This window comes from Burkholderia sp. Ed8 (assembly GCF_040761425.1).
GTDB classification, from domain to species: Bacteria; Pseudomonadota; Gammaproteobacteria; order Burkholderiales; family Burkholderiaceae; genus Burkholderia; species Burkholderia seminalis.
Map to the genome: position 1 here is coordinate 1,032,338 of NZ_CP142889.1, position 57,671 is coordinate 1,090,008.

The 57,671-nt window shown below is 67.2% G+C and carries 47 protein-coding genes and 4 pseudogenes (2 of these 51 running past the window's edge); 43 read left to right on the forward strand and 8 right to left on the reverse strand.

Annotation, left to right across the window (positions count from 1 at the left end):
- From VXM69_RS38855 to VXM69_RS38870, 4 genes are all read left to right on the forward strand, one after another.
- Nucleotides 1-489, forward strand: partial view of a TauD/TfdA family dioxygenase gene (locus tag VXM69_RS38855; RefSeq protein WP_049036679.1) — the 3' portion only. 438 nt of this gene lie to the left of the window's left edge; only the last 489 of its 927 coding nucleotides appear in the window; its start codon lies beyond the left edge, outside the window; the stop codon is at nt 487-489.
- 48 nt (nt 490-537) lie between these two features.
- A complete protein-coding gene (locus VXM69_RS38860; protein ID WP_367190569.1) occupies nt 538-1,569 on the forward strand; it encodes an ABC transporter substrate-binding protein in 1,032 nt (343 codons plus the stop codon).
- A 67-nt stretch (nt 1,570-1,636) separates the two neighbouring features.
- Nucleotides 1,637-2,626, forward strand: coding sequence for an ABC transporter ATP-binding protein (locus tag VXM69_RS38865; RefSeq protein ID WP_059557938.1), 990 nt, complete (start codon nt 1,637-1,639; stop codon nt 2,624-2,626).
- Entirely contained in the window at nt 2,623-3,510 is an 888-nt protein-coding gene (locus tag VXM69_RS38870; protein WP_049036684.1) for an ABC transporter permease, read from the forward strand. The genes VXM69_RS38865 and VXM69_RS38870 overlap by 4 nt, the downstream gene beginning before the upstream one ends.
- 274 nt (nt 3,511-3,784) lie before the next feature.
- On the opposite strand, the gene VXM69_RS38875 is transcribed toward VXM69_RS38870, so the two are convergent.
- The 4 genes and pseudogenes from VXM69_RS38875 to VXM69_RS38890 all read right to left on the reverse strand — a co-directional run bounded on the left by VXM69_RS38875 (nt 3,785) and on the right by VXM69_RS38890 (nt 6,208).
- A complete protein-coding gene (locus VXM69_RS38875; RefSeq protein WP_367190570.1) occupies nt 3,785-4,309 on the reverse strand; it encodes a c-type cytochrome in 525 nt (174 codons plus the stop codon).
- Complete coding sequence (soxC, locus tag VXM69_RS38880; RefSeq protein WP_367190571.1) at nt 4,302-5,558, reverse strand: sulfite dehydrogenase; 1,257 nt, start codon at nt 5,556-5,558, stop codon at nt 4,302-4,304. The genes VXM69_RS38875 and soxC overlap by 8 nt, the downstream gene beginning before the upstream one ends.
- Before the next feature lie 375 nt (nt 5,559-5,933).
- A pseudogene (locus VXM69_RS38885) lies at nt 5,934-6,050 on the reverse strand (LysR family transcriptional regulator); the annotation flags it as partial.
- A gap of 29 nt (nt 6,051-6,079) precedes the next feature.
- On the reverse strand, nt 6,080-6,208 hold the full coding sequence (locus VXM69_RS38890) for a hypothetical protein (protein WP_257786220.1): 129 nt from the start codon (nt 6,206-6,208) through the stop codon (nt 6,080-6,082).
- 370 nt (nt 6,209-6,578) lie between these two features.
- Between VXM69_RS38890 and VXM69_RS38895 the strand changes: the two genes are divergently transcribed.
- The 3 genes from VXM69_RS38895 to VXM69_RS38905 all read left to right on the forward strand — a co-directional run bounded on the left by VXM69_RS38895 (nt 6,579) and on the right by VXM69_RS38905 (nt 9,184).
- Complete coding sequence (locus VXM69_RS38895) at nt 6,579-7,277, forward strand: hypothetical protein (protein ID WP_049035171.1); 699 nt, start codon at nt 6,579-6,581, stop codon at nt 7,275-7,277.
- A 177-nt stretch (nt 7,278-7,454) separates the two neighbouring features.
- The gene (locus VXM69_RS38900) at nt 7,455-8,564 is read left to right on the forward strand and encodes a DNA alkylation repair protein (RefSeq protein ID WP_367190572.1); all 1,110 of its coding nucleotides are present in this window, start codon (nt 7,455-7,457) and stop codon (nt 8,562-8,564) included.
- A gap of 89 nt (nt 8,565-8,653) precedes the next feature.
- Complete coding sequence (locus VXM69_RS38905; RefSeq protein ID WP_226230065.1) at nt 8,654-9,184, forward strand: GNAT family N-acetyltransferase; 531 nt, start codon at nt 8,654-8,656, stop codon at nt 9,182-9,184.
- Between the two features lie 39 nt (nt 9,185-9,223).
- Here VXM69_RS38905 and VXM69_RS38910 read toward each other — a convergent pair whose 3' ends face one another.
- Nucleotides 9,224-10,102 carry a LysR substrate-binding domain-containing protein gene (locus VXM69_RS38910; RefSeq protein WP_124609302.1) on the reverse strand — a complete coding sequence of 293 codons (879 nt, stop codon included), beginning with the start codon at nt 10,100-10,102 and terminating at the stop codon, nt 9,224-9,226.
- 125 nt (nt 10,103-10,227) lie between these two features.
- On the opposite strand from VXM69_RS38910, the gene argH reads away from it, so the two are divergent.
- The 8 genes and pseudogenes from argH to VXM69_RS38950 all read left to right on the forward strand — a co-directional run.
- Nucleotides 10,228-11,661, forward strand: coding sequence for an argininosuccinate lyase (gene argH, locus VXM69_RS38915; RefSeq protein WP_034190950.1), 1,434 nt, complete (start codon nt 10,228-10,230; stop codon nt 11,659-11,661).
- On the forward strand, nt 11,655-12,551 hold the full coding sequence (locus VXM69_RS38920) for an amino acid ABC transporter permease (RefSeq protein WP_082744696.1): 897 nt from the start codon (nt 11,655-11,657) through the stop codon (nt 12,549-12,551). Before argH ends, VXM69_RS38920 begins: the two co-directional genes overlap by 7 nt.
- Nucleotides 12,548-13,351 (forward strand): amino acid ABC transporter ATP-binding protein, encoded by an 804-nt coding sequence (locus VXM69_RS38925; protein ID WP_367190573.1) that lies wholly within the window; start codon nt 12,548-12,550, stop codon nt 13,349-13,351. Before VXM69_RS38920 ends, VXM69_RS38925 begins: the two co-directional genes overlap by 4 nt.
- A 92-nt stretch (nt 13,352-13,443) precedes the next feature.
- Complete coding sequence (locus VXM69_RS38930) at nt 13,444-14,277, forward strand: ABC transporter substrate-binding protein (RefSeq protein WP_124609303.1); 834 nt, start codon at nt 13,444-13,446, stop codon at nt 14,275-14,277.
- A gap of 7 nt (nt 14,278-14,284) precedes the next feature.
- Entirely contained in the window at nt 14,285-15,154 is an 870-nt protein-coding gene (locus VXM69_RS38935) for a polysaccharide deacetylase (protein WP_175027290.1), read from the forward strand.
- On the forward strand, nt 15,151-16,059 hold the full coding sequence (locus VXM69_RS38940) for a polysaccharide deacetylase (RefSeq protein ID WP_124609304.1): 909 nt from the start codon (nt 15,151-15,153) through the stop codon (nt 16,057-16,059). Before VXM69_RS38935 ends, VXM69_RS38940 begins: the two co-directional genes overlap by 4 nt.
- The gene (locus tag VXM69_RS38945; RefSeq protein WP_367190574.1) at nt 16,056-17,432 is read left to right on the forward strand and encodes an MmgE/PrpD family protein; all 1,377 of its coding nucleotides are present in this window, start codon (nt 16,056-16,058) and stop codon (nt 17,430-17,432) included. Before VXM69_RS38940 ends, VXM69_RS38945 begins: the two co-directional genes overlap by 4 nt.
- 79 nt (nt 17,433-17,511) lie before the next feature.
- A pseudogene (locus VXM69_RS38950) lies at nt 17,512-17,607 on the forward strand (IS481 family transposase); the annotation flags it as partial.
- 2 nt (nt 17,608-17,609) lie between these two features.
- Here VXM69_RS38950 and VXM69_RS38955 read toward each other — a convergent pair.
- Nucleotides 17,610-18,506: a LysR family transcriptional regulator gene (locus VXM69_RS38955; protein WP_124609306.1), complete on the reverse strand. Its 897-nt coding sequence runs from the start codon at nt 18,504-18,506 to the stop codon at nt 17,610-17,612.
- Nucleotides 18,507-18,612: 106 nt separating this feature from the next.
- Nucleotides 18,613-19,427: pseudogene (locus VXM69_RS38960) on the reverse strand (IS5 family transposase); the annotation flags it as partial.
- A gap of 102 nt (nt 19,428-19,529) precedes the next feature.
- Here VXM69_RS38960 and VXM69_RS38965 point away from each other — a divergent pair.
- From VXM69_RS38965 to VXM69_RS39070, 22 genes are all read left to right on the forward strand, one after another.
- A complete protein-coding gene (locus VXM69_RS38965; RefSeq protein WP_124609307.1) occupies nt 19,530-20,435 on the forward strand; it encodes a S9 family peptidase in 906 nt (301 codons plus the stop codon).
- A 145-nt stretch (nt 20,436-20,580) separates the two neighbouring features.
- Nucleotides 20,581-21,492 (forward strand): NmrA/HSCARG family protein, encoded by a 912-nt coding sequence (locus VXM69_RS38970; protein WP_175027287.1) that lies wholly within the window; start codon nt 20,581-20,583, stop codon nt 21,490-21,492.
- A 166-nt stretch (nt 21,493-21,658) separates the two neighbouring features.
- Nucleotides 21,659-22,549, forward strand: a complete 891-nt coding sequence (locus VXM69_RS38975) for a pirin family protein (protein WP_367190808.1) — start codon at nt 21,659-21,661, stop codon at nt 22,547-22,549.
- A 543-nt stretch (nt 22,550-23,092) separates the two neighbouring features.
- On the forward strand, nt 23,093-25,174 hold the full coding sequence (locus tag VXM69_RS38980) for a putative bifunctional diguanylate cyclase/phosphodiesterase (protein WP_367190575.1): 2,082 nt from the start codon (nt 23,093-23,095) through the stop codon (nt 25,172-25,174).
- Between the two features lie 584 nt (nt 25,175-25,758).
- Nucleotides 25,759-27,357 carry a Re/Si-specific NAD(P)(+) transhydrogenase subunit alpha gene (locus tag VXM69_RS38985; protein WP_049035768.1) on the forward strand — a complete coding sequence of 533 codons (1,599 nt, stop codon included), beginning with the start codon at nt 25,759-25,761 and terminating at the stop codon, nt 27,355-27,357.
- Between the two features lie 13 nt (nt 27,358-27,370).
- Nucleotides 27,371-28,783 carry a Re/Si-specific NAD(P)(+) transhydrogenase subunit beta gene (gene pntB / locus VXM69_RS38990; protein ID WP_034190959.1) on the forward strand — a complete coding sequence of 471 codons (1,413 nt, stop codon included), beginning with the start codon at nt 27,371-27,373 and terminating at the stop codon, nt 28,781-28,783.
- A gap of 1,289 nt (nt 28,784-30,072) precedes the next feature.
- The gene (locus VXM69_RS38995; protein WP_367190576.1) at nt 30,073-31,596 is read left to right on the forward strand and encodes a mannose-1-phosphate guanylyltransferase/mannose-6-phosphate isomerase; all 1,524 of its coding nucleotides are present in this window, start codon (nt 30,073-30,075) and stop codon (nt 31,594-31,596) included.
- Nucleotides 31,597-31,637: 41 nt separating this feature from the next.
- Nucleotides 31,638-33,008 carry an undecaprenyl-phosphate glucose phosphotransferase gene (locus VXM69_RS39000; protein ID WP_034190961.1) on the forward strand — a complete coding sequence of 457 codons (1,371 nt, stop codon included), beginning with the start codon at nt 31,638-31,640 and terminating at the stop codon, nt 33,006-33,008.
- 8 nt (nt 33,009-33,016) lie between these two features.
- Nucleotides 33,017-33,469 carry a protein tyrosine phosphatase gene (locus VXM69_RS39005; RefSeq protein ID WP_059557916.1) on the forward strand — a complete coding sequence of 151 codons (453 nt, stop codon included), beginning with the start codon at nt 33,017-33,019 and terminating at the stop codon, nt 33,467-33,469.
- Nucleotides 33,469-33,867, forward strand: a complete 399-nt coding sequence (locus VXM69_RS39010; protein ID WP_034190963.1) for a hypothetical protein — start codon at nt 33,469-33,471, stop codon at nt 33,865-33,867. Before VXM69_RS39005 ends, VXM69_RS39010 begins: the two co-directional genes overlap by 1 nt.
- A gap of 119 nt (nt 33,868-33,986) precedes the next feature.
- Complete coding sequence (locus tag VXM69_RS39015; RefSeq protein ID WP_367190577.1) at nt 33,987-35,147, forward strand: polysaccharide biosynthesis/export family protein; 1,161 nt, start codon at nt 33,987-33,989, stop codon at nt 35,145-35,147.
- Between the two features lie 32 nt (nt 35,148-35,179).
- Nucleotides 35,180-37,411 (forward strand): polysaccharide biosynthesis tyrosine autokinase, encoded by a 2,232-nt coding sequence (locus VXM69_RS39020; RefSeq protein WP_069706598.1) that lies wholly within the window; start codon nt 35,180-35,182, stop codon nt 37,409-37,411.
- The gene (locus VXM69_RS39025; protein ID WP_367190578.1) at nt 37,395-38,924 is read left to right on the forward strand and encodes an oligosaccharide flippase family protein; all 1,530 of its coding nucleotides are present in this window, start codon (nt 37,395-37,397) and stop codon (nt 38,922-38,924) included. The genes VXM69_RS39020 and VXM69_RS39025 overlap by 17 nt, the downstream gene beginning before the upstream one ends.
- A complete protein-coding gene (locus VXM69_RS39030) occupies nt 38,921-40,147 on the forward strand; it encodes a hypothetical protein (protein WP_367190579.1) in 1,227 nt (408 codons plus the stop codon). The genes VXM69_RS39025 and VXM69_RS39030 overlap by 4 nt, the downstream gene beginning before the upstream one ends.
- Nucleotides 40,144-40,980, forward strand: coding sequence for a glycosyltransferase family 2 protein (locus VXM69_RS39035; protein ID WP_034190966.1), 837 nt, complete (start codon nt 40,144-40,146; stop codon nt 40,978-40,980). Before VXM69_RS39030 ends, VXM69_RS39035 begins: the two co-directional genes overlap by 4 nt.
- Before the next feature lie 3 nt (nt 40,981-40,983).
- The gene (locus tag VXM69_RS39040; protein ID WP_367190580.1) at nt 40,984-42,054 is read left to right on the forward strand and encodes a glycosyltransferase family 4 protein; all 1,071 of its coding nucleotides are present in this window, start codon (nt 40,984-40,986) and stop codon (nt 42,052-42,054) included.
- Between the two features lie 67 nt (nt 42,055-42,121).
- Nucleotides 42,122-42,952 carry a glycosyltransferase family 2 protein gene (locus tag VXM69_RS39045; protein ID WP_034190967.1) on the forward strand — a complete coding sequence of 277 codons (831 nt, stop codon included), beginning with the start codon at nt 42,122-42,124 and terminating at the stop codon, nt 42,950-42,952.
- Nucleotides 42,949-45,279: a DUF4838 domain-containing protein gene (locus VXM69_RS39050; RefSeq protein ID WP_367190581.1), complete on the forward strand. Its 2,331-nt coding sequence runs from the start codon at nt 42,949-42,951 to the stop codon at nt 45,277-45,279. The genes VXM69_RS39045 and VXM69_RS39050 overlap by 4 nt, the downstream gene beginning before the upstream one ends.
- Nucleotides 45,276-46,493: a glycosyltransferase gene (locus tag VXM69_RS39055; protein WP_367190582.1), complete on the forward strand. Its 1,218-nt coding sequence runs from the start codon at nt 45,276-45,278 to the stop codon at nt 46,491-46,493. The genes VXM69_RS39050 and VXM69_RS39055 overlap by 4 nt, the downstream gene beginning before the upstream one ends.
- A gap of 45 nt (nt 46,494-46,538) precedes the next feature.
- Nucleotides 46,539-47,834 (forward strand): polysaccharide pyruvyl transferase family protein, encoded by a 1,296-nt coding sequence (locus VXM69_RS39060; protein ID WP_367190583.1) that lies wholly within the window; start codon nt 46,539-46,541, stop codon nt 47,832-47,834.
- An 87-nt stretch (nt 47,835-47,921) separates the two neighbouring features.
- Nucleotides 47,922-48,248 carry an H-NS histone family protein gene (locus VXM69_RS39065; RefSeq protein WP_034190970.1) on the forward strand — a complete coding sequence of 109 codons (327 nt, stop codon included), beginning with the start codon at nt 47,922-47,924 and terminating at the stop codon, nt 48,246-48,248.
- A 100-nt stretch (nt 48,249-48,348) separates the two neighbouring features.
- Nucleotides 48,349-49,194 (forward strand): IclR family transcriptional regulator, encoded by an 846-nt coding sequence (locus tag VXM69_RS39070; RefSeq protein WP_226194254.1) that lies wholly within the window; start codon nt 48,349-48,351, stop codon nt 49,192-49,194.
- Nucleotides 49,195-49,341: 147 nt separating this feature from the next.
- Here the strand turns inward: VXM69_RS39070 and VXM69_RS39075 are convergent, their stop codons facing one another.
- Nucleotides 49,342-49,944 carry a LysE family transporter gene (locus VXM69_RS39075; protein WP_034190972.1) on the reverse strand — a complete coding sequence of 201 codons (603 nt, stop codon included), beginning with the start codon at nt 49,942-49,944 and terminating at the stop codon, nt 49,342-49,344.
- A gap of 783 nt (nt 49,945-50,727) precedes the next feature.
- Between VXM69_RS39075 and VXM69_RS39080 the strand changes: the two genes are divergently transcribed.
- The 6 genes and pseudogenes from VXM69_RS39080 to VXM69_RS39105 all read left to right on the forward strand — a co-directional run.
- Nucleotides 50,728-52,344, forward strand: coding sequence for a tryptophan halogenase family protein (locus tag VXM69_RS39080; protein WP_367190584.1), 1,617 nt, complete (start codon nt 50,728-50,730; stop codon nt 52,342-52,344).
- A 50-nt stretch (nt 52,345-52,394) separates the two neighbouring features.
- Nucleotides 52,395-53,434, forward strand: a pseudogene (locus VXM69_RS39085) (monodechloroaminopyrrolnitrin synthase PrnB family protein).
- 44 nt (nt 53,435-53,478) lie between these two features.
- Nucleotides 53,479-55,179, forward strand: coding sequence for a tryptophan 7-halogenase (locus VXM69_RS39090; protein WP_034190975.1), 1,701 nt, complete (start codon nt 53,479-53,481; stop codon nt 55,177-55,179).
- 24 nt (nt 55,180-55,203) lie between these two features.
- Nucleotides 55,204-56,319 (forward strand): Rieske 2Fe-2S domain-containing protein, encoded by a 1,116-nt coding sequence (locus VXM69_RS39095; protein ID WP_367190809.1) that lies wholly within the window; start codon nt 55,204-55,206, stop codon nt 56,317-56,319.
- A 159-nt stretch (nt 56,320-56,478) separates the two neighbouring features.
- Nucleotides 56,479-57,156 (forward strand): heavy metal response regulator transcription factor, encoded by a 678-nt coding sequence (locus VXM69_RS39100; protein ID WP_034190976.1) that lies wholly within the window; start codon nt 56,479-56,481, stop codon nt 57,154-57,156.
- Nucleotides 57,153-57,671 carry the beginning of a heavy metal sensor histidine kinase gene (locus tag VXM69_RS39105; RefSeq protein WP_367190585.1) on the forward strand. 942 nt of this gene lie beyond the right edge of the window, so 519 of the gene's 1,461 nt are visible here — the first part of the coding sequence; its start codon is at nt 57,153-57,155; its stop codon lies off the right edge, out of view. Before VXM69_RS39100 ends, VXM69_RS39105 begins: the two co-directional genes overlap by 4 nt.

A 57,671-nucleotide genomic window follows, 5' to 3' on the forward strand; every position in this document is an offset into this window, starting at 1 on the left:
CAGGAACTGCCGGCGGAAGGCGGCGACACGCTGTTCGCGAACATGCACCTCGCGTGGGACACGCTGCCGGCCCACTTGCGTCGCGCGGTCGAAGGGCGTCGCGCCGAGCATACGTATCTCGCGCGTTATGCGGAACTGCAGGCGCGCAGCCCGTGGCGGCCGAACCTGTCGCCCGAGCAGATCGCGCAGGTCGCGGCGGTCGTTCATCCGGTCGTGCGCACGCATCCGGAAACGGGCCGCAAGGCGCTGTTCGTCAGCGAGCATTTCACGACGCGCATCGTCGGGCTGCCCGACGACGAAAGCCGCGCGCTGCTCGACGAACTGTTCGCGCACAGCGTACGCACCGAGCACCTGTATCGGCACGCATGGCGCGACCACGATCTGGTGTTCTGGGACAACCGTTCGCTGATGCATCTTGCCGCCGGCACGCCCGACCACCTGCGCCGCAAGCTGTACCGCACGACGATCGAAGGCGACGCGCCTTTCTGAGCCGCGCGCCGCGTCATTCATTCCTGCCTCATCCCGACCGGAGTTCCGATGTCGTTTTTGTTCTTGCCGGCGCGTCGCGCGCTGGCGGCCACGCTCACCGCCGCGCTCGCCTTCGCGGGCGCGGTGATCCCGCAAGCCGCGCAGGCGGAGGGCCGCATCCGCATCGCCGAGCAGTTCGGCGTCGTCTACCTGATGCTGAACGTCGCGCGCGACCAGCAACTGATCGAGAAGGAAGGGCGCAAGGCCGGTCTCGACATCAAGGTCGACTGGGTGCGATTGTCGGGCGGCGCGGCCGTCAACGACGCGCTGCTGTCCGGCGCGGTGGACATCGCGGGCGCGGGCGTCGGCCCGCTCCTGACCGTGTGGGACCGCACGCGCGGCCGGCAGAACGTGAAGGGCGTCGCGTCGCTCGGCAATTTTCCGTACTACCTCGTGAGCAGCAACCCGAACGTGAAGACGATCGCCGACCTCAGCGCGAAGGACCGCATCGCGGTGCCGGCAGTCGGCGTGTCGGTGCAGTCGCGTGTGCTGCAGTACGCGGCCGCGAAGCAGTGGGGCGACAAGCAGTTCGACAAGCTCGACCCGCTCACGCAGGCGATTCCGCATCCCGACGCGACGGCCGCGATTCTCGCGAACAGCAACGTGATCACCGGCCACTTCGGCAATCCGCCGTTCCAGGAGCAGGAACTTGCCGGCAACCCGAACGCGCACATCGTGCTGAATTCGTACGACGTGCTCGGCGGCCCGAGTTCCGCGACGGTGCTGTACGCGACCGAGAAATTCCGCGACGACAACCCGAAGACCTATCGTGCGTTCGTCGCCGCGCTGGCCGACGCCGCACGGCAGATCGCGGCCGATCCGGAGCGCGCGGCCGACACCTATATTCGCGTGAACGGTTCGAAGATCGATCGCGCACTGCTGCTGAAGATCCTGCGCAATCCGCAGGTGCAGTTCAAGACCGCGCCGCAGAACACGCTGCCGCTCGCGCAGTTCATGCATCGCACCGGCGCGATCCGCAACGAGCCGAAGTCGTGGCGCGACTACTTCTTCGACGATCCCGCGACCGCCGGCGGTAGTTGAGCGGAGTCGACGCTGCGACGCCGCGATCGACGCTTATGCGTCGGCGCGGTTTCGATATGCGCAATCGATGGTTGGTCCGCGCGACGCCCGGCCGTATGTTGATGTTTTTCCCGCAAGAGATTCGATCGTGAACGCCACTTCTCCCCGAACCTGGTTGCCGCCGTATGCGGCACGCGGCGGCGCGTCGCCGGTCGCATCCGCCGCCCCCGATACAGGCGCCGCCGGGCAGCCGGCAGGGGATGCCGCGCAGGCGGGTGCGCACAGCGAACGCCTGCTGGCCATCGACCAGGTCAGCCTCGAATACCGCAGCGGCGCGCGGATCGTGCGCGCGACGCATCAGGTGAGCTTCGACGTGTACGGCAGCGACCGCTTCGTGCTGCTCGGCCCGTCGGGATGCGGGAAGTCGACGCTGCTGAAGGCAATCGCCGGCTTCATCGAGCCGGTCTCGGGTTCGATCGCGCTCGACGGCCGGCCCGTGCGCGGGCCGGGGCCCGACCGCGTCGTCGTGTTCCAGGAATTCGACCAGTTGCCGCCGTGGAAGACGGTCGTCGAGAACGTCGCGTTTCCGTTGCGTGTCGCCGCCAAGCTGTCGCGCGCCGAAGCACGCGAGCGCGCGCTGCACTATCTCGACAAGGTCGGCCTGGGCGCGTTTGCCGACGCCTATCCGCATACGTTGTCGGGCGGCATGAAACAGCGCGTCGCGATCGCGCGGGCGCTGGCGATGCAGCCGCGCGTGCTGCTGATGGACGAACCGTTCGCCGCGCTCGATGCGCTCACGCGCCGCAAGATGCAGGAGGAACTGCTGCGGCTGTGGGACGAATTCCGCTTCACGCTGTTGTTCGTCACGCATTCGATCGAGGAGGCGCTCGTGGTCGGCAACCGGATTCTGCTGCTGTCGCCGCACCCCGGCCGCGTGCGCGCGGAACTCAACAGTCACGAGCATTCGCTCGACAACGTCGACACCGGCGACTTCCGCGACAACGTCGCACGGATCCATCGCCTGCTATTCGACACCGACGCCCCCCATGTACCGACGACGGAGGACGCCGCATCATGAGTACGATCGATCCGGTCCTGCCGCCGCTGCCGCCCGTGCGCGACGAATACACACGCACGCTCGTCACGCCGCCCGAAGCCGAGCGCGCGGCGCCGGCACCGCTGCTGCGCCGCATCGCCGGGGCCGCGTGGTTTCGCCGCGGCGTCATCGCGCTCGTGCTGATCGCCGCATGGGAGATCGTCGCGCGCATCGTCGCGAACGATCTGCTCGTCCCGACCTTCGGTGCGACGCTGGCCGCATTCGTGCAAGGCATCGAGTCGGGCGAACTGCTGGTCAAGACCGGCATCTCGATGTCGGTGCTGCTGCGCGGCTATGCGCTGGGCGTGCTGCTGGCGTTCGCGCTCACGTCGCTTGCCGTGTCCACGCGCATCGGCCGCGATCTGCTGACGATGCTCACGTCGATGTTCAATCCGCTGCCGTCCATTGCGTTGTTGCCGATCGCGCTGCTGTGGTTCGGGCTCGGCACCGGCAGCCTGCTGTTCGTGCTCGTGCACGCGGTGCTGTGGCCGCTCGCGCTGAGCATGTATACCGGCTTCGCCGGCGTACCGGTCACGCTGAAAATGGCCGGGCGCAACTACGGGCTCACGGGCCTGCGCCAGATCGCGCTGATTCTCGTGCCTGCCGCGCTGCCGTCGATCCTGTCGGGGTTGCGCGTCGGCTGGGCATTCGCGTGGCGCACGCTGATCGCGGCCGAGCTCGTGTTCGGCGCGAGCGCGGGCCAGGGCGGGCTCGGCTGGTACATCTTCCAGAACCGCAACGAGCTGTATACGGATCGCGTGTTCGCGGGCCTCGCGGCCGTCATCGTGATCGGGCTGCTGGTCGAGAACCTCGTGTTCGATACGCTCGAACGCGCGACCGTGCGGCGCTGGGGCATTCAGCACTGAGTATTGACGCGTCCGGACGCGATCAATCCCGGCGCATGCGGAACGTAAGCTGAAGTCGGCTTTTCGCGCGCGGCGGATGGGTCCCTGTACTTGCGGACGGCGTGTCACGTACGCCGCATAACGGATGCCGCGTCGTGCGCCGCCGCGATGCTCTCCGATCTACGCGAACAAGGATCTGCCGAATGACTGCCCGTGATGCGCTCGATCCGCGCGACGCATGGCGCGACGCGCGCGGGTGCACTGCCCGATGCGGCGGCAAGCGGAGCGAGACGGGTCATAGCTGGCCCGGCCTGGGGTCGGGCACGAAGCCGTCGCGGTTCGGCATCTTCACGCGCGGCAGCGTGCGCGCGTCGAGCCGGGCGTCGCCGGGCACGATGCCGTTCAGGTGGAGGACGTACGCGGTGACCGCGTAGACGTCGTCCGCGCTCAGCGATTGCGGCGCGTTGTACGGCATTGCCCGGCGAATATAGTCGAACAGCGTCGTCGCGTAGGGCCAGTAGCTGCCGACCGTCTTTTTGGGCTTCGCGCTCGCGAGCGAGCCGATGCCGCCCACGAGCGGATCGCCGACACCGCCTTCGCCGCCGGCGCCGTGACACATCGCGCATTTGTCGGCGAACACGTGGCCGCCGCGTGCGACCGTGCCCGCGCCGGGTGGCAGGCCGGTGCCGTCCGGCGCGACGTCGATGTCCCACGCGGCGAGCGCCGCGCGATCGACCGGCTGTCCGAGGCCGAAGCCGGCGCCGAACGCGCCCGACGTCATCGCGCAGCTCGCCAGCAGGCAAATGAGCACCTTACGCATTGCGCACCTCGCCGTCCGTGCCCACGCGCCAATTCTGGATGCCGTTGTAGTGGTACTGCGAGTTCAGGCCGCGTGCGGCGACGAGCGCGTCTCGGGTCGGCTGCACGTAGCCGGTTTCGTCGGTTGCCCGGCTTTGCAGGTCGGCCGGCTCGCCGCGCCATACCCAGTCGGCCTCGAAGCGTGTCAACGCACGATCGCGTACGTCGCCGGCGAGCCGTGCGGGTTGCCACGTGCGACCGCCGTCGGTCGACACGTCGACGGCGCGAATCCGGCCGCGGCCCGACCACGCGTAGCCGCTGATCGGGTAATAGCCGTGCGCGGCGAGCCGATGGCCGGCCGACGGCCGCGTGATCACCGATTTCGCGTCCATCTCGAACACGAACTGGCGCGCGCAGCCGTCGGGCAGCAGATTCGTGTATTTCGACGTTTCCTCGCGCGTCATCTCGGGCGCACGCACCAGCTTCAACCGTCGCAGCCACTTGATGTTCGTGTTGCCTTCGAAACCCGGCACGATCAGCCGCACCGGGTAGCCGTTCTCGGGGCGCAGCCGTTCGCCGTTCTGCGCATAGACGACCAGCGCGCGCTCGAGGATCCGGTCGAGCGGCAGGCTGCGCGTCATCGCCGCGCTGTCCGCGCCTTCGGCGAGCAGCCAGCGTGCGTCGGGATCGATTCCCGTCTCGTCGAGCAGCGTCGACAGCCGGACGCCGGTCCATTCGCAGCACGACAGCAAGCCGTGCGTGAACTGGACCGGCAGCCCGCTCGGGCCGTTCCATTCGCTGCCCGTGTTACCCGAGCATTCCAGGAAGTGGATCCGCGATTCGGACGGAAAACGCAGCAGGTCGTCGAGCGTGAAGACGCGCGGCTCGCGCACGAGGCCGTGCACGACGACCCGATGGCGTTGCGCATCGATGTCCGGCACGCCCGCGTGATGACGCTCGTAGACGAGCCCGTTCGGCGTGATGTCGCCGAACAGGTCGGCGAGCGGCGTCATCGACGAGCCGGAACCGGGCAGCGCAGGCGTGCGTGCGCTGCGGCGAATCACGTCGTGCTCGTGCTGCCCCGGCACGCCGTAGGGTGGCGACAGCAGTGGCGCGCCGGGCGCACGCGTCCATGGCGGCACCTCGAGCGGCTGGCTCGCCAGCGCGCCGCCGGCAGGCAGCATCGCAGCCGCCCAGCCGCCGGCGAGCTGGCGCAGCGCGGCGCGCCGGCCGGGGCGCGAAGCGCGGGGAGGAAAGCGGGAATCGGTCATGGTCGGGCACGGGTTGCACGCGGGAGCCGCGCGCGGGGAAACGCACATTTTCGGCAACCGGGCGCGGCGCGGCAAACAACGATTCCCGCTTTGCTTATCGCGACTATTTCGAGGGCGTACAACGCGTGACCGCGGCGGCTGGACGCTGCAACACCATCGCAGGGAGTTGACACGGTTTTCGCGATGCCACGCACGATGACAACCTTATTTTTGTCTACGTCTACGAAGCGCCGAATTGCCGGCCAGCAGACGAGTATGTCGATCCGGGACCGGTTCGGCGGTCGCACATCATCGCCTTCGTGTGGGACGACCTGACGAGCCTCATATGTGACGACCATCGCGGGGGCTTTCACGTGGGGCGGCGTGCGTCAACCGCAAGCGCCGGATGCCCTGGCCGACCGCGGAGCGGGTGACGCCCATCCGGTCTGCCGCCGCGCGGAAATTCCGTTCTTTCGCGGCCGCAGGGAGCAGCGGCAGAAGATTCGGGTCCATATCATTGTCCAGTTACGCTGACCAACCTGTCACAGCAGGCACACGCGACGCAGCGCGACCGTCCTCAGATACAGCGATTTGCCGAGCCACGGCACGAACACATACTCGTCGTATGCGTCGCAGCCGATCAGGATCCAGTGCGACAGAACGTTGGACATGATGGTCTCCTCGAACCCGCTCGCCGCGAGGGGAAGCGGGGCGGGACGTCACGAGCGCGATCCGTCGTGCCCGCACACGGTATACCCTGCGCACACGGCGTCTATTCCCGCCGCCGCGCGAGGTGCTTCGCGCGCGGGATGTCGCACGTTGCCGGAATAAACCGGCCCGCGCCGCGGTATGCGGATCAAGTGCCGGACGCATCGACAGGGAGGAGCCATGAGCGACGGGGAGCAGCTACGCGGGGACGTTCCGGACCGGTCATCGTGCGATCGCGGTTCCGCCTCGACGACGAACGACGCGCCACGGTCGCTGGCGTTCCGGGACCACGTGCGCGGTGCCGCGCGAAGGCTGCAGCTCGGGTCCGGCATCATGTTATGGATCTATATTTCCATTCACATGATCAATCACGCGCTCGGCATCTGGTCGATCGACGTCGCCGAGCGCGGCCTGCATCTGGCGATCGGCGTCTGGCAAAGCGTGCCCGGAACGATCCTGCTGTACGGCGCGGCCGGCCTGCATTTCGCGCTGGCGATCCGCACCATCTACGGCCGCCGGCACTGGGCGCTGCCGCCGGCCGAGTGGCTGCGTCTGTGGGCCGGACTCAGCCTGCCGCTGCTGTTGATCCGTCACGTCGTCGGCACGCGCGTCGCGACGTCGTTCTACGGCTTCGAACCGAACTATGCGCGGGTCGTCGTGGCGTTGCTGACGAGCGGCACGCAGGGCTTGCAGATCGCGCTGCTCGCGCCCGGGTGGGTGCACGGCAGCCTCGGGCTATGGTTTCATTTGCGCCGGCGCGCGTTTTTCCATCGCGCGCGGTTCGTGCTGCTGGGCGTGCTCGTCCTGCTGCCCGTGCTGTCGGCGGCCGGATTCGTGCAGATGACGCGCGCGGTCGTGCCGGGCAGTCTCGCCGCGCCGGCCCCCGACGTCGCGTTGGTGGCCCATCGCGCCGCGCTCGACAGCTGGCGGCATCTGCTCGTCGCCGGTTACCTGTCGCTGATCGTCGTTGCGTTCGCCGGCGGGCAGTGGCGAAACCGGTTCGCCGGAGGCGCTTCGCGCGAGCAGCCGTGAAGGGCGGCGTGTGCCCGTGACGCCCTCGCCGGCGAGGCGATCCACGTGTGCCGGCTGAGTCTCACGCGAGAGGGTTCCGGCCGCACATAGTCTACTGACAGGAATTGGCACGAGCTTCGGCGATACTGTGCGCTTTCGTATCCGTTGATCCGCGGCGCACACCGGCGCCCTTCCGTCATGACCACTACTCAGGCTTCCGCCCCGCTGAAAGATTCGTTGGGCGAGCAACAATTCCGAACACTGTCCGACCTGCTGCATGCGATCGAACCCGGTTTCGACCGGGTGGCATTTCTGACGACGGCGCTCGACGGCCTCGACGACCTGACGCTGATGGCGCGCGTCAGGCGCGCCAGCGTGGCGATCGATGCGGCGGCGCATGCATTGCCCGGCGGCTACGACGCCGTGCTGGCGTTGCTGCAGGAGGCGGCGCCACGATTGGGCCGCGGATTCGTGTCGCTCATCGCGCCCGATTACGTCGGGCAGTACGGTCGGCACGCGTTCGACCGTTCGATGGACGCGCTGAAAGGCTTCACGTCGTTCGGTACGTCGGAATTCGCGGTGCGCGAATTCCTGCGCGTCGATACCGCGCGTGCGCTCGCCACCATGGAAGCCTGGTCGCACGACGCGGACGATGCCGTGCGACGGCTGGCCAGCGAGGGAAGCCGCCCGCGCCTGCCGTGGTCGTTCCGCCTGCGCGACATCGAGGCCGACCCGGCGCTCGCGGCGCCGATTCTTGACACGCTGCGCGCGGACCCGAGCGCCTACGTGCGCCGCTCGGTCGCGAATCACCTGAACGACGTGGCGAAGTCGCATCCGGCCTGGGTGCTCGACCGTGCGGAACGCTGGGGCGGTGACCATCCGCATACGCGCTGGATCGTCCGGCATGCGCTGCGCACGCTCGTGAAGCAGGGCGATGCGCGCGCACTCGCGATACTCGGTGCCGAACGCGCGCCGCGGCTTGCCGTCGGCCCGTTCGGCGTGACGCCCGCGCAGGTGGTGCTCGGCGAATCGATCACGCTCGACTGCGAGCTGCATTCCACGGCCGACACCGCGCAGCGGCTCGTCGTCGATTACCGGATCGCGTACGTGAAGCAAAATGGCGAGGCGTCGCCGAAGGTGTTCAAGCTGAAGGGGCTGACGCTCGAGCCCGGCGCGCGCGTCGCGCTGCGGCACAGCCGGGCGATCCGCGATTTCACGACGCGGCGGCACTATGCGGGCCGGCACGAGGTCGAGCTGATCGTCAACGGCCAGGTCGTCGCGCGGTCGTTCTTCGAGCTTGCGATGTGAGGATGGCCGTTCGACATCGCCGACCGGATCGTCGACAATCCTCCGCGTGTACCGCATCCGCGCCTGCCTGGCCGCCGAGAGAATCTCCCATGACCGGAATATCCATCAGGACTGCCCATATCGACGATGCGCAGGCGATCGCCGATTTTCACGTGAAGGTCTGGCGGCATACCTATCGGGACCTCGCGCCGGCGCAGGCCCATGCGATTCTCGACGAGCGTTACCGCGGCAAGACATGGCGGGAAAAGCTGATGTCGAACGACGCCCGTCAACGGGTGCTCGTGGCACACGCCGGCGGCAGGATCGTCGGCATCGGGATGGCCGGCGCGCCGTCGGAGCCCGTATTCGGCGGCCGCGGCGAAATCAAGTTCCTGTACGTCGATCCCGAATTCAAGCGCCGCGGCATCGGCCGCCAGCTGCTCGCACGACTCGCGACGCATTTGAGCCGCTTGCATTATCCGGGCGCCGCGTTGAGCGTGGTCAAGGGCAACGATGCCGCGCTCGCCTTCTACGCGGCGCTGGATGGCCGGCTCGCGGGCGAGTACGTCGATGCGGGGCCGGTCTGGCGGTCGCACAACGTCGTCATCGTATGGGACGACCTGGCGCGCCTCGCGTCCTGATCGCACCACGGCCGCCGCGGTACCCGCCGGCGGCACGCGTCACACCAGACGGGCGCGCAGCCACGACGTGAACGCGGTCACGAGCGGCGCTTCGGTCAGCTCGTGACGCGTGACGAGATAGTACGCGTGGCGTGACGGCACCGTCTCGCTGAACGGCCGCACGAGCGTGCCGTCGATCAGGTCGTCGCGCACCGACAGGCTGTCGCCGAGCGCGACGCCTTGCCCGTGTACCGCGGCCTCGACGCCGATGTGCGCGTTGCCGATCTCGAGGATGCGGATGCCCGGCAGCCTGTCGGCGTTCGCTTCGGCCAGCCAGCGCATCCACGAGCCCGCATGTTCGCAGAACAGCGTGCGCCCGGCGAGATCCTGCACCTTGCGGATCGCATCGCGCCCGTTCATCAGCGCGGGGCTCACGACCGGGAACAGCGCCGGATGCGCGAGCAGCTCGACATGCCGGTTGCGCCAGTTGCCCTCCCCGTAGCGGATGCAGACGTCGACGTCCGGCGAATGGATCTCGCGCTCGTCGTTCGACGGAATCACTTTCAGATGAATGCCCGGGTAGCGCTCGAGAAAATCGCCGATGTGCCGGGCGAGCCAGCGCGACGTCAGCGACAGCGGCGTCGATACGGCGAGATCGCCGACGGCGGCCGGCGATTCGAGCCTGACGGTGGCGTTCGCGATCATGTCGAACGCGGCGCTGACCGGTTTCAGCAGCCCCTCGCCTTCGGGCGTGAGCTTCACGCGCGCCTTCGATCGGACGAACAGCGCGATGCCGAGCGTGCTTTCGAGAATGCGGATCTGGTGGCTGACCGCGCTCGCGGTCACGTGCAGCTCGTCGGCGGCGGCCGCCACGCTGCCGCGCCGGGCAGCGGCCTCGAAGGCGCGAAGCGGATTCAGCGGGGGCAGGCGGTTGCGCATCGGGGGAGCGTCGGCGGCGACGATACTGAGAAAAATTTCATTTAAGCGGATTCAATTTCTCGCTACAACAAAAAAAATTGAATGCCTACAGTGGGAGCCATCCAACCGAGTCAAGGTCGACCGCAATGAGCCTTACCGAACCGATCGAACGCCTGTGGGGCGGCCGTTTCCAGTCCGAACCGTCCGACGCGTTGCAGAACCTGTCGCGTTCCGATCCGAGTTTCTTCCGCCTCGTGCCCTACGACCTGGCCGGCTCGCGCGCGCATGCGCGCGAGTTGAACCGCGCCGGCATCGTGAACGACGACGAACTCGCGCAACTGCTGGCCGCGCTGGACGGCATCGCACGCGATTACGCTGCGGGCGCGATCGCGCCGTCGCTCGCCGACGAGGATGTCCATACGTTTCTCGAACGGGTGCTCACGCAGCGGCTGCCGGCGCTCGGCGGCAAGCTGCGCGCCGGGCGTTCGCGCAACGACCAGGCGGCGAACGACCTGCGCCTGTATCTGCGCGACCACGCACGCCGGCTCGTGCGCGGCGTGCTCGACCTGCAGGATGCGCTGGTTGGCCAGGCGAGCCGGCACGTCGACACCGTGACCGCCGGCTTCACCCATCTGCAGCCCGCGCAGCCGATCGTGTTCGGGCATCAGTTGCTCGCGCATGCGCAGGCGCTGTATCGCGATGCCGACCGCCTGGTCGACTGGGACCGTCGCACTGCGCGTTCGCCGCTCGGCGCCGCTGCGCTCGCCGGCTCGGCGATCTGCGTGCGGCCCGAGCTGTCGGCGCGGGAGCTCGGTTACGACGCACCCTGCGAGAACTCGATCGACGCGGTGGCCGCGCGCGATCACGTCGCCGAATTCGTGTTCGTCACGAGCATGCTGGCCGTGAACCTGTCCCGCCTGTCGGAAGAAGTGATCCTGTGGACGTCGCGGCAATTCCGCTGGGTGGAACTCGACGACAGCTACGCGACCGGCAGCTCGATCATGCCGCAGAAGAAGAACCCCGACATCGCGGAGCTGACGCGCGGCAAGGCGGGGCGCCTGATCGGCAACCTGTCCGGCCTGCTCGCGACGCTGAAATCGCTGCCGCTCGCGTACAACCGCGATCTCGCGGAAGACAAGATCGCCGCGTTCGATTCGATCGATACGCTCGGACTCGTGCTGCCGGCGATGGCGGGGATGATTCGCACGATGCGCGTGAACGTCGACGAGATGCGCCGTCAGGCGCCGCTCGGCTTCACGCTCGCCACCGAGGTCGCGGACTGGCTCGCGCTGACGGGCGTGCCGTTCAGCGAGGCACACGAGATCACCGGCGCGCTCGTGCGCGTGTGCGAGCACGACGGCATCGAACTGGCCGACGCGAGCGCGGAGCAGCTGCAGGCCGTGGATCCGCGCCTCGCGCCGGCGGTGCGCGCGCATCTGACGCTCGACGCGGCCGTGGCGGCGCGCGGCGGCGCGGGCGGCACGTCGCCCGCACGCGTGCGCGAACAGATCGGCCGCCTGAGCGGCGCGATCGAACGCCAGGCCGCGTGGGCGGCCGACTACCGGGGGCCGTCATGCTGAGTGCATCCGATTCGCGGCGCCTCGATGGCGCATCGCCGGTGCCGGCCGGCGCCGCGGCAGACGAGACCGCCGGCCTCGTGCGCGTGCGCCGGCGCTACTGGGGCCGTTATGCCGCCTCGATCGCGATCATCGTCGCGCTCGCCTACGTGGCCGTCGCGTTCGCGCGCGGGCAGATCGAGTGGCGCGTCGTCGGCCAGTTCCTGACCGCGCGCTCGATCTTGACCGGGCTCGGCAACACGATCGTGATGACCGTCCTCGCGATGACGCTCGGCATCGTGCTCGGCGTCGTCACCGCGGTGATGCGGCTGTCGTCGAACCCGGTGCTCGGCGCGATCGCGCAGGGTTACATCTGGCTGTTTCGCGGCACGCCGATCATCCTGCAGCTGCTGCTGTGGTTCAACCTCGCGCTGGTGTTTCCGACCCTCGGCATCCCGGGCATCGCCGAATTCCGGACCGTCGACGTGATGACGCCGTTCCTTGCCGCGCTGCTCGGGCTCGGCATCAACCAGGGCGCGTATACGTCGGAAGTCGTGCGCGCGGGGCTGCTGTCGGTCGATACCGGCCAGTACGAGGCCGCGAAATCGATCGGCATGCCGCACTTGCAGGCGCTGCGCCGCATCATCCTGCCGCAGGCGATGCGCGTGATCGTGCCGCCGATCGGCAACGAGCTGATCGGCATGGTCAAGCTGACCTCGCTCGCGAGCGTCGTCCAGTACGCGGAGATGCTGCACAACGCGCAGAACATCTACTACGCGAACGCCCGCGTGATCGAGCTGCTGATCGTCGCGGGCATCTGGTATCTCGCGGTCGTCACCGTGCTGTCGCTCGCGCAGGCCCGCGTCGAACGGCGCTTCGCGCGCGGCGCGGGCCGTGCGGCAGGCCGCGCATGAGCGACGCGACCGTCAACCATCGGGAGAACGTCATGACGAACGCAGTCGTTCGCGCCGTGGACGTACGCAAGGCGTACGGCGATTTCCAGGCGCTGCACGGTATCACGCTGGACGTCGCGCAGGGCGAAGTGCTGTGCATCATCGGGCCGTCGGGCTCGGGCAAGAGCACGTTCCTGCGCTGCATCAACCAGCTCGAGACGATCAGCGCGGGCGCGCTGTGGGTCAACGGCGAACTGGCCGGCTACCGCCGCACCGGCAACCGGCTCCACGCGCTGTCGGAGCGTCAGGTCGCACGCCAGCGGCTGGCGACGAGCATGGTGTTCCAGCGCTTCAACCTGTTCCCGCACAGGACCGCGCTCGAGAACGTGATCGAGGGCCCCGTGCAGGTGCTCAAGCGCCGCCGCGCGCAAGCCGAGGAGGAGGCGCGCGCGCTGCTGGCGCGCGTCGGGCTCGCGCACAAATGCGACGCGTTTCCGGTCGAGCTGTCGGGCGGCCAGCAGCAACGCGTCGCGATCGCGCGGGCGCTGGCGATGCATCCGCAACTGATCCTGTTCGACGAGCCGACGTCGGCGCTCGATCCCGAACTCGTCGGCGAAGTGCTCGCCGTGATGCGCGATCTCGCGAAGAGCGGCATGACGATGATCGTCGTCACGCACGAGCTCGGCTTCGCGCGCGAGGTGGCCGATCGCGTCGTGTTCATGGACGGCGGCCGGATCGTCGAGAGCGGGCCGCCGGAACAGGTGCTGTCCGCGCCGTCGCATGCGCGCACGCGCGACTTCATCTCGGCCGTGATCGCATGAGCGGGCCGGGCCGCCCGGCCCGCCGCACCCGAGCGAGCCGGCACGCAGACCGGCGCAGCACTTCACTACTCACCATGACAAGGCGACATCCCATGAAAGCATCCGTCCTGACCCGCACGCTGGCCGCTGTCGCGTTCGGCGCACTCGCGCTGCATGCGTCCCACGCAACCGCGCAGGCCGCCGGCGCGAAGCGCACGCTGAACGTCGCGATCGTGCCGAACTATCCGCCGTTCGAATACAAGGATCCGGCCACCGACAAGCTGGCGGGCTTCGACGTCGATCTCGGCGAAGCGCTCGCCGCGAAGATGGGCGCGAAGCTGAACTGGGTCGAGACGAGCTTCGACCAGATGATGAGCGCGGTCGCGACACAACGCGTCGACATGATCCTCTCCGGCATGACCGACCTGCCGACGCGCCGCGACGCGGTGACGTTCGTCGACTACATCGAGACGGGGCCGCAGTTCTACACGCTGAAGACACGCGCCGGCGAGTTCGCGCAGATGAGCGCGCTGTGCGGCAAACGCGTGGGGTCGAGCCGGCGCACGTCGTTCCCGGACAACACGACCGCATGGAGCGCGGAGAACTGCGTGAAGGCCGGCAAGCCGGCGATCGTCGTGGTCGGCACCGACGGCTCGTCGGACGCACGCATGCAGCTGCGCCAGAACCGTATCGACGCGGCCGTGCAGGGCGGCGAGACGCTGCCGTACCAGAACAGCCTCGAGCAGAACGCGTACGCGCCGGTCGGCAAGCCGTTCCTGTCGCAGTACACGGGCATTGGCGTCGCGAAGGGCAATACCGCGCTGAGCGGTGCGCTGAGCACGGCGCTCAACCAGATGATCGCGGACGGGTCGTACCACAAGCTGCTCGCGAAGTGGGGGCTGCAGGAACACGCGGTGGCGAAGGCGATGATCAACGGCACGCACTGAGCGCGCGATGACGGATCTGGCTCCCCGCTGGCCGGACGCGAAGCGTGCATGCGTCGCGCTCGCGTTCGATCTCGACGGTCCGACCGGCGACGCGATGCTCAACGGGTCGATCTGGCGCAACCCCGCGTATTTCACGCTCGGCAGTTACGGGCCGTGGCGCGCGCTCGGCCGGCTGCTCGACGTGCTGGCGTCGTTCGAGGTGCCCGCAACCTTCTTCGTGCCCGCCTGGGTCGCGCGGACGTGGCCGGATCGATGCGCGGCGATCGTCGAGCGCGGCCACGAGATCGGTTATCACGGCTACCGGCACGAAGCCTTCTGGACACTCGAACCGGATCGGCAGCGCGAGATCATGGCGCAGTCGGCCGAGATCCTCGTTCGGATGCTCGGCGTGCGGCCAGTCGGATTCCGCACGCCGTCCGGCGACTGGAGCGCGGCGACGGTGGACGTGCTGCGCGAGGCCGGTGTGCGCTATTCCAGCTCGATGCGCGGCGACGACCGGCCGTATCTTCTGCACGGCGCGGACGGCGAGCCGCCGCTCGTCGAGATACCGGGGCGCTGGGAAACCGACGACTACGCGTCGCTCGCGTACCACCGCAACCCCGACTATCCGGCCGGGCTCGATCGGATCGCCGGCTATGACGCGACGCTCGACAACTGGATGCGCGAGTTCGACGGCGTCTACCGGGAAGGGCTGTGCCTGACGACGCTGCTGCACCCGAAAGTGTGCGGCAAGCCAGGGCGCATCGCGCTGCTCGAGGCGTGGCTCGGCCATATGCGCGCGCGCGACGGCGTATGGTTCGCGCGTTGTCGCGAAGTGGCCGATTGGTGGCTCGCGCAGCATGCGCGAGAGGCGCAAACGCAACGGAGCGGCCGATGACGACCCTTCCCGCGTGGCCGGGCGGCGCGCGCTGCGCGGTCGCGATCACGGTCGATTTCAACGACATTCACGGTATCCAGGCACGCGAGCCGCGTATCGCCGGTCGCGAGAAATCGCTGTCGGTGTGGCGTTACGGCGCGACGCGCGGCGTCGAGCGGTTGCTCGACACCTTCGATGCGTTCGGCGTACCCGCGAGCTGGTTCGTCCCGGGCATCGTCGCCGAGACCCACGCGGCAGCGGTGCGCGAGATCGGCGCGGCGGGCCACGAACTCGGCGTGAGCGGGTATCGCTGCGAAGACTTCGATGCGCTGCCGCTCGCCGCGCAGATCGATGCCTGCCGTGCCGGGCGCGCGGCGCTCGCGGATGCGACCGGCCGCGACGCGGAAGGGTTTCGCTCGTTCACCGGAAACTGGGCTGGCGGCTTCGCGGACTGGCTCGTGGCGGAAGGCTTCACGTGGTCGTCGTCATGGCGCGGCGACGATCTGCCGTACGTGCATCCGCGCGGCGACGGCGGCGCACATGGCGCGCGGCTGGTCGAGCTGCCGCTGCATTACGAGCTCGAAGACGAGCCGTACTTCGAGTTCAACCTGTCGCCGCCGGTGCCGGCCGGCCAGCCGCGCATCGCGGCGTATCGCGATGTGCTCGACAACTGGCGGCGCGATGTCGACGGGTTTCGGCGGTTCGGGCTGTGCTGCGTGGTGCGTCTGCATCCGGAGATCATCGGCACGGCGGGGCGTATCGACCTGCTGCGCGCATTGCTCGCGCACCTGCGCGATGCGGGCGACGCGTGGTTCGCGACCGGGCGCGACATCGCACGCTGGTGGCGTGCGCAGGCGCCTGTCAATCCGCCGGGCCATCCGGTCGACGTATTCGCGCACTGCGTGGCAGACGCGTCCGCGCGATGACGGCGGCGCCGGAAACGCGCGCTACCCGGCTGGCGGCATTCGTCGCGCAAACGGCCGCCGATGCATTGCCGGATGACGTCGTCGCGAAGGCGCGGCGTCATGTGCTCGACACGTTCGGCGCGGCGCTGGCAGGCACGTGTGCCGCCGAGACGCGCAGCGCCCGCGCGCTGACGGGCACGGTCGCGCAGGGCGGCGCGACGCTGTGGGGCACGCGGCACGCCGCGGGCGCGCGCGATGCGGCGTTCGTGAACGGCATTGCCGCGCACGCGCTCGAACTCGACGATTCCGGCGGCTGCGATCATTCGGGCGCGGTGGTGTTGCCGGCCGTGCTGGCCGCGCTGTCGTGCGCGGGCCGCCCGGTGACGGGGCGCGAATGCGTGATGGCGATCGTGCTCGGCTACGACGTCGGCCGGCGCGTGCTCGAAGCGGCGGGCGGCTACGCGGCGCACAACGGGGCGGGCTGGCACTCGACGCTCAGTTGCGGCGTGTTCGGCGCCGCGGCCGCGAGCGCGCGCGTGCTCGGGCTCGACGCCGCGCGCACGCGCGACGCGCTCGGCCATGCGGCGAGTTTCGCGGGCGGCCTGTGGGGTTTCATCCACGACGGTTCGCAGACGAAGCGGCTGCACGCCGGGCGGGCGGCGGAGGGCGGCGTGCTCGCGGCGCTGCTTGCGCGCGAAGGCGTGAGCGGCCCCGCGCGGGTGTTCGACGACGTATGGGGCGGTTTCTTCAGCACGTTCGCCACGCAGTCGCATGCGCCCGATGCACTGACCGACGGCCTCGGCACTCACTGGAAGCTGATGCGCTGTTCGATCAAGCCGCACGCATCGTGCCGCAGCGCGCATGCGGCCGTCGACGCGGCGCTGCAGCTCGCGAACGGCCGCAGGTTCGATGCGGGCGACATCGAGCGGGTGGTCGTGCGCGCGAGCGCGTTCGTCATGCGCATGTGCGGCGGTTGCGATCTGACGACGCTGTCGTCCGCGCAGATGAGCCTGCCGTATGCGGTGGCGGCGGCGCTTGCATTCGGGGACACGGGAATCGGCGTGTATCGCGCGGCGCAGCGCGGCGATCCGCGCGTGACCGCGCTGCTGGCGCGCATCGCGCTCGAGGTCGACCCGGCGCTCGGCGATCTCGACGAGCCGACGGTGATCCTGCATGGCACGGACGGGCGGCAGGTATCGTGCCATGTGCCGATCGCGCTCGGCGATCCGCGCAATCCGCTGCCGGACGCGGCCTTGCTCGCGAAATATCGCACGCTGGCGGGCATGGCGTTCGACCGGCCGCAGGTCGATGCGCTGGGCGACGCCTGCCTGGCGCTGGATCGGCTGGAGGACGCGCGCGTGATGAACGAATGGCTGGCTGTGAAGCTTCGATAGGTTGGTTCGATGGTTCGTCCGGACGGGATCCGGGCGACTGAAGGTCGCCAAACCCCCGATCTTCCAGGAACCCGGCCGGATGAACATCCACAAGAATGTCCGACGCGCTTTCGCGCGTCGATTTGAGCTGGTTCGGGAGATCACCGGATCCGGTTCGAGCGTGCCGCACGCGGCACGTCAATCGTTGCCCAACCGGATCCGCTGGGCGAGCAGATCGACGAAGGCGACGACCTTGGGTGAAAGATGGCGTCTTGTCGGGTAGAGCGCATAGACCGGAATGTCTTCCCAGGACCAGTCGACGAGCAGGTGCCGCAAGCGCTTCCCGTCGAGATCGTCGGTGCACAAGGCCTTGGGTAACCATGCGATTCCCACGCCGGCGAGAGCGGCCACTCGAACCATCTCGATGTCGTTGGCCATCAGTCGTGGCGTAATGCGGACTTCGGTACGTTTGCTTCCTGATTCCAAAGGCCAGACGCGCGACGTCGCTTTACCGCCAAGGGCGATGCAGGCGTGGTTCGTCAGTTCGGCAGGTGTCTTCGGGACGCCATGGCGTTCGCAGTATTCGGGCGTCGCCACGAGCATGAACTGTGCTGTTCCGAGCTTGCGTGCGACGAGCGACGAATCGACGAGTGCGCCCGCCCGAATCGCGACGTCGAAGCGCTCGTCGACGAGATCGACAAGGCGATCTGAGTTCACCAACTCGATCGCGACGTCGGGATGGCGAGCGAGGTATTCGGCAATGATCGGTCTGAGTGGGCTGAAAGACATCGGCGCCGCGACCCGCAGCACGCCACGGGGCGTCCCACGCATTCCCGCCACTGCGCTCTCCGCCTCTTCGATGTCGCTCATGGCGGGGCCGACGCGTTCGAACAGGACGCGGCCGGCCTCGGTGAGGCTGAGCTTGCGTGTCGTGCGCTGAATGAGCCGCTCGCCGATCCGGTCTTCCAGGTCGGAGATTTTTCGGCTTACCGTGGACTTCGGCAGGTTCAGGCGTCGCGCTGCCTCACTCAGGCTTCCCGCCTGAATGACCCGGATGAATATCAGGAATTGGTTGAGATCTATTGTTCCACTCATGGAACGATGATACTAAAAATGCCCGTCTTGTTCAACGAAAGGCTCGGACGTATCTTCTGCGGACTGGGAAAACTTCCCGAATCGGATAGCTAAGAGGCCAGTTCAAAAACCCCTGCTCAGCTCGTCGGAAGATGTTCCAACAGATGAGCGAGCAGCCAAGTTTCAGGAATGCTTCGTGAATGTAGGCACGTCGCTCAAAGCGAGTGCGTAGGCGACGGAAATTGTGGAGCCAGGAATGCGTACGTTCGACCACCCAACGATACTTGCCCAGACCACTGCCATGCTCGGTCCGGCGCTTGGCGATCACCGGCTTGATACCGCGTTCGCGCAACGCGCGACGATGTCGGGTGCAATCGTAGCCGCGATCGGCGTAGACGACGCCGGGCTTCTGAAGCGGTCGGCCACGAACGCCGCGGATGGGTGGGATCGCATCAACGAGCGGCAGCAACTGCGTGACGTCGTTGGTGTTCGCGCCAGTCAGGATCGCAACGAGAGGAACGCCGTTGGCGTCTACGAGGATGTGGTGCTTGGAACCGGGTCGCGCGCGATCCGTGGGGTTCGGGCCAGTTTTTCGCCCGCCCCAACGGCGCGCACGGACGACGAATCGACCGCAGCGTATGACAGATCGATTTGGCCGGTCGCACGCAACTTGTCGAGCAGCAACTCGTGCAGTTGGTCCCATACACCAGCCTTTTGCCAGCCGCTCAATCGCCGCCAGCAAGTGGCGCCCGAGCCAAAGCCCAGACGAGTCGGCAAGTGGTTCCAACGAATTCCCGTTTTGAACACGAACAGGATACCGTTGAGCGCCGCACGATCGGACACGCGCGGACGACCAGGATCGCTCTTCGCGCGAAGCTTCGCAGGTGGCAGCAATGGTTCGATCAGTATCCACAGTTCGTCGTCAATGATTGGCGCTTCCATCCTTGGACTTCCCTTGTTCTGATGCCCAAGGTTAACAGCTTGCCGAGGAAGTAAACAACCCCTCTCCGGAGTTTTTGAACTGGCCTCTAAGGAGAAACCGTCATGCCCGATACTTCGCAGATGCTCACGACGCTGGCCCAGGGCCTCAGCACCCCGGTCCGCGCACCGATCCTCCACACGCCGGACGAGTATGGAATGGCGTACGAGGACATCACGTTCCCGTCCCTGGACGGCACTCCGCTGGAGGCGTGGTGGATTCCCCGAGCGGGATCGAACAAGCTGGTGATCGCCAACCACCCGATGCCGATGAACCGCTACGGCTTCCCCTCGCACCTGCCGCGGTGGCAGTTCGTTCCGGGCAATGACATCGAGGTCAACTACATGCGGGAATATCAGCACCTGCATGAGGCTGGCTACAACGTGCTGACCTACGACGCGCGCAACCACGGCCAGAGCGGCGCGGCCAACGGCAACATCTTCACGTGGGGCCTGTTCGAATCCCGCGACGTCGCCGGTTCGCTGAAGTACGTCAAGTCCCGCCCCGATACTCGTGGCATGAAGCTGGGCCTGCTCAGCCGCTGCATGGGTGCGAACGCCACCTTCGTCGCGAAGACGCGATATCCGGAGCTCTTTGCCGACGTACAGGCGCTTGTTGCCGTGCAGCCGATCTCGATGCGAGCCATGGTCGAGCGCAACCTCGAGTACATGGGGCTTGCGGACCAGTTCGAGGCGATCGACCGCGAGGTGCAGCTGATTACCAGCTTCAGGATCGACCAGGTGTCGCCGCTGGAATACGCGAAGCACTGGCAGGCGCCGGCCTTCCTGCTGCAGGTGCGTGACGACGCGCTGACCAAGCCCGGCGACGTACAGTCGATCTTCGACAACATTCCCGTTGCCGACAAGCAGCTGTTCTGGCTCGAAGGCAGCACCCGGCGCTGGGATGGCTACAACTACTTCTCCGAACACCCGGAGCAGTTGATCGCATGGTTCGACAAGCATGTGAAGTGAGTCCGTTTCACTTCGATCACGCCACGTGAGCGCACCACACCGCTACGACTGGGTGCGAGACGAGCGCTGAGGATCCCGCTCCCCGAGCGATGTCCTCGGCTCCTTGGTATCAGCGGCAATCCGCAGAAAACGCAGGAGAATGACCATGTCGGAAAAAACCATTGTCGTGTTTGGCGCGACGGGGCGACAGGGGCAAGGCGTGGTGAATGCGCTGCTCGATCAAGGCGGTTATACCGTCCGGGCGATCAGTCGAGATGTCGGCTCGGATCAGGCCAAACGGCTCGCCGCTCGAGGCGTCGAAGTGGTTGCCGCAGATCTGAACAGGGTAGACACATTGGCGCCCGCGCTCAGCGGAGCCCATGGGGTGTTCCTGGTCACGAATTTCTGGGATCCCGCAACAGGGACGAGCGAATACGATCAGGTAAGGCATGTGGTCGGCGCCGCAAAATCTGCCGGCGTGACTCACATGGTCTGGTCGACGCTACCCGACGCTCACGAAATTTCAGGCGGCCGGTATGAGGTTTCGCACTTCACCCACAAAGCTCGGGCCAACGCCGTGATCGCCGACGCGGGCTTTCCCGATTACAGCTTCGTCGAAGCGCCGTTCTTCTTTCAGAATTTCCTTGGCCAGATGGCGCCGCAACCCACCGGGAACGGGAATCAAAAGGCCTGGGCGGTTCCGATGGATATCAACAGCAAGAGCGTCCATGCCGGCGACATCCACGAACTGGGGAAGTTGGTCAAGGAAGTCTTCGACCATCCGGAGATAGCCGGTCAGGGGCAGATTCTGTCGTTGTGCGCCGACGCTTACAGCTGGCAGGCGTTCGCGGATATCCTGAATGCGCAGGGCCACAACGTGGTGGTGAACCAGGTGCCGGGCAAGGCCTACGAAATGTTCTATCCCGGCGCGGACGAAGTCTGCGCGATGATGGGTTACTTCGAAGACTACAGTTACTTCGGCCCTGACGCGGACGCCAAGAGGGCGCGCGCAGATGCGCTGGTCAACGGGCAGATCACCGGCTTTGCGGAGTGGGCCAAGGTCAACATGCCGGCTTGATCAGCGTGGCAAGAAGTTAGGATGCCGATTCGATATCGTCATGGACGCGGATGATAGGCGGGACCCCAACCGGGTATTGCGCGACGCGCGGGTTGGTCAGCCACTATTCGCTCACTTTCGCACGAGCGGCAAGTCGAAAGAAGACGTGAAAACAAGGATGAATGCCATGACAACAAGCACGACGGGAAGCGAAAACGCCCAGTTTCCGCTCAAGCATGAGCAGCGTTCACGTGGTATCGTCCGCCGCGCGCGCGGGTTGGGCAACGGGTCGATTACGCGGCTGGTGAGTCCCTCTGACCTGGGTCGGTTGATCAAGCCGTTCGTGTTCCTTGATCTCTTCGAGTCCAATGGCAGTCACGCCCGACCGCTTGAATTCGGCTGGCATCCGCACTCCGGCATCGCCACGGTAACGGTCGTCCTTGACGGCGCGGTCCAATATGCGGAAACGACGGGCAACGCCGGGGTGCTGCCCGCGGGTGGTGTGGAATGGATGCAGGCGGGCGGCGGTGTGTGGCACACGGGCACCTTTGACACGGCACCCCTGCGGGGCTTTCAGCTCTGGGTCGCGCTCCCGCCAGATCTGGAGAATGCACCGACCAGGAGCCAATATGTGATGCCGGAGCAGGTTCCGGGCGCGGGCCCCGTGCGCGTGATCCTGGGCACGTACGATGGCATGACGAGCCCTGTCGATGCACCGCCGATGACCTACCTCGTGGTCACGCTGAAGGATGGCGAGCATTGGGCGTTTGTTCCTCCTCCGGGGCAGGACGTCGCGTGGGTTTCCGTGATGGATGGCGCACTGCGTGCGTCATCCCGCATCACGCGTGGAGAGGTCGCGATCTTCGAGCGCGCCGAGACGGTGATCGAACTGGTCGCCGAGGGCGACACGCGCTTCGTGCTGGGTTCCGCCACTCTGCATCCCTACGAACTCGTGCTCGGCCACTACTCCGTGCACACCAGTGTCGACGCGCTTCAGCGCGGAGAGGCCGAGATTCGCCGCATCGGACGTCAACTTCGTGCCGAGGGCAAGCAGAGCGGTGCGCTCCAGTCGATCTGACGCCGGGATTGGAACGCCCGCACCGGGCTGGCCTGAAGGCCGGCCGGAATCGACAGACTCGCTCATACCCGGAATCGAGCCGGCGCAGCAGCGTGTCGAGGCGATCGAGCGACTGTACATTGATCGCGATACAGCCGAACTCGTCAACCGCGCGGTTGCTGCGCACCATGCGAGACGATCGGGTCGACGCCGAGCGGTGTGACCGCTCGCCCGTGTCGATGTCTGCCGTCGATGGCGTCGATCGACAAACACGGCGACCGCGCCTGACGCACGGCCGCCCGATGGCATGCCCGCGGATGCCCGTACAATCCGGGCCGCGTCCTTCACCGACCCCGCAGCGGTAAATCCTTCCCTGAACCGAAGGTCGCGTTTATGATCCGCCATGCAAGCGGTGGTCGCTGGAATCGCCTGATTGGTCGCACGACCAGTCCGTTCCTTCGGGCACCGCTTTCCTTTTGTGCCCGACCTTCACGCGAATTCACGCAGACCCCGTGTAACGTGTGATCTCGTCACCGCCGAACCGAAAGCGATCTGTAAATAACAATGCTGCCGACAAGCTACAACGCGTTGCTCGTTCTTCTTTCGCTCCTGATCGCCATATTGGCGTCCTACACCGTGCTGGACATGGCCGGGCGCATCAAGACCGCCCAGGGGCGCGCCGCACATTGGTGGCTGGTCGGCGCGGCTTGCGTGATGGGCACGGGCATCTGGTCGATGCATTTCGTCGGCATGCTTGCTTTCGCGTTGCCGATTCCGGTCGGATACGATCCGGCCATCACGTTGCTGTCGCTGCTGATCGCCATCGCCTGCTCCACGTGCGCACTGTGGCTCGTCTGTCGGGATACGCTGAAGTGGCACCGGCTGTGCGGCGGGGCCGTGTTGATGGGGGCCGGCGTCGCGGGAATGCATTACACGGGCATGGCCTCCATGCACATGTCGCCGGGCATCCGGTACGACCTGCTGCTCGTTTGCCTGTCGGTCGCGATCGCCGTGGTCGCGTCCGGCGCCGTGCTGTGGATCGTGTTCATCCGGCGTGCGAACTCGTCCCGCGTGCGCCTGCTCAACCTGGGGTCCGCCGTGCTGATGGGGGCCGCCATCGCCGGCATGCACTATACCGGGATGGCCGCCGCCCGGTTCCCGCTGGGCAGCATCTGCGGCGCAGCCGGCTCGCGCATGGACGCCGGCTGGCTCGCACTGGTCATCATCGTCGCCACGTTGGCCATCCTCGCCATCGCGCTGGTCGTTTCCATCCTCGATCTGCGTCTGGAGTCCCGCACGGCAGTGCTGGCGACGTCGCTGGCCGAAGCCAACCAGGAATTGACGTATCTGGCGTTGCACGACAACCTCACCAAGCTCCCCAATCGCGTGCTGCTCGAAGACCGGATCGATCAGGCGATCCAGAGCACCGACCGCGAGAAAGGATGTTTCGCGCTGATGTTCATGGATCTCGACGGATTCAAGGCGGTCAACGACGCGTATGGCCATCATGTCGGCGATCTGCTGCTGGTCGACGTGGCGCAGCGCATCGGCGCGAACCTGCGCACGCAGGACACGATCGCCCGTCTGGGGGGCGACGAGTTCGTGCTGGTCGTGTCCGTCGACGAACCCGCGGACGCGGCCGGCGTGGCGGACAAGGTACTGGCGGTGATTCGACAACCGTTCCGCGTGGCCGAGCACGAATTGCGCGTGTCGGCCAGCATCGGAATCGCGCTCTATCCCGGCAACGGCAGCCATTTCCGGGACCTGATGACCAATGCCGATGCAGCGATGTATCACGCGAAGGCGCTCGGCCGAAACGCGTACTGCTTCTTCGAGGCATCGATGAACGCGAATGTCCGCGAGCACCTGAAGATCGTGCAGGAACTCCGCCTGGCGCTGGAGCGGCGTGAACTGGTCCTGCATTACCAGCCGAAGTTCGAAGTGCCGCATGGACCGATCATCGGCGTCGAGGCGCTGTTGCGGTGGATGCACCCGACGCGCGGCCTCATTTCACCCGATCAGTTCATCTCGATCGCGGAAAAGACCGGGTTGATCGTCCCGATCGGCGAGTGGGTACTGGACGAGGCCTGCCGGCAGATGCGCGCGTGGTGCGATGCCGGTCGAACCGACTGGACGATGGCCGTCAACCTGTCGCCGTTGCAATTCGGTCACGCGAGCCTGGTCCAGGTCGTGCAGGCCGCATTGCAGCGGCACGCGCTGGAACCGCGCTGCCTGACGCTGGAAATCACCGAATCGACTGCGATGCGCGATGCCGACGCCAGCTTGAGAATCCTCGAGCAGCTGCACGACATGGGCGTGCGTATTTCCATCGACGACTTCGGAACGGGTTATTCGAGCCTGCTCTATCTGAAACGCCTGCCGGCCAGCGAGCTCAAGATCGACCGCGGGTTCATTCGCGATCTCGAACACGACACCGAGGATGCCGCGATCATTTCCGCGATCGTCGCGCTCGGCCGGGCACTCGACCTGAAGATCGTCGCGGAGGGCGTTGAAACGACGGCGCAGCAGCAGTTCCTGACCACGCTCGGCTGCAATTCGCTGCAAGGTTTCCTGCTCGGGCGTCCGATGCCGGCGGAGCATTTCATCGACATGACCGCGCAAGGCAATGCGATCGGGAGCGCTTGATCCCGTCGTCATGATTCGGTTGTGAAATCCGATGAGCGACAAGCCGACGGCCGGCGCGCGACCGCCGAGCAGCCGTGCGTGAAGTCGCCGAAGCAAGCAATATCGGGCGGCGGCGATCAGGGGCGCAACGCGTGGTCGGGTGCGATGAGTGCATGGATCGGTGCGAGTTAAAGGGCCATATCGTGAAGCCCGGCCGACATGTATTCCGTCGGCGGAACCGATTCCTTCGAAGCCTCGCCGGGAAAGGGGCGTGTGCGGAGATCACACGCGACTTGAACGAGTAAACCGAAACGGTCAGACTGTCGCTGAATCCTCGGCACGGGATTCATGAAACGAATGCTGCTCGATTCAGAAGATAAATTTCGAGAAAACCGCGTCGGCCGGTATGCTTGATGCCGCTGTCCCACGGCCCGACGCCGGATATCGAGTACGGAACCTGGCGATGGAGACAACGTGTTCGTGGCTGCATCAGGGCTGCGCTGTTGATCCAGGTTGACCTGTTTCACCAAGGCCGGGAGCCTGAATTTGGCCACTCGACACTCGGGGCTGAATTTTTCGCGCGGCCGCAACCGACAGTTCATAATATGACATTACAGATTGGGATTCCTCTGGAGATAGCCACCGGCGAACGGCGCGTAGCGACCGTCCCCGAGGTGGTTGAGAAACTGATCAAGCTGGGGTTTTCGGTGGCCGTGCAAAGCGGCGCCGGGGCCGGTGCGAACTTTGACGACGACGCGTATCGTGCGGCCGGCGCGAGCATTGCCGCCACGGCGGCCGAGCTCTGGTCCGGCAGCGACATCGTGTTCAAGGTGCGCCCGCCGACGAGCGACGAAGTGGCGCTGATGCGCGAGGGCGGCACGCTGATCGGCTTCGTGTGGCCCGCGCAGAATCCCGAACTGATGGCGCAGCTGGCCGCCAGGCGCGCCACCGTGCTGGCGATCGATTCGCTGCCGCGCACGTTGTCGCGCGCGCAGAAGATGGACGCGCTCACGTCGATGGCCGGCATCAGCGGCTACCGGGCGGTGATCGAGGCCGCGCACGCGTTCGGCCGCTTCCTGAACGGCCAGGTCACGGCGGCCGGCAAGGTCCCGCCGGCCAAGGTGTTCATCGCCGGTGCCGGCGTGGCCGGTCTCGCCGCGATCGGCACGGCCGCGAGCCTCGGCGCGATCGTGCGTGCGAACGACACGCGCGCCGAAGTGGCCGACCAGGTCAAGTCGCTGGGCGGCGAGTTCGTCAAGGTCGACTACGAAGAGGAAGGCTCGGGCGGCGGCGGCTACGCGAAGGTGATGAGCGAAGGCTTCCAGCAGGCGCAGCGCGCGATGTACGCGCAGCAGGCGAAGGACGCCGACATCATCATCACGACCGCGCTGATTCCCGGCAAGCCGGCGCCGAAGCTCATCACCGCCGAGATGGTGCAGTCGATGAAGCCCGGCAGCGTGATCGTCGACATGGCGGCCGAACAGGGCGGCAACTGCGAACTCACGGTGCCCGGCGAGGCCGTCGTGCGCCATGGCGTGACGATCGTCGGCTACACGGATCTCGCGTCGCGCCTGTCGCGGCAGTCGTCGACGCTGTATGCGACCAACCTGCTGCGTGTGGTCGAGGAGCTGTGCAAGGCCAAGGACGGCACGATCAACGTCGATTTCGACGACGACGCGATCCGCGGCCTCACCGTCATCAAGGACGGCAACATCACGTGGCCGCCGCCGCCGATCAAGCAGGCGGTCGTCGCGCCGAAGCCCCCGGCGGCGCCCGCGGCGGCCGCGCCCGCGAAGTCCAAGGGCCATGGCCACAGCGGCGAGCCGATGTCGGCCAAGGCGCTCGCCATCGTGTTCGCGGTCGGCGCGCTGGCTTTCCTGGTCGTCGGCCAGTACGCGCCGGCGAGCTTCCTGTCGCACTTCACGGTGTTCGTGCTCGCGTGCTTCGTCGGCTACATGGTGATCTGGAACGTCACGCCGTCGCTGCACACGCCGCTGATGAGCGTGACCAACGCGATCTCGTCGATCATCGCGATCGGCGCGCTCGTGCAGGTCGCGCCGCCCCTCGGTGAACTGGCCAACGCGGGCGATCGCCCGTCCGGGCTGATCCTCGGCCTGGCGGTGGGCGCGCTGACGCTCACGGCCGTCAACATGTTCGGCGGCTTCGCGGTCACGCGACGCATGCTGGCGATGTTCCGCAAATAAGGGGACGACAACAATGACTTCAAACCTGACTACCGTCTCCTATATCGGCGCCGCGATCCTGTTCATCCTCAGCCTCGGCGGGCTGGCCAACCCTGAAACCGCGCGTCGCGGCAACCTGCTCGGCATGATCGGCATGCTGATCGCCGTGCTGGCCACCGTGGCCGGCCCGCGCGTGTCGGCCGCGGGCATTCCGTACGTGGTCGCCGCGCTGGTCGTCGGCGGCGCCGTCGGCCTGTACGCCGCGAAGAAGGTGCAGATGACGCAGATGCCGGAACTGGTCGCGCTGATGCACAGCCTGGTCGGTCTCGCCGCCTGCCTGGTCGGCTTCGCGAGCTACATCGACACGTCGCTGCAGTTCACCGGCGCCGAGAAGGCCATCCACGAAGTGGAGATCTACGTCGGCATCCTGATCGGCGCGGTCACCTTCGCGGGCTCGATCATCGCGTTCGGCAAGCTGTCGGGCAAGATCGGCGGCAAGCCGCTGCTGCTGCCGGCGCGGCACTGGATGAACCTGGCCGCGCTGCTGATCGTGATCTACTTCGGCCGCGCGTTCCTGCATGCGGAAAGCATCCAGGACGGCATGCTGCCGCTCGTCGTGATGACGGTGATCTCGCTGCTGTTCGGCGTGCACATGGTGATGGCGATCGGCGGCGCGGACATGCCGGTCGTGGTGTCGATGCTCAACAGCTACTCGGGGTGGGCGGCGGCGGCCACCGGCTTCATGCTCGGCAACGACCTGCTGATCGTGATCGGCGCGCTGGTCGGCTCGTCCGGTGCGATCCTGTCGTACATCATGTGCCGCGCGATGAACCGCAACTTCATCAGCGTGATCGCGGGCGGCTTCGGCAGCGGCGCAGGCGCGCCGGCGGCAGCCGGCGGCGGCGCGCAGCCGGCCGGCGAGGCGGTGGCGGTGAGCGCCGCGGAAACGGCCGAGCTGCTGCGCGAGGCGAAGCGCGTGATCATCGTACCCGGCTATGGGATGGCGGTGGCGCAGGCCCAGCACACGGTGTTCGAGCTGACGAAGCTGCTGCGTGAAAAGGGCGTCGACGTGCGTTTCGCGATTCACCCGGTCGCGGGCCGCATGCCGGGCCACATGAACGTGCTGCTGGCCGAAGCGAAGGTGCCGTACGACATCGTGCTCGAAATGGACGAGATCAACGGCGACTTCCCGGAGGCCGACGTGTCGATGGTGATCGGCGCGAACGACATCGTGAACCCGGCGGCGCAGGACGACCCGACGAGCCCGATCGCCGGCATGCCGGTGCTGGAGGTGTGGAAGGCGAAGACGTCGATCGTGATGAAGCGCAGCATGGCTTCGGGTTATGCGGGCGTCGACAATCCGCTGTTCTACAAGGACAACAACCGGATGTTGTTCGGCGACGCGAAGTCGATGCTGAGCGAGGTCTTCGGCATGCTGAAGGCCTGATGCGAGCGCGAACTTGAGTCAGTGACGGAGCGCGCGACGGCCGGCAACGCCCGGCCGTCGCCGCCAACACGTGCACCGCGGGGCGAGGCCATGCGCAAGTGCTCCGCGGTCGCCAGCGGTCCGGCCACGGCGCGCGATACGTCGTGCGCGAATCGATCGACGTGATCGACCGGACGATCCGGATCATGCACGACCGGGCATGGCGTCGCTCTTCCCCGGGCACGACATCCGAAACATCCCGGGATCCCTGCCTGTCCAGGCTTGTACACGCGCCGCACTGCGCGCGCGACCGATACGCTCCCCGTTCGATTCCACGCCGCTTGCGTCACGCGTCGCGGCCGTCGATCCATTTTTGTCGCGCTGTCGTATGCAAACGATGGCGAGGCATCCGCCATTTCCAGCGCACCTTGCCGGTATTTAAATCGGTTGACAGGTTTTTTTGGATTGGATTGCGGATTACCGGCCGCCGATATTCACCGCATTCCGATACGCGCTGCAATGTGCGGTGAATCTGTCGTTCAGGCCGCGTTCTCCGGCCGCACCCGTTCCGCAATCGCAACGATCCGGGTGTTCCGTGCCATGTTCCCGTCCGGCGTGCGTTACGGCGCATCGTTACGTAACGGGCGAGAGCGTTTCATCCCCGCAAACGTTAAACCCGATTATTTCTATTTATTCATACCTTTTCAATTCCGGACATAGGTCATTGGTTTGTCGAGGTTTTTCTGCGTTGCAGCAAAAGAAAGGGATGCAATGGCACGGATCGTGCGTTAAATGGCACGTGCCGAAGTAGTTAATACCATAACGTTAGACCGATCATGAATCACATCCTTATTCCGATATCCGGACGCGACGCGGGGGCGAAGCGGTCGATTCCGGGCCTTCACGTGATCAATCGCGTTCATGCGCCAATCCGTTCGGGATGGCTCGGACGCGGCATTTTCATTGCCATGCCGAACCGGGCCGACACGCCATCGCGGCGACAGTGCATCGGTGCGGAGGCGTGCGCCTAGGCAATTCGCAGTCCGTTCATCGTCCGGGTTCCTTGCGGGAATCGAATCGCTCGTCCGGTAACCGCGCGTTCCATTACATATAGGAATGCGAATTTATTGATTAATTCATCGATGGACGGGTGACGTCCGGGATGAATGTTGTCGACGTATCGGGATACCGAGGGCGGAGCATGTCCGGCGTCAGCACGGACATGCTCGCAGGCAAGGCAATGGGTGCAAGGGACAGGTAGTGCCATGCGGTGTCGTGATGGGAAAGGTGGATGTTGAGGAGTACATGAGATGAGTGAAATCGAGTTGGTCGACAAGGCGTGCCATGCCGATCCGGGCGTTCAGGATCGGCATCGTGTCGCCGCGGGCGCGGTGGTGCCGGTGGTCCTGGCCGGCGGGTCGGGAACCCGGCTGTGGCCGATGTCCCGCGAGCAGCACCCGAAACAACTCACGCATCTCGTCGGCGACGAAACGCTGCTCGAATCGACGCTGCGCAGGGTGAGCGGACTCGGGTCGGCATTCGGGCTGGCTGCTGCACAGGTCGTATGCGGCGACGCGCATCGGCACACCACGGTGCGGCAGCTTGCGGCCGGCGGCCTGCGGGCGCGCGTGGTCGTCGAGCCGGCGCGCCGCGATACGGCGCCCGCGATGACGCTCGCGGCAGCCCTTGCGCTGGCCGAGCACGGCGACGCCGTGCTGGTCGTCATGCCGGCCGATCACGCGATCCACGACACGTCCGGTTTCGAGCGTGCGATGGCAACCGCATTGCGTTACGCGCAGCTCGGGTGCATCGCGACGCTCGGCGTCCGGCCGACGCATGCCGATTCGGGCTTCGGTTATCTGCGTACCGGTGGCCAGGTCTCGCTGGACGGCGCCGCCGGCGGCTACACGCTCGATGCGTTCGTCGAAAAGCCCGCGCCCGAAATCGCGGCGCAGTACGTCGCGTCGGGCTCGCACTGGTGGAACAGCGGCATTTACGTGGTCCGGGCGAGTGTCTGGCTGCGCGCGATCGAGGCGCTTGCACCGGACATTCACGCAGCGTGCGTCGCCGCGATCCGCGATGGCCGCGCGGACGACGGCTGCTTTCACCCGGCGCCGGAACCGTTCGCCGCGAGCCCGTCGGATTCGATCGACTACGCGGTCATGGAGCGGCTGGCCGCGATGACCGAACCGCCGGTGGCCGTCGCGGTGCCGCTGGATGCAGGCTGGTCCGACCTCGGGTCGTGGGACGCCGTCTGGGCCGCGCTCGACAAGGACGAGGACGGCAACGCCGGGCGCGGACGCGTGATGTTCGAGGACGCGACTGCGTGCTATGCGCATTCGGAAGGCCGGCTCGTCGCGTGTGTCGGCGTCAGCAACGTGGCGGTGGTGGAAACGCCCGACGCCGTGCTGGTCGTGGACCGGCAGCACGTTCAGGGCGTCAGGTCGCTCGTGGCCCGGATCAAGGCCGAACATGGCGCGGAAGCCGAGACGCACCGGCTCGTGCGGCGCCCGTGGGGCTGGTACGACTCGGTCGACCGCGGCGAACGCTTCCAGGTCAAGCGGATCGTGGTGGATCCCGGCGCGCGTCTGTCGTTGCAGATGCACCATCACCGCGCCGAGCACTGGACCGTCGTGAAAGGCACCGCGACCGTCACGCGCGGCGACGAGCAATTCCTGCTCGGCGAAAACGAATCGACCTACATCCCGATCGGCGTGCGGCACCGGCTCGAGAACCCCGGGCGCTTGCCGCTGGAAATCATCGAAGTGCAGACCGGCAGCTATCTCGGCGAAGACGACATCGTGCGCTTCGACGATGCATACGGGCGCGTGTGACGGCAAATGCGGCGCCGTCGCGCGCCGCCTGGAGAAGAATCATGTTCGGAGTTCAGTCGATTGTTGCGCGCCTGTTCGATGCACTCGTCGTGGTGCTGGCGGCGGCCGCCGCGTCGCATGTGCGGTTCGATGACGATACGCTCGGCCGGTCGGACGCGATGGTCGTCCCGTTCGTCGCGATGCTGACGCTTGCCGTCTTTCCCGCATTCCAGGTGTACCAGTCGTGGCGCGGGCGGTCGTGGATCGCGATGATCAGCCGCATCAGTGCCGCATGGGTCGCGGTGCAGGCGGGCAATCTCGTGCTGCTGTTCGCGATGCATCGCGTCGATCACGTGTCGCGGCTGTGGTTCGTCTACTGGACGGCGATCGCGGGATGCGGATTCGTCGTGATCCGCCTGGCTGCCTACACGATGCTCGCGCACGTGCGGCATGCCGGCCTGAATCTTCGCAAGGTGGCGATCGTCGGCAACGGCGCGCATGCGGTGCGGGTGATCGAAACGCTCGCGCTGTCCCCTGCGAGCGGGTTCCGCCCGGTGGTGCTCCACGATCCCGCGGGCGGGGCCGGCGGCATCATCCCGGCGATCGCGGATTTCGCCGAGTTCGCCGCGGCCGTGCGCGCCGAAGCCGCGACGGAAATCTGGCTCGCGTTGCCGATCTCCGAGGAACAGACGATCCGGCGGGTCCTGAAGACGTTCGGCGACGACCTGATCAATATCCGCTTCATGCCGGACATGTGCAGCATCGCGCTGCTCGGCGGAACGATGATGGATCTCGTCGGCATGCCCGCGATCAACCTGGTGGCGTCGCCGATGTCGCATCGCGCGTTGATGCAGAAGGCGCTGTTCGACCGTGTGTTCGCGGCCGCGGCGCTCGTCGCGCTGGCGCCGCTGCTCGGGTTGATCGCGCTGGCGGTCAAGTTGTCGTCGCCGGGCCCGGTGTTGTTTACGCAGTATCGGAAGGGCGCCGATGGCCGGGTGTTCAGGATCTACAAGTTCCGCACGATGCGCGTGCACGCCGAACAGGCCGGCATCGTGCGCCAGGCCACGCGCGGCGACGCGCGCATCACGCGCATCGGCGCGTTCCTGCGCCGCACGAGCCTCGACGAGCTGCCGCAGTTCTTCAACGTGCTGCGCGGCGACATGTCGGTCGTCGGGCCGAGGCCGCACGCGATCGAGCACGACGATCTGTACCGGCCGCTCGTCGAGGGCTACATCCATCGTTACCGGATCAAGCCCGGCATCACCGGATGGGCGCAGGTCAACGGCTATCGCGGCGAAACGGATCACCTCGACAAGATGGTCGGCCGCGTGCAGCACGACCTCTATTACCTGCGCAACTGGTCCTTCGGGCTCGACATGAGGATTGTCGCCGCCACGGTGTTGAAGGGCTTCGTTCATCCGAACGCCTACTGAGCCCGGCCATGATCGAACGCATTCTGGTCGTCTGCGACGGCAATGCATGCCGCAGCCCGATGGCGAGCGCGATGCTGGCGCGCGCACTGCCGTCGGTGCACGTGCATTGCGCCGGGCTGATCGCGCTGGCCGGGCGGCCGGCCGCACAGGCCGCGATCGACGTCATGCGCGAACGCGGCTTCGACATCACGTCCCATATCGCGCAGCCGGTGCATCTCGGCCACGTGCGCGCATCGCAGCTGATTCTCGCGATGACGCTCGTGCAATGCCGCGAGATCGAGCGCCGCTATCCGTTCGCGCGGGGTCGCGTATTCCAGCTCGACCATGCGACGAAGCGCGATATCGCGGATCCCGTCGGCAAGTCGGCGGACGTGTTCGATGCGGTGGCGCATCACATCGAGCGCGCGGTCGCGTACTGGATCGCGCGGATTCCGGCGGCCATCGCACGGGGAGGCCGCTGATGCGCGCTCGCCACTTCGCACTGCTCGCCGGCCTGGCGTGCATGTCGGCCGCGCATGGTAGCGCGCCGGCGGCGCGCCCCGCGACGAGCGCTGCGCCGAATCCGCCGCGGTGGATCACCGGTCTTGTGGACCCCGCGTCACACACGTCGAATCCCTGGCGCGGTTCGATCGCGAAGCCGGCGGTCGCATCCGGCGTCGCCGTGCCGTCGGCCGGCAATTATGCGCCGCTGCCGGTCGAGCGGCAGATGCGTGCGTTGTCGAGCGATGCGCTGGGCATGCCGACCGTGCATCGCGCGCGCAGTGCGCGACGCGTCCCGATTCGGACACCCGCCGGGGCCGGCGGCACGGCGGGCGACTGGCCGGGCATCGTGCCGCCCTGGTCCCGCTCGCCATGGTGATCGATCGGCAGGCACGGGACGGGGGCGAGACGAGTCGCGCCCTCGACCGACGTCATGAAAACAACCGCGAGCAACGCGCCACGGACGGCATGAACGACAGCGCGACAGACGAGGCAGCAATGGGTAATGCATTCGACGTGATATCGACAGGCAGCAGACGGGGGCGCGCGTTGGCGCCGCTCGTGCTGTCCGTGTTCCTGACGGCATGTGCGGTCGCACCCGGCATGCGAATGACCGGTTCGCAGGCGCTGCCGGTGGCCAGCACACGTAACGGCGAGCCGGCACGGTCGCTCGATGTGCCGATCCGGGAAATCGACGTCAACCTGCTGAAATCGATGCGCGACGACAGCGATGCGGCCGAGAACGTCGACACGCTGCTGCGCGAGCGCGCGAAGGGCGGCTATCGGATCGGCGCCGGCGACGTGCTGCAGATCACGGTGTGGGATCACCCCGAGCTGTCCGCCGCGGCGCCGACGAGCCAGTCGTCGTCGACGCAACGGCCGAGCGATCCCGTCAACGGCTTCGTCGTCGATGACACCGGGAGCGTGCAGTTTCCGTATGTCGGCACGATCGCGGTCGCGGGCCGGACGACGACCGAGGTCCGCGATGCGTTTCGCGTCGCGCTGACGAAGACCTTCCGCGATCCGCAGGTCACCGTGCGCGTGACGTCGTACCGCAGCCAGCAGGTGTACGTCGAGGGGGAGGTGCGCAATCCGGGCGGCCAGCCGATCAACGACGTGCCGATGACGCTGATCGAGGCGCTCGATCGCGCGGGCGGCCTGCAACCCACGGCCGACCGTAGCCGGATCGAGCTGATGCGCGGCGACGAGCATTACGTGCTGAATCTGTCGCAGCTCGTTGCACGACGAATCGACCCGGCCCGCATCCTGTTGCGCAACCGGGACGTGCTGCGCGTGCAGTCGCGCGAGGACAGCGGGGCATTCGTGATGGGCGAGGTCGCGAAGCCGACGCTCGCGTTGCCGCTGCGCGACGGTTCGTTGACGCTCGGCGACGCATTGCAGCAGGCCGGCAGCTTCAACAGCGGCACCGCCGACACCGCGCAGGTCTATGTGATTCGCGGTCGCGGCTCGAGCACGCCCGATGTGTTTCATCTCGACGCGAAGTCGCCGGTCGCGATGGTGCTCGCGAACGACTTCAGGCTCGCGCCGAAGGACGTCGTCTACGTCGACGGCAACGGCCTCGTCCGACTCAGCCGCGTGCTGTCGTTGCTGCTGCCCGCCATCAATGCCGGCATGACCGGCGCGCTGGTCGCGAAATGAACCGCCGGAACCCGATAGACACTGGATTTGCCATGACCGACCTTTCCGAAGCACGGCTGTACGACGCGGCGTTGTACGACGAGGCCCCCCTTTCGTCATACGTCGACATCGTGCTGGCACGGTGGCGGCTGGTACTCGGCATCGCGGCCGGCGTGTTCCTGCTGGGGCTGCTGTACGTCGTGTTCGCGACGCCGATCTACCGGGTCGACGCGACGATCCAGGTCAACGAATCGACGACGGCCGGCAATTCGCCGCTGCACGACATCGCGGCATTGCTCGACAACGGCAGCACGACCGCCGCCGAACTCGAACTCGTGCGCGCGCGCATGGTGATCGACCAGGTCGTGTCGAAGCAGCATCTCAACATCATCGCCGAACCGCGCTATTTCCCGTTGATCGGCCGCTGGGTCGCACGCCGCTACCGGGACGACGGCGTGGCGCCGCCGCTGTGGGGGTTGTCGCGGTTTGCATGGGGCGGCGAGCGGTTCAACGTCGCCGCGTTCGGGACGGTCGGCAAGAAGAGCCACGACGGCGTCGACGTGCTGGACGGGGTCGGGTTCACCGTGACCGCCGAAGGCGGCGGTCGCTACGTGCTTCGGGACGAGGACGACGACGTCGTGCTGAAGGGCGCGGTGGGCGTGCCGGCGCACGGGGCGTTCAAGGGACAGCCGCTGACGCTGCTGGTCGCGGATCTCGATGCCCGCCCGGGCACGGTGCTGCGGCTCAAGCGCATCCCGCAGCTCGAGGCGGTGTCGCAACTCCAGGACGATCTGACCGTCGAGGAGAAGGCCAAGCAGTCCGGCATCCTGTCCGTCACGCTCGAGGGTGACGACAAGGCGCGCATCCGGGAAATCCTGAAGGCCGTGGTCGACGGTTATGTCGCGCAGAACCGCGATTACCGGAGCGAGGAGGCCGCCGCGACGCTGAAATCGCTCGAGGCCAGCATGCCGACGGTCGAGAAGACGCTGAAGGATGCCGAGGAACGGTACGCGGCATTTCGTTCGCGCACGCGCACGGTCGACCTCGACGAACAGGGCAAGCTGCTGCTCGGTCAGGAAGTGGACATCGAGACGCGCACGCTCGAACTCAAGCAGAAGCGCGTCGACCTGATCGCGCGATTCGCCGATGGCCATCCGGCCGTGCAGGCCCTCGACGCCAACCTCGCGGAACTGGCGGGCAAGGCACAGGAACTGAAGGCGCTCGAAGCAAGGTTGCCGGGTACGGAGCGGGAAGGTCTCGCGGTGCTGCGCGACGTGCGCGTCAACACCGAGCTGTACACCAACCTGTTGAATACCGCGCAACAGCTCAAGATCGCCCGGCAAAGCGAGATCGGCAACGTGCGGGCCGTCGACGAGCCGGTGCTGCCGGTGAAGCCGGTCAAGCCCAAGCGCCTGCTGCTGGTCGCGCTGTCGCTGTGTGTCGGGCTCGCCCTCGGCGTGGCTGCCCCGTTCGCGCAACGCGCGGTTTGGGGGCGCGTCGAGCACTCCGAGCACCTCGAGCAGGCGCTGGGCGTGCCGGTCTATGCGGTGGTCCCGCACAGCCGCGAGCAGCGACGCCTGGTGCGAAGCCAGCAACGCGCGGCCCAGGGCGCGCATGTGCTCGCGTCGGAAATTCCCGAGGACGTGACCGTCGACGCGATCCGCAGCCTGCGCACGACGCTGCAGTTCACGCTGTCCGAGTCGGGGCACCACGTGATCATGGTCACGAGCCCGCAGCCCAATGCGGGCAAATCGTTCCTTTGCGCGAACCTGGCGTCGCTGTTCGCTTCGGGCGGCAAGCGCGTGCTGCTGATCGACGCGGATATCCGCCGCGGCCAGGCGCACCGTCACTTCGGCTTGCAACCGGCGCCGGGCCTGCCCGACGCGATCGCGAGCGGCACGCTCGAGCGCGGCGTGCAGCGTTCGGCAATCGCCGGCGTCGATGTGCTGGCGCGCGGTGCGGTTGCGCGCACCTCGGAGCTGTTCACCGACGGCCGCTTCAAGGGGCTGCTCGACACGGCGTCGCGGCTCTACGACATCGTCATCGTCGATACGGCGCCGATCCTCGCGCTGCACGACGCGGCGTCCATCGGCCGCCACGGCGCGACGACGCTGCTGTGCGTCCGGCATGGCCGCAGCTCGATGCCGGAGATCCGCGAGGCCGAACGTCGCCTGCGCAACGCGGGCATCGCGATCAGCGGCGTCGTGCTGAACGACGTGCCGCGGCGTCAGGCCGTCTACGGTGCGTATGGCGAAGGGAACTACGCGTATGAAACCGAGCACTGAGCCCGCGCTGCGCGACCTTGCGCCGCGCGCCGCGAACGGCCATGCGTGGTCCGGCGGCGAGCGGCTCGGCGCGCGCACCGTGCGCGGCCTGGCATGGGCGCTGGTGCAGGCCTGGGGCGGCAAGCTCGTCACGCTCGTCACGTACCTGCTGGTCGCGCGCTGGCTCGGCCCGGCCGACGTCGGGCTCGCGGCGGCCGTCACGCTGTCGCTGTCGCTGGTCCTGATGATCGCCGAGGGCGGGCTGGGCGACGCGGTGGTGCAGCGCGCGACGCTCGACGACGACGATCTCGAATGGCCGTTCGTGTTGTCGATCACGATGGCCGTCGTGCTCGCGGCCGTGCTGTTCGCCATGGCCGGGCATGTCGAGACCTGGCTGGGCGTACCGGGCCTCGCGCCTTACCTGCGGGTGGCCTGCGTGTTCGTCCCGATCGGCTCGGCCAGTTCGTTCCAGGAGGGACTGTACAAGCGGCGGCTGGATTTCCGCACGCTGGCGATGCGTCAACTCGTGGCGGTGAGCGTCGCGGGCGCCGTGGCGGTCGCGCTGGCGGTGGCGGGTGCCGGTGCGTGGAGCCTGATCGCGCAGGCGGCGACCTTCATGACGATGTCCGCGTTCTGGCTCTGGCGCAAACCGGTCTGGCGTCCGCGCAGCCGGCGCAACGCGTCGACTTTCTGGCCCATCGCGCGCTTCGGCGGCCACGTCGTCGCGGCGCGGCTGATCGACTGGTGGGCGACGCGCACCGTCGACCTGATCGTCGTCGCGCTGTACGGCGCGGCCGGGCTGGGCATCTACGCGATCGGCGCGCGGCTCTACCAGACGGCGCTGGAACTGCTGTGCCGCGCCGCGACCGACGTCGCGCTCGCGGTGCTGTCGCGCGTCGCGCACGACGCCGGGAAAATGGCGGCCACCTACCTCGACGTCACGGGGCTGGCCGCGATGGCCGCGGCGCCGCTGTTCGTGCTGATGGCCGTCATGAGCCGCGACATCACCATCGTGCTGTTCGGTGCGCGCTGGGCCGACAGTGCCGCGGTCATGACGCCGCTGATGGCGCTCGGCGCAGTCCAGACGGTCCAGTTCGTCAACGGCGCATTCCTGTCGGCGCGCGGCCGCCCCGGGGTCACGATGTGGCTGACGGTCGTCAAGCTCGTGCTGGTGCTGGGCGCGATGCTGTGCCTGCCGTCGCACGATGTCGCCGGGCTGGCGTGGCTGTACGTCGGTGCGGTGCTGTTCATCACGCCGCTCAGCTTCGGCGCCGTCGTCGTCGAACTGTCGGTCGACCCGGGCCGCCTGCTGGGACGGCTCGTGCCGCCCTATCTGATCGCGCTCGGCTGCGCGCTGCTCGTCTCGCGGCTCGGCGCATGGCTCGGCGGCGTGCCGGTCATGGCCCGGTTGGTCCTGCTGATCGTCTGTTTCGTCGCCGCGTATGCCGGCGCGACCTGGATGCTGCGTCGTCAGGCCGCCCGGCAAACCGTGTCGATGCTGATCGCGTTGCGCGATGCGAGGAAAGCGGCATGAACGGCCTCGTCCGGCAGGTGCCGCGGCAGCATGCGGCGTCGCCCGGTGCGGCGCCGGCCGCGCCGCGCGCGCGCTTCGATCTCGCGGATGCCGTGCTGCTCGTGCTGCTGCTGCTGAACGCGATCCAGTTCCTGAAGATCGGCGGCGCGCAGCTCGGCCAGCTGTTCGCGGTGCTCGTGCTGCCGGTGCTGCTGGTGCGGCGCCGGATCCCCGTCGGCGCATGGGAAATCTGGACCTTCACGCTGTTCGTCGGCGCCGCGCTGTCGACGACGTTCCTGTCCGGCTATCCGCACTTCAAGGCGGCCGAGCAGATCGTGAAATTCGTGTTCGTGATGCCGGCGTTCTATCTGATCGGCCGTTACTACGGCGCACGGGCGCGCCAGCGGCCGCTGCCGTTCGGTTATGTCGCGATCACGGGATTCCTGGCGTTCCAGTATGCGCTACAGCACTTCGACGTCCCGGTGCTGTACGAGAAAGTCGATTTCATGCAGAACGCGATTCACGGTTCGTTCAAGGAGCGGAACTGGTTCGCCGCGTTCTTCTTCCTGAGCGCCTATGCATGTTTCCTGCAGTCGCCGCGCCGCATTCCCGACGTCGTGAAGTTCGTGGTGCTCGCGCTGGTCGTGACGCTGCTGAGCGAATCGAAGACGGTGCTGATCGCGTGCGCGATCGTGATCCTGTTCCAGGTGCGCGGCTACTTCTTCGCGAAAGTGCTGACGATGGCCGCCGGCGCCGGGTTCTATCTGTACATGTTCACGCGCGAGCTGACCGGCGACCAGTTGCAGGTCCGCCTGCAGCAGGAGCGCGGGCTGGCCTTCACGGAATCGATCAAGCTGGTCGGCCGCGACTGGATCGGTCACGGCTTCGGCTTCGTCGAACACTACTTCTCGCACTCGGCCGTCGCCGTGCGCGGGCTCGGCGAGGGCACGAGCGCCGTCTTCTGCGCGCCGCTGGACCTGATGCTGGTCGCCGGCCCGATCGGGCTGCTCGCGTGGGCGGTGTTCTTCGGCGGCCTCGGCCAGGGCCGGCGCGCGATGGTCATGCTGGCGCCGATCGTCGCCTGGTCGCTGATCAACCCGATGCACCAGAGCGAAACGTCGTACCTGTTCATCGGCTACCTCGCGTCGTTCGCCCTCGCTCCTCGGGCGGCACCCCGCAAAGCACGCACCGCGCCGCGCGTCGCGCGGCCCCGATCCTTTTTTCCGTCCGGGTCTATTCGATGAAATTCTCCCTCATCATGGCGACGCTCGGCCGCAGCGACGAGATCGAGCGCATGTTCGACTCGCTGCTGCTGCAGGCCTATGCCGACCTCGAAGTCATCGTCGTCGACCAGAATCCGGACGATCGCGTCGAGCGGATCGTCGACCGGTATCGCGACCGGCTGACCATCGTCCACCTGCGATCGGAGAAGGGCAAGTCGCGCGCGACGAACGTCGGGCTGAAGGCCGTGACGGGCGACGTGGTCGGCTTTCCCGACGACGACTGCTGGTATCGGCCCGGGATGCTCCATGCGGTCGCGGCGCGCCTGTCGGCCGACAGCACGATCGACGGCATGACCGGGATGAGCGTCGACGCCGCGGGCAGGCCGTCGCAAGGACGATGGGCGACGTCGGCGCAGACCGTGAACCGTTTCAACGTGTGGGTGTGCGCGACGTCGTACACGATCTTCCTGCGCCGGACTGCCGTCGCCGCGGCGGGGCAGTTCGACGTCGACCTGGGCGTCGGCGCGACCTCGCGCTGGGGCGCGGGGGAAGAGGTGGATTTCCTGGTCCGCGCGTTGCGGGCCGGATGCCGGATCGACTACGACCCGCACCTGCGCGTGCATCATCCCGAGCCGCTGGCCGTGCTCGACGAGCATGCGTATGCGCGCGGACGACGCTACAACCGCGGGTTCGGGCACGTGCTGCGCATCAATCGCTATCCGCTCGCGTACGTCCTCTACATGATCGCGCGGCCCGTGGCCGGCTGCGTGCTGTCGTGCGCGCGCCGCAATCCCCGCCGGGCGAAGTACTACTGGATCGCCGCATCGCATCGGCTGCTGGGCTGGATGGACTGAACGATGAGCACGATCCTCTCCCCGTCGATGGACAGCGCCGATCGCGCCGGTCGCGTCGAGCGCGCACCGCTCACGGTCTACACCGACACGCGCTGGCCGGTCGGCACCGGCATCCACAACGTGATGGCGGCCTATGCCGAGCGTGCACCGTCGACCGTGCGCATCGCGCCGCTGACGGTCGGCGGCGGTGTCGCGCATCCGTTGTCGCCGCTGGCGTTGAGCCGGGCGCTGCGGCGGCTGCCGGCCCGCAACGCAGTGTTCTGGAATCCCGGGTTCGTTCCGGCCACGTTGCCTGACTTCCCTTCGGTCGTCGTCGTGCACGACCTCACGCATCGCCATTTCTATACGCGCGCGCACCGCTTCTACTACGACACGATCCTCCGGCCGCTGTACCGGCGTTGCACGGCGATCGTCTGCGTGTCCGAGTTCACGCGCGACGAATTCCTGCGCTGGTCGGGCATGCCGCCCGAGCGCGTTCACGCGATCCACAACGGCACCGACGACGCGTATCGGCGCAATCGCGACACGCTCGGCTATCCATTTCCGTACGTGCTGTATCCGGGCAACCGGCGCAACTACAAGAACCTGCACCGGCTGATCGAGGCGTTCGGCGCGAGCGGGCTGTTGCCGCTCGGCGTGCGCCTGATGCTGACCGGCGAACCCGACCCGGCGCTGCTTGCGCATGCCGCGCAGCACCGGTGCGCCGACGGGCTCGTGTTCGCGGGGGTCCTGCCGAACGATGCGATGCCGAAGCTGTACCGCGGCGCGCTGTTCGTCGCGTTCGTATCGCAGTACGAAGGTTTCGGCTTGCCGATTCTCGAGGCGATGGCGTCCGACGTGCCCGTGCTGACGTCGATCGTGTCGGCGATGCCGGAAGTGGCAGGGGCCGCCGCGATGCTCGTCAATCCGCTGTCGGTCGTCGACATCGCGGTCGCGATGCGCCGGCTCGGCACGGAGGCCGCATCGCGCGACGCGCTCGTCGCGCGGGGCCGGGAGCAGATCCACCGGTTCGACTGGAACGCATCGGCGAGCAAGTTCTGGCGGCTCGTCGAGCAGGTCGGCGCGTCGGCATGACGCGCCCGTCAATCAACAGAGCCGGGCAGACCGGCCGACACCATCAATCACGGCGCGGGGTATCACGATGGAAACGGAAGGAAGAATCAGCGTCATCGTCGTCAATTACGGCACGCCCGACCTGACGATACGATGCGTGGCGTCATTGACGTCGTTACGCGTCGCGTTTGCCGACGATATCGTCGTCGTCGAGAATGCGTCGCCGGACGACTCGTATGCGCGGTTGCGACGCGAACTGCCGCACGGCGTGAGGCTGTTGCGTGCCGCATGCAATCGCGGTTTCGGGTCGGGTGTGAACTTCGGCATGGCCGCCTGCCGGCGCGACTACGTGCTGGTGGTCAATCCCGATACGCGTTTCAGCGAGAACGGGCTGGCCAGGGTGCTGGACCTGCTCGACGCGCGCCCGGAGGCCGGGCTCGTCGGGCTCGATCTGCAGTATCCCGACGGCCGCCGCCAGTATTCGGCACGGCGGTTCTACAGCTGGCTCGACATCCTGGCGCGCCGCACCGCGCTCGGCCGCTCGAACCGCTTCCGCGCGCGGATGGCTCGGCATCTGATGATCGATGCCTGGTCGTGCGGCAGTCCGTTCGACGCCGAATGGGTGATGGGAACGGGGTTCGTGGTGCGACGCGACCTGTTCGAGTCGCTCGGCGGCATGGACGAATCGTATTTCCTCTACATGGAGGATGTCGATCTGTGCGCACGGACCTGGCTTGCCGGTTATCGCGTGCTCGGCATGCCGGGCGTCACGCTCGTGCACGAGCATCAGCGGCAGTCGGCGGCGAGCCCCGTCTCCCGTGCGGGACGCCATCATCTGCGCAGCCTGTGGCGGTTCTATCGCAAATTCCACGTGCCGCTGTCGTTGCCGCCCGGCGTGTCGCGGATCGCCCGGCAATGACGCCAGTCCGTCCGTCTCGCGTCGTCCGGTGTGCCGTGGCCGCCGCGCTGTACGCGCTGGTCATGCACGGCGCGGATGGCGCGCAGCTCGTGCCGCCGGCGTCGCGCGTGCTGCTCGCGCGGGACGGCGTCGCGCGCTACGGCGTGCGCGCCGGTGCGGCGGATGCCGTCACACGGCACGCGGCCGACGAGATTGCCGACTACCTGTCGCGCATCAGCGGCGCGTCGTTCGCCGTGTCGGACGACGGCCAGGACCGGACACCCGCGATCGTCGTCGGCGGCGAGCATGCGGCGCAACGATGCGGGCCGGCCAACGCGGCGGGGCTCGGCAGCGACGGCTTCGTCGTCTGCCGCAGCGGCGCCGACCTCGTCATCGCCGGTGGGACGCCACGCGGCACGCTGTTCGGCGCGTACTGGTGGCTCGACCGCAAGCTGGGCGTGAAGTGGCTCGCGCCCGATGCCACCGAAGTGCCCAGGCAGGCCGAGCTTCGCGTCGACGCGACACCCGTGCGGCAGGTTCCGCGCTTCGCGTATCGCGAGGTATTGAGTGCGGAAGGCGAGGACAAGCCGTTTCGCGCGCATAACCTGCTGAACGGCGAGTCGCACGGGACGTCGTACCGCGCGTCCCCGCCCGGGATCGACATGTGGGATCGCAGCTGGCTCGCGCGGGATGGCGACGCCGACTTCTGGACGCTCGTGCCGCGCGACCGCTACGCGGCCGCTCACCCGTCCTGGTATGCGGGCGGGCAACTCGCGATGATGTCGGCCGACGTCCGCGCCACCATGGCCGCCGAGATCGTGAAGCGGCTGAAGCGTTTGCCCGATCCGGGCCGCATCTGGTTCGGCATCCGCGACATGGACTGGGGCTGGGACCCGGATCAGGCGAGTCGCGCGTTCGCCGATACGCACGGCGGCGCGCTGTCGGCCGCGTTTCTCGACATGGTGCGGGACGTGTCGGCGCAGGTCCGGGCCGCGGTGCCGGGCGCGCGTTTCGCGATGCCGGCCTATCACTGGGGCTTCACGCCGCCGGACGGCATGCAGGTGCCGGATCACGTCCGCGTCTATCCGATGACGATCCAGGTCGACTACAGCGTCGCGCTGAACGAGGACCGCAACGCGCGGCTGCGCGACGGCCTGAAGCAATGGAACCAGATCGCGCGGCACGTCACCGTCTGGGATCACGTCGTGAACTTCGGCGGCTACCTGCAGCCGACGCCGAATCTCTATCCGGTCGGCCGCAGCATTGCGTGGCTCGCCACGTTGCCGAACGTCGACGGCTACTTCGCGGAGGGCGACTGGCAGTCGCGCGGCGGCGAATTCGCGAGCCTGCGCGTGTGGCTGATCGCACGGATGCTGTGGACGCCGACGGCGGACCCGCGTGCGCTCGTCCGCGAATATTGCGACGCCTACTACGGTGCGGCGGCCCCGGCCGTCATGCGCTATATCGACCGCATGCATGCGGCGCTGCGCGCGAGCGGCGACGTGCTCGCCGAGCAGACGCCGGTCGGCATGTCGATGTACACGTACGACTTCGTTCGCGAGGCGGAACGCGATTTCGACGCGGCCGCCCGTGCCGTCGACGGCGACGCCGTGCGCGGCGCGCGCGTGCGACAGGCGCGCGTGCCGCTCGATTTCGTGATCCTGGCCCTGCGCGAGCGCTACGCGGCGCGCGCCGCGAAGGACGGCTGGGACCTCGACGTCGGCGCGCGACGCGCCCGTCTCGACGCGGCGATCGCGGCAGCAGGCATTCGTCAGTATCGGCAAAGCGGCAATCTCGCGGCACTCGGCGCGTTGCTCGATATCGACCGGCATCCCGTCGTCGCGCCGCCGCTCGTGGCGGGTCTGGCCGACGGCGACTGGCGCGCGATCGACGTGTCGCGCGTGAACCTCTACGACAGCGCGCGTTTGGTGGCCGATCCGGGTTCGCTCGACGGCGCCGCGATCGCGATGCGCGGCGATTCGGGCGCATGGGCGGTCCAGCTCAAGCTCGACAAGCTGCCGCGCGACGGGCGCTGGGATCTCTACGCATCGGTGCGCGTGCCGGAAGGCGGCGGGGCAGGCGCGGCCGCCGTGCGCGTCGGCGCGTACCCGCCGATGACGCTGCGCACCGACACGCCGGCGCGCACGCTCGACGACGCGCGATTCCGGTGGCTGCCCGTGCCGGGCGGCCCGTTCAGGTACGACGCCGATCACGAGAAAGGCATCTATGTCCACGGCGTCGGCTTCGCGCGAGGACAGTCCGTGCGCGTGGGGGCGTTCGTCGCCATTCGTCACCGTGCGCCGGAGGACACGCCGCCGCCCGCTCCGCTTCAAGGAAACGCTTCATGAAAGTCGCCATCGTTTCGCCGATTCCGCTGTTTCCCGTCAACGCGGGCAATCGCAGTCGCGTCCTGAATCTCGCGCGGGCGGTGAGGTCGCTCGGCTGCGATGTGCATTTCGTCTATCTGGAATCGCGCCAGACGGGCGGCGTGGATCTCGACGCGCATCGCGAGGAGTTCGGCGCGGACCGCGTGTCGGTATTGCGTCGCGCGGGCCTGGCGCTGGCGCGCTATCGGTTCAAGCGGGTCGCGTGGCTTGCGCGTCGCCTCGCCGCGAAAGCGGCCGGCAGCCGGCATGCGTATTACACGGGGCTCGACGAGCTGTTCAGCGACAGCTTCTCCGCGCAGTTGCGCGCGCTGCAGCACCGCCACGCGTTCGACGCCGTGTTCGTCGAATACGTGTTCTATTCGCGTGCGCTCGATGCGTTTCCCGATTCGGTCGTGAAGGTCGTCGACACGCACGACATCTTCGCGGACCGGCACGTGCCGTTCATCGGCCGCCCCGGTGCGAAGCGCTACATGTTTTCGATTCCGCCGGAACGGGAATGCGACGGATTGCGCCGTGCGCATGTCGCGCTGGCGATCCAGGCCGAGGAGGGCGACGCGCTGACGGCACGCCTCGGCGGCGGCGACACGCCGTCGGTCGCGGTCCTCAGTCACCTGCTCGCGTTTCCGCCGCAGGTGGACTGCGCCGGGTATGCCGACGCGACCTTTCTCGGCAGCGACAACCAGCCGAACCGCGACGCCGTGAAGTACTTCGTCGACGAGATCCTGCCGCATGTCGTGGCGCGGCTGCCGGCATTTCGCCTGCATCTCGCCGGCACGATCGCGGCGGCCGTGCCGGACGGTCCGCACCTCGTCAAGCGCGGCACCGTCGCCGAGCTGGGCGACGCGTTCGCGATCGCGCCGATCTCGATCAATCCGATGCTGCTCGGCACCGGCATCAACATCAAGCTGCTCGAGAGCATGGCGCTCGGCGTGCCGATCGTCAGCACGCGGACCGGCGCGCGCGGCCTCGGCGAACAGGACCTGCGTGGTGTGACCGTCGTGCGGGACGGCGATCCGCAGGGCTTCTCGGATGCGGTCGTCCGGCTCGCGACGGACCGCGCGCAGCGTGTCGCGCAGGGGGCCGCCGCACGCGCCGCCGCGCTGGCCTGGCACGAAACGCAGCTGGATGTCCTGCGCGAGACGCTCCGGCGGCGGCCGGTTGCAGCGCACGCGTGACGGACGCATCCATCGAAACCATCGAACCAACCAGGGGAATCGAACATGTCGAAACTGGCCGATCTGAAGCAGCGGCTGCGCGTGCGGCTGTACGTCACGCGACTGACCCTGCAATGGCGTCGCGAGGCCGCACGGCGTGCCGCGAGCGACGCCGCCGCGCCCGGCGCCCATCTGCTGGTCCTGCCGTGCGACCCGTGGACGCTGATCGGCTCGAAAGGCGACGAGGCGATGCTGCGCGCGGTCGTCGAGCGGTTGCGTGTTGCGAACGGCGCGTTGCGGGTGTCGGTCGTCACGGCCACGCCGGAGGCGGCGGACGCCGCGACCCGGCTCGGCTTTCAGGCGGTCGACGCTTGGCGCGAGCCGTGGCGCCTGATGGACACCGTCGAGCGGCTGGCCGCATTGCAGCCCAGCGCGGTGGTCGTCATCGGCGCGGACGTGATGGACGGCTACTACTCGCCGATGACGTCGCTGCGGTTGCTGGCGACGGCGGACCTGCTGGTCCGGCGCGGCGTGGCCGGCGCGATTCTCGGCTTCAGCTTCAACCGCCAGCCGTACCGGCAACTGAGGCATGCATTCGACCAGATCGACGCGCGGCTGCTGGTCAATGTGCGCGACGGCGTGTCGCTCGACCGATTCAGGCGTTTCAGTTCGGCGCCCGCCGAGCTGGTGGCGGATTCCGCATTCATGCTTCAGCCGGACCATGCGTCGGATTGCGTCAGGGGGACGGCATCGTGGGTCGAATCGCGGCGCGCGGCCGGCGACATCGTGATCGCTTTCAACTTGCACCCGATGCTGATTCGCCGGGCCAGCGACACGGATATCGCGGCGCTCGTCGCGTCGGCGCAGGAGGCGCTTCACGGGCTCGCGGCACGGCATCGCGTCAGCGTCGTGCTGCTGTCTCACGACTATCGCGGCCGCGACGGCGACGATACCTGTCTCGAACCACTGCACGACGCCTTGACCGAGAAGATGGGCGACCGGCTGTACTACCCGCGCACCCGCATGTCGGCGGCCGAGCTGAAGGCCATTTCGGGGCAGGTCGACGGCGTGGTGACGGGCCGCATGCATCTCGCGATCGCCAGTCTTGGCATGGGCGTGCCCGTCGCGGCGCTGACCTACCAGGACAAGTTCCAGGGCCTTTTCAGTCATTTCGGGCTGCCGGACACCTTCCTGATGAAGCCTGACGAAGCGATGCGCGCGACGCGCCTGGCGGCGGTGCTCGACCGCTTCGTGTCGGAGCTTCCCCAGCTGCGCGACCAGGTGCATGCCGCGCTGCCGCGCGTCAAGGAGGCGTCGTGCAGGAACCTGCGCGGCGTGATCCACGCGATTCAGCCGTCGTGAGCGGGTATTCCGCCATTTTTACCCCGTTCGAAGCCGCGCCGCGCGGGGTCGAACGGCAACCTGTCGAGTCTCGCTTGAACCTGTCAAATGAAAAGTCCCACCATTCGCGAACTGCAACAGCAACTGGGTCAACTGAACCTGATCGTCGAAGAAGTCCGGCAGAAGGAGAAGCAGGCCCGACTCAAGGAGATCGCCGAGTACGTCCGGCAGTTCAGCATCACCGAAATCGAACTGCTGCGCGCGGCGGGCTTCATCAAGGCGCGGCAACAGAAGGCGCCGGCGAAATACTACGACCCGAACACCGGCCGCTCGTGGTCGGGGAAGGGCGCACGTCCCCGGTGGCTGGCGGGCAAGAACCTCGACGACTACCTGATCCGGGAAACGCCGCAGCCATGGTGGCCGGAAACGCGCTGACGGCCGGTCGGCAACGGCGTCCTGAAGCGACGCCGGTCGATCCGGCATGACTCGAACGAACTGAATTTCAGAGGCAATGCGGCATATGCGGAATCCCGACATGGACCCGGTCGCTCCCCCGGACAGCCCGGGACCCAGGAAGAAGACGAGCTATCGCGCCCCGGCGCTCGAGAAAGGCCTCGATATCCTCGAGCTGCTGATCGATCGCCAGTACGGCATGGCGCAGGCGGACATCTGCCGCGCGTTGAAACGCAGCCGAAGCGAGCTGTACCGGATGATGCAGGTGCTCGAGGATCGCGGTTACATCTACCGGGTGGATCGCTACGACCGGTACGCGCTCACCATGAAGCTTTACTTTCTCGGGCAGCATCATGCGCCGACCCGATCGCTGGGCGCGCTCGTCACGCCGCTGTTGCAACAGTTCGCATTGCAGACGGTCCAGTCGTGTTACCTGGCGGTATTCGACGGCGACACGATGATCGTCATCGCGACGGCCGGCGCCGAGACGGAATGGAACATCGCGGTCCGCGTCGGCACGCGCATGCCGCTGCACGGGAGCGCGGCGGGCGAGATGTACCTGGCCTTTCAGGACGAAGACGTGCGGGCCCGGTTGTCGCGGGCCGACGGGCACGCCGGTGGGTCGCGCAATCCGCCGCCCGGTGACGACACGTTGCCGCCCCATCTGGTCGACGGCTATCTCTGCCGTCCCAATGCGCGCATTCCCGGCATCACGGATATCGCGACGCCGATCGTCGACAAGTCGGGTTCGGCCATCGCGATCCTCGCGTGCCCGTACCTCGCGCTGTCGGGGGAAGCGGGCGCGATGTCGGTCAAGCAGATCAGCGCGGCGTTGTACGAAACGGCCCAGCGCATCGCCGCGACGGTCGATCAGCGGTTCATGCAATCGGCCGTCGACATGCCGGCGCGTGGCGCGGCATGCACGTAGGGCGGCGGGAATCGTTCCGGGTACCGACGGAGAGGGCGAACTCACCGTGAAGCGGCGCCGGCTCTGCGCCAGGCCGCGCTCAGGGCGGTCGCGGTCATGTCGCGGCGCGATGCGTGCTCACGCGTCGCGACGATCGGCAGCCTGCGGTCAGCGGTTCACGACCGAGTACACGAGCGTGCCGGAGAACATCAACAGCACGAGCGAGGCGCCGCGCAGCAGCGTCGACGTTCGGGCGGCCCACGCGCGTTGCGAGGTCAGGAGCCCGCCGAGGGACGACCAGCCCACGCCGATCGGCGCGAGCACGACCAGAAAGACGAGGAGCGTCCATGCGAAATAGTGGGCCGACCTGAACGCCTCCAACGGAAACAGCGTGCTCGAGAACAGCAGCGCCTTCGGGTTCATCGTCGTCGCGACGAACACATCGCGAAACCTCACCGGCGCGATCGGTACGTCCTGCAGCACGCGGCTATGCGTCCACATCCTGAGCGCGAGGAAAAAGATGTAGACGGAGCTCGCGAGCTTGACCACGTCATACAGCCAGGGCCGGCCCGCAGCGAACGCGGCCAGGAAGAATCCCCATACGGAAATCGCGATCGCGTAGCCGAGCGCCTCGGCGATCACCAGCGGCCAGGTACCGCGCAGGCCGACCTTCAGCCCGGACGACAGCAGCAACGTATTGGTCGGCCCCGGCACGATCAGCACCAGCGAGACGTACATCGACATCTTCAGCAACGCTTCCTGGATGGGCACGCGGCCTCCTCGATTCGTCGGTGTCGCGGTTCGCGTCCGGCCGAAGCCGGGGCGCCGCTGGAATGCTTCAGTGCAGAGGCGATCCGCTCTTTCGGGAACGTGCCCGTTTTCATTGCATGGTCTTCGTGTCCGCCCGGACACATGATGACGAATTTCTCCGGCGACGAGTCGGATTATTTTCAGGTCGGCATCAAAACTGCCGAAATTCGAAAAGATCGACTTCGTTGTTTTGGAAATGAAGAGGGCTTTATTTCTTTCCTGTTAATTAGGTCGGTCATTTCGCGTTTTTTTTGTAAAATGGGGTACTTGTTTATGCGATTTAAATAAAAAACAGAATTCATTTGGTTTGAGAAATTAAATCGATCGTTGTGCAGCATTTCGTCGATATTTTGCGGGATTTAGAATTTCTCTGGATAACTTTAGATTGATATGAAATTTTTCTCGGCATGCCGTCCTGAACGCTGTTAAGGTGTGCCGCAGCGGTCAAGTGCATGGCGTATCAATCGTGCTGGCAATCAGGGCAATTGATCATGGCCGTGCACTAACGGCGATCGTCGAATCGGCAAGTCAATCTGCCGAGGCTGAATCCATTGCGCGGTGTGCCGCCGCATTCGATGGGGATTCGCATTGTTGATTGAATTCGATTCAATTCACTACGTATTTGCGATTTGACTTGTCATGATGGGTGGCATCATGTTGTGACGCGTTGCCGAACAATTTGCCGGTTCAATTCGAAAAGGCGGCACTGTCCATTCAGGTTTTCAATCCCATGGGAAGCGTGTCATGAGTAATCCGATCAGGAATATCGTCATCGTGGGCGGCGGCACGGCGGGCTGGATGTCCGCCTCGTACCTCGTCCGGGCACTCCAGCAGCAGGCGAACATCACGCTCGTCGAATCCGCGGCGATTCCCCGGATCGGCGTGGGCGAGGCGACCATTCCGAGTCTGCAGAAGGTGTTCTTCGACTTTCTCGGAATACCGGAGCGGGAGTGGATGCCCCAGGTGAATGGCGCGTTCAAGTCTGCCATCCGGTTCGTGAACTGGCGGAAGTCGCCCGACCGCGCGCCCGGCGATCATTTCTATCATCTGTTCGGCAACGTGCCGAACTGCGACGGCGTGCCGCTTACCCACTACTGGATGCGCAAGCGCGAACAGGGCTTCCAGCAGCCGATGGCGTACGCCTGCTACCCGCAGACCGAGGCGCTGGACGCCAAGCTGGCACCGTGCCTGGCCGACGGCACCCGCCAGATGTCCCACGCGTGGCACTTCGACGCGCACCTGGTGGCCGACTTCCTGAAGCGCTGGGCCGTCGAACGCGGCGTGAAGCGCGTGGTCGACGAGGTCGAGCAGGTTCACCTGGACGATCGCGGCTATATCTCCAGCCTGTCCACCAAGGAGGGGCGGACGCTGGAAGCGGACCTGTTCATCGACTGCTCCGGCATGCGGGGACTCCTGATCAACCAGGCCCTGAAGGAGCCGTTCATCGACATGTCCGACTACCTGCTGTGCGACAGCGCGGTCGCGAGCGCGGTGCCCGCCGACGACGCGCGCGTGGGGATCGAGCCGTACACCTCGGCGATCGCGATGAACTCGGGCTGGACCTGGAGGATCCCGATGCTGGGCCGGTTCGGCAGCGGCTACGTGTTCTCGAGCAAGTTCACGTCGCGCGACCAGGCCACCGCCGACTTCCTCGACCTCTGGGGGCTCTCGGACGAGCAGCCGCTCAACCAGATCAAGTTCCGGGTCGGGCGCAACCGGCGGGCGTGGGTCAACAACTGCGTCTCCATCGGGTTGTCGTCGTGCTTCCTGGAGCCGCTGGAATCGACGGGCATCTACTTCATCTACGCGGCGCTTTACCAGCTGGTGAAGCACTTCCCCGACACGTCGTTCGACCCGCGGTTGACCGACGCATTCAATGCCGAAATCGTCTACATGTTCGACGACTGCCGGGATTTCGTCCAGGCGCACTATTTCACCACGTCGCGCGACGACACCCCGTTCTGGCGCGCGAACCGGCACGACCTGCGGCTCTCGGACGCCATCCAGGAAAAGGTCGAACGCTACAAGGCGGGGCTGCCGCTGACCACCGCGTCGTTCGACGATTCGACGTACTACGACACCTTCGACTACGAATTCAAGAACTTCTGGTTGAACGGCAACTACTACTGCATATTTGCCGGCCTGGGGCTGTTGCCGGACCGGTCCCTGCCGCTCTTGCGGCACCGGCCGGAGTCGATCGACAAGGCGGAGGCGATGTTCGCCCGGATCCAGCGCGAGGCCGAGCATCTGCGAAAGAGCCTGCCGACGAACCACGATTACCTGCGCTCGCTGCGCGAGGGCCACGCGGGGCTGTCTCGCAGCCAGCCCGGGCCGACGCTCGCGGCGCCGGAGATCCTGTAGTGGACAGCACCCTGGCCCGGGTAAGCGCCATCGCGGCCACGCACGACGCCGTGGCGGCGTGCGATCCGCTGCAGGCGCGGGCGTTCGTCCTGCAACTGCCCGGCCTGAACCGTCAACGGGACGTGCCCGGCATCGTCGGCCTGTTGCGCGCGTTCCTCCCGGCGCGCGGCATGCCCGCGGGCTGGGGCTTCGTCGAAGCCGCGGCCGCGATGCGCGATATCGGGTTCTTCCTCGGGTCGCTCAAGCGGCACGGACACGAGCCGGTGGACGCGGTGCCCGGGCTCGAGCCGGTGCTGCTCGACCTGGCGCGCGCGACCGGCCTGCCGCCGCGCGAGACGCTCCTGCACGTGACGGTCTGGAACCCGGCGGCGGCCGACGCGCAGCGCAGCTACACCGGGCTGCGCGACGAAGCGCACCTGCTCGAGAGCGTGCGCCTCTCGATGGCGGCGCTCGAGGCGGCCATCGCGTTGACCGTCGAGCTGTCCGACGTGCCGCTGCAGGCACCCGCGTTCGCGCAAGGGTGCGACGCGCTGGCGGCCTATCTGCGGAAAATGGTCGACTCGATTGTTTACGCGTACCGCTTCATCTCGCTGCAGGTCTTCTACGACGAGCTTCGTCCGTTCTACGAACCGATTCGAGTGGGGGGCGCAGCTACCTCGGCCCCGGCGCCGTCGAAATGCCGCTCTTCGTGCTGGAGCACGTGCTGTGGGGGTCGCAATCGGACCACCACGCGTATCGGGAATTCAAGGAGACGTACCTGCCCTACGTGCTGCCCGCATTCAGGGCGATCTACGCGCGGTTCGCCGGGCAGCCGTCGCTCGTCGACCGTGCGCTCGGCGACGCGCAAGCGGCCCGTGCGCGGGGCGAGCCCGTCGCGGCCGGGTTGGCGGCCCTCGACCGCGTATTCGAGGTCCTGCTGCATTTCCGGGCGCCTCACGTCAAATTGGCGGAGCGCGCATACGAAGCCGGTAAAAGCGGCCCGTCGATCGGCAGCGGGGGGTACGCGCCCAGCATGCTCGGCGATCTGCTGACGCTCACGCGTGCCGCGCGATCGCGCGTGCGCGCCGCGCTCGACGAATCCGGCGCCTGACACGCGCGGCCATGTGTTCCATCTCACCAGGAGAGTGTGCCCCCATGACTCAGCAGAGCCCCGCGAACGGGCGCGACAGCAACCACTTCGATGTGATCATCCTCGGCTCGGGCATGTCGGGCACCCAGATGGGCGCCATCCTGGCCAGGCAACGGTTTCGCGTGCTGATCATCGAGGAGTCGTCGCACCCGCGGTTCACGATCGGCGAATCGTCGATCCCCGAGACGTCCCTGATGAACCGCATCATCGCCGATCGCTACGGCATTCCGGAACTTGACCACATCACGTCGTTCTATGCGACGCAGCGGTACGTCGCATCGAGCACGGGCATCAAGCGCAACTTCGGCTTCGTATTCCACAAGCCCGGCGAGGAGCACGATCCGAAGGAGTTCACGCAGTGCGTCATTCCCGAACTGCCGTGGGGGCCGGAGAGCCATTATTACCGGCAGGACGTCGACGCCTACCTGTTGCAAGCCGCGATCAAATACGGCTGCACGGTCCGCCAGAAGACGACCGTGACGGAATACCACGCGGACAAGGACGGTGTCGCGGTGGCCACCGCCCAGGGCGAACGGTTCACCGGCCGGTACATGATCGACTGCGGCGGGCCCCGCGCGCCGCTCGCGACCAAGTTCGCGCTGCGCGAAGAGCCGTGCCGCTTCAAGACGCATTCGCGCAGCCTCTACACGCACATGCTCGGGGTCAAGCCGTTCGACGACATCTTCAAGGTCAAGGGGCAGCGCTGGCGTTGGCACGAGGGGACCTTGCACCACATGTTCGAGGGCGGCTGGCTCTGGGTGATTCCGTTCAACAACCACCCGCGGTCGACCAACAACCTGGTGAGCGTCGGCCTGCAACTCGACCCGCGTGTCCACCCGAAAACGGACATCCCCGCGCAGCAGGAATTCGACGCATTCCTCGCGCGGTTCCCGAGCATCGCGGCGCAGTTCCGCGACGCCGTGCCGGTGCGCGACTGGGTCAGGACCGACCGCCTGCAGTTCTCGTCGCGCGCGTGCGTCGGCGATCGCTACTGCCTGATGCTGCACGCGAACGGGTTCATCGATCCGCTTTTCTCCCGCGGGCTCGAGAACACCGCGGTGACCATCCACGCGCTCGCGGCGCGCCTGATCAAGGCGCTGCGCGACGACGACTTCTCCCCCGAGCGCTTCGAGTACATCGAGCGGCTCCAGCAGAAGCTGCTGGACCACAACGACGACTTCGTCAGCTGCTGCTACACGGCGTTCTCGGATTTTCGCCTGTGGGACGCGTTCCACAGGCTGTGGGCGGTCGGCACGATCCTCGGCCAGTTCCGGCTCGTGCAAGCCCACGCGCGGTTCCGCGCGTCGCGCGACGAGCGCGACCTCGATCGCCTCGACGACGACGCGCCGTACCTCGGGTTCCTGTGCGCGGACATGGAGGGGTACTACCAGTTGTTCAACGACGCCAAGGCCGAGGTCGAGGCCGTGAGCGCAGGGCGCAAGCCGGCCGGGGAGGCCGCGGCGCGGATTCACGCGCTCATCAACGAACGCGAGTTCGCCAAGCCGATGTTCGGCTTCGGGTACTGCATCACCGGGGCCAGGCCGCAGCTCAACAACTCGAAGTACAGCCTGCTGCCTGCGATGAAGCTGCTGCACTGGACGCAGACCAGCGCGCCGGCGGAGGTGAAAAGGTATTTCGACTACAACCCGATGTTCGCGCTGCTCAGGGCGTACGTCACGACCCGCATCGGCCTGGCGCTGAAGTAGTCGCCCGACCCCGGAATCGAAATGATCGACGACATTCAATTGAATCAGGTGGGTGCCGGCGCGCATCCGGCGGCGGCGTACGACGCGACCACGCGCGTGGCCGCGAGCTGGTACGTCGCGATGCGCACGGCCGACCTCAAGGACAAGCCGGCGGCGTTGACGCTCTTCGGCCAGCCGTGCGTCGCATGGCGCGGCGCGTCGGGACGGGCCGTGGTGATGGACCGCCACTGCGCGCACCTTGGCGCGAACCTGGCCGACGGGCAGGTCGAGGACGGGTGCATCCGGTGCCCGTTTCACCACTGGCGGTACGACGAGCACGGCCAGTGCGTGCATATCCCCGGCCACGGCCCGGCGGTGTGCCGCCTGGAGCCGGTCCCGCGCGGGGCGCGCCAGCCGACGTGGGTCACGGCCGAGCGGTACGGCTACGTGTGGGTCTGGTACGGCTCCGCGCAGCCGCTGCATCCGCTGCCCGAAATCGCCGCGGCCGACGTCGACAACGGCGACTTCATGCACCTGCACTTCGCGTTCGAGACGACGACGGCGGTGTTGCGGATCGTCGAGAATTTCTACGACGCGCAGCACGCGGCGCCCGTCCACGCGCTGCCGATATCGGCCTTCGAGCTCAAGCTCTTCGACGATTGGCGCCCGTGGCCGGAGGTCGAGTCGCTGGCACGGGCGGGCGCGTGGTTCGGTGCCGGGATCGATTTCACCGTGGACCGGTACTTCGGGCCTTTCGGCATGCTGTCGCGCGCGCTCGGCATGAACATGTCGCAGATGAACCTGCACTTCGACGGCTACCCCGGCGGGTGCGTGATGACCGTCGCACTGGACGGAGACGTCAAATACAAGCTGCTGCAGTGCGTGACGCCGGTGAGCGACGGCAAGAACGTCATGCACATGCTCATCTCGATCCGGAAGGCGGGCGGCCTCCTGCGTCGCGCGACCGACTACCTGCTGTTCGGGCTCCAGACCCGGCAGGCCGCGGGGTACGACGTCAAGATCTGGAACGGGATGAAGCCGGACGGCGGCGGCGCGTACAGCAAGTACGACAAGCTCGTGCTGAAGTACCGCGCGTTCTACCGCGGCTGGGTCGACCGCGCCGGCGCAAGCGAGCGGCAATACGCGAGCCGGCGGCTCTAGCCGGACCGGGTTCGGCCGCGTCGCGAAGAAGATCTCGCCACGCTGACCGGCTGATTACGGTTTTGTCATCAACGCCGTGCGCGCCTGCACGCAGCGAAGCCGTGGCGCCATTTCCGGGTAACATCGCCGGATGTCCCCACGCTAGCGACGGAGCCGGCCATGCGCATCCTGATAGTCGAAGACGAACCGAAGACGGGCGCTTACCTGAAGAAGGGGCTCGAGGAATCGGGCTTCAGCGTCGATCTCGCGAAGGACGGCGGCGAAGGGCTGATGCTGGCGCAGGAAGAGCGTTACGACGTGATCGTGCTCGACGTGATGCTGCCCGTGCTCGACGGCTGGGCCGTGCTCAAGCGGCTGCGCGACACGCACACGACGCCGGTGCTGTTCCTGACCGCGCGCGACGACGTGCAGGACCGTGTGCACGGCCTCGAACTCGGCGCCGACGACTACCTCGTGAAGCCGTTCGCGTTCGTCGAGCTGCTCGCCCGCATCCGCACGCTCGCGCGTCGCGGGCCGCCGCGCGAGACCGAGCACCTGACGGTCGGCGACCTCGAAATCGACGTGGTGCGCCGCCGCGTGAAGCGCGGCGCCACCCGCATCGACCTCACGCCGCGCGAATTCTCGCTGCTGCAACTGCTCGCGCGCCGGCAGGGCGAGGTGCTGAGCCGCACGCAGATCGCATCGTACGTGTGGGACATGAATTTCGACAGCGACACCAATGTCGTCGAGGTCGCGATCCGGCGCCTGCGCGCGAAGATCGACGACGCGTTTCCGGTCAAGCTGATCCATACCGTGCGCGGCGTCGGCTACGTGCTCGAACCGAAGGACGACGCATGATGCGCCCGCGCTCGCTTGCCGCGACGCTCGCGCTCGCGTTCGCCGCGACCACGCTCGCGTCGTTCGCGCTCGTCGGGACGTATGTGTATGCGGGCCTCGAGCGGCAGGTCAACACGCAGGACGACCTCGACATCGTGCTGGCCGCGCGCCACACACGCCGGCTCGCGGGCGAGCTCGAGTCGCTCGAGGCGGTGCGTGCGCACGCGGAGCGGTTGACGAGCCAGGTGCTGGGCAACGAGGCGCTGTCGATGGCCGTCGTCGATGCGCGGGGCGAGGTGCTCGCGCGGCACAATGTCCGGCTCGCCGCGCTCGACGACGCGCCTGCCGCCGCATCGGCTCCGCTCGCCGACGTGCAGCTGTTCGCGCCGCACGCGGTGCCGGTTCCGGCAAACGACCGGATCACGGCCGACCGGCTCGTCACGTGGACGGCCGGCGGCGGCACGCCGATGCGCGGCGTCGTGATCGAGGCGGCGCTGGGCGACCGCACGCCGATCCGCATCGCGATCGCGCGCAAC

Excerpts from the sequence above, each read along its gene's own strand:
- VXM69_RS39035 (WP_034190966.1), top strand. The coding sequence starts at position 40,144 with ATGAAATTCTCCCTCATCATGGCGACGCTCGGCCGCAGCGACGAGATC.
- VXM69_RS38930 (WP_124609303.1), top strand. The coding sequence starts at position 13,444 with ATGAAAGCATCCGTCCTGACCCGCACGCTGGCCGCTGTCGCGTTCGGC.
- VXM69_RS38865 (WP_059557938.1), top strand. The coding sequence starts at position 1,637 with ATGGTTGGTCCGCGCGACGCCCGGCCGTATGTTGATGTTTTTCCCGCA.
- argH (WP_034190950.1), top strand. The coding sequence starts at position 10,228 with ATGAGCCTTACCGAACCGATCGAACGCCTGTGGGGCGGCCGTTTCCAG.
- soxC (WP_367190571.1), bottom strand. The coding sequence starts at position 5,558 with ATGACCGATTCCCGCTTTCCTCCCCGCGCTTCGCGCCCCGGCCGGCGC.
- VXM69_RS38870 (WP_049036684.1), top strand. The coding sequence starts at position 2,623 with ATGAGTACGATCGATCCGGTCCTGCCGCCGCTGCCGCCCGTGCGCGAC.
- VXM69_RS39065 (WP_034190970.1), top strand. The coding sequence starts at position 47,922 with ATGAAAAGTCCCACCATTCGCGAACTGCAACAGCAACTGGGTCAACTG.
- VXM69_RS38910 (WP_124609302.1), bottom strand. The coding sequence starts at position 10,102 with ATGCGCAACCGCCTGCCCCCGCTGAATCCGCTTCGCGCCTTCGAGGCC.
- VXM69_RS39030 (WP_367190579.1), top strand. The coding sequence starts at position 38,921 with ATGAACGGCCTCGTCCGGCAGGTGCCGCGGCAGCATGCGGCGTCGCCC.
- VXM69_RS38975 (WP_367190808.1), top strand. The coding sequence starts at position 21,659 with ATGACAACAAGCACGACGGGAAGCGAAAACGCCCAGTTTCCGCTCAAG.
- VXM69_RS38940 (WP_124609304.1), top strand. The coding sequence starts at position 15,151 with ATGACGACCCTTCCCGCGTGGCCGGGCGGCGCGCGCTGCGCGGTCGCG.
- VXM69_RS39010 (WP_034190963.1), top strand. The coding sequence starts at position 33,469 with ATGCGCGCTCGCCACTTCGCACTGCTCGCCGGCCTGGCGTGCATGTCG.
- VXM69_RS39015 (WP_367190577.1), top strand. The coding sequence starts at position 33,987 with ATGGGTAATGCATTCGACGTGATATCGACAGGCAGCAGACGGGGGCGC.
- VXM69_RS38995 (WP_367190576.1), top strand. The coding sequence starts at position 30,073 with ATGAGTGAAATCGAGTTGGTCGACAAGGCGTGCCATGCCGATCCGGGC.
- VXM69_RS38905 (WP_226230065.1), top strand. The coding sequence starts at position 8,654 with ATGACCGGAATATCCATCAGGACTGCCCATATCGACGATGCGCAGGCG.
- VXM69_RS39040 (WP_367190580.1), top strand. The coding sequence starts at position 40,984 with ATGAGCACGATCCTCTCCCCGTCGATGGACAGCGCCGATCGCGCCGGT.
- VXM69_RS38900 (WP_367190572.1), top strand. The coding sequence starts at position 7,455 with ATGACCACTACTCAGGCTTCCGCCCCGCTGAAAGATTCGTTGGGCGAG.
- pntB (WP_034190959.1), top strand. The coding sequence starts at position 27,371 with ATGACTTCAAACCTGACTACCGTCTCCTATATCGGCGCCGCGATCCTG.
- VXM69_RS39025 (WP_367190578.1), top strand. The coding sequence starts at position 37,395 with ATGAAACCGAGCACTGAGCCCGCGCTGCGCGACCTTGCGCCGCGCGCC.
- VXM69_RS38920 (WP_082744696.1), top strand. The coding sequence starts at position 11,655 with ATGCTGAGTGCATCCGATTCGCGGCGCCTCGATGGCGCATCGCCGGTG.
- VXM69_RS38970 (WP_175027287.1), top strand. The coding sequence starts at position 20,581 with ATGTCGGAAAAAACCATTGTCGTGTTTGGCGCGACGGGGCGACAGGGG.
- VXM69_RS39050 (WP_367190581.1), top strand. The coding sequence starts at position 42,949 with ATGACGCCAGTCCGTCCGTCTCGCGTCGTCCGGTGTGCCGTGGCCGCC.
- VXM69_RS39005 (WP_059557916.1), top strand. The coding sequence starts at position 33,017 with ATGATCGAACGCATTCTGGTCGTCTGCGACGGCAATGCATGCCGCAGC.
- VXM69_RS39070 (WP_226194254.1), top strand. The coding sequence starts at position 48,349 with ATGGACCCGGTCGCTCCCCCGGACAGCCCGGGACCCAGGAAGAAGACG.
- VXM69_RS39055 (WP_367190582.1), top strand. The coding sequence starts at position 45,276 with ATGAAAGTCGCCATCGTTTCGCCGATTCCGCTGTTTCCCGTCAACGCG.
- VXM69_RS38935 (WP_175027290.1), top strand. The coding sequence starts at position 14,285 with ATGACGGATCTGGCTCCCCGCTGGCCGGACGCGAAGCGTGCATGCGTC.
- VXM69_RS39060 (WP_367190583.1), top strand. The coding sequence starts at position 46,539 with ATGTCGAAACTGGCCGATCTGAAGCAGCGGCTGCGCGTGCGGCTGTAC.
- VXM69_RS38890 (WP_257786220.1), bottom strand. The coding sequence starts at position 6,208 with ATGTCCAACGTTCTGTCGCACTGGATCCTGATCGGCTGCGACGCATAC.
- VXM69_RS39090 (WP_034190975.1), top strand. The coding sequence starts at position 53,479 with ATGACTCAGCAGAGCCCCGCGAACGGGCGCGACAGCAACCACTTCGAT.
- VXM69_RS38955 (WP_124609306.1), bottom strand. The coding sequence starts at position 18,506 with ATGAGTGGAACAATAGATCTCAACCAATTCCTGATATTCATCCGGGTC.
- VXM69_RS38875 (WP_367190570.1), bottom strand. The coding sequence starts at position 4,309 with ATGCGTAAGGTGCTCATTTGCCTGCTGGCGAGCTGCGCGATGACGTCG.
- VXM69_RS39045 (WP_034190967.1), top strand. The coding sequence starts at position 42,122 with ATGGAAACGGAAGGAAGAATCAGCGTCATCGTCGTCAATTACGGCACG.
- VXM69_RS39100 (WP_034190976.1), top strand. The coding sequence starts at position 56,479 with ATGCGCATCCTGATAGTCGAAGACGAACCGAAGACGGGCGCTTACCTG.
- VXM69_RS38985 (WP_049035768.1), top strand. The coding sequence starts at position 25,759 with ATGACATTACAGATTGGGATTCCTCTGGAGATAGCCACCGGCGAACGG.
- VXM69_RS38925 (WP_367190573.1), top strand. The coding sequence starts at position 12,548 with ATGAGCGACGCGACCGTCAACCATCGGGAGAACGTCATGACGAACGCA.
- VXM69_RS38980 (WP_367190575.1), top strand. The coding sequence starts at position 23,093 with ATGCTGCCGACAAGCTACAACGCGTTGCTCGTTCTTCTTTCGCTCCTG.
- VXM69_RS39080 (WP_367190584.1), top strand. The coding sequence starts at position 50,728 with ATGAGTAATCCGATCAGGAATATCGTCATCGTGGGCGGCGGCACGGCG.
- VXM69_RS39020 (WP_069706598.1), top strand. The coding sequence starts at position 35,180 with ATGACCGACCTTTCCGAAGCACGGCTGTACGACGCGGCGTTGTACGAC.
- VXM69_RS38965 (WP_124609307.1), top strand. The coding sequence starts at position 19,530 with ATGCCCGATACTTCGCAGATGCTCACGACGCTGGCCCAGGGCCTCAGC.
- VXM69_RS39000 (WP_034190961.1), top strand. The coding sequence starts at position 31,638 with ATGTTCGGAGTTCAGTCGATTGTTGCGCGCCTGTTCGATGCACTCGTC.
- VXM69_RS38895 (WP_049035171.1), top strand. The coding sequence starts at position 6,579 with ATGTTATGGATCTATATTTCCATTCACATGATCAATCACGCGCTCGGC.
- VXM69_RS38945 (WP_367190574.1), top strand. The coding sequence starts at position 16,056 with ATGACGGCGGCGCCGGAAACGCGCGCTACCCGGCTGGCGGCATTCGTC.
- VXM69_RS38860 (WP_367190569.1), top strand. The coding sequence starts at position 538 with ATGTCGTTTTTGTTCTTGCCGGCGCGTCGCGCGCTGGCGGCCACGCTC.